Origin of the sequence: Roseateles sp., from assembly GCF_019237615.1 — a bacterium.
In the GTDB taxonomy this organism is placed as follows: Bacteria; Pseudomonadota; Gammaproteobacteria; order Burkholderiales; family Burkholderiaceae_C; genus Pelomonas.
The window spans coordinates 1-54518 of sequence record NZ_JAFAGT010000013.1 but is presented as its reverse complement, the minus strand read 5'-3'; the positions used below and the strand labels follow the sequence as shown (position 1 = coordinate 54518).

The window sequence follows — 54518 nt, the reverse complement described above, 5'->3', positions numbered from 1 at the left end:
ACAACATCGAGACGCTGGGCCAGATGAGCTGCAACCCCAGCATCGGCGGCATCGGCAAGGGCCACCTGGTGAAGGAGGTGGACGCGCTGGGCGGCGCGATGGCGCTGGCCACCGACGAGGGCGGCATCCAGTTCCGCATCCTGAACGGCAGCAAGGGCCCGGCCGTGCGCGCAACCCGTGCTCAGGCCGACCGCATCCTCTACAAGGCCGCCATCCGCCGTCGGCTGGAGAACCAGCCCAACCTGACGCTGTTCCAGCAGGCGGTGGACGACCTGATGGTCGAGGGCGACCGCGTCGTCGGCGCCGTCACACAGGCCGGCATCCGTTTCCGCGCCCGCACCGTGGTCCTGACGGCCGGCACCTTCCTGGACGGCCGGGTGCATGTGGGCCTGGAGAACTACAGCGCCGGCCGCGCGGGAGATCCGCCCGCCGTTTCGTTGTCTGCTCGGCTCAAGGAGCTGAAGCTGCCGCAGGGCCGGCTCAAGACCGGCACGCCGCCGCGTCTGGACGGCCGCACGATCGACTTCTCCAAGTGCGAGGCCCAGCCCGGCGACCTGGACCCGGTGCCGGTGTTCAGCTTCCTCGGCAATGCCGCGATGCACCCGCAGCAGATGCCCTGCTGGATCACCCACACCAACGCGCGTACGCACGAGATCATCCGCAGCGGCTTCGACCGCAGCCCGATGTTCACCGGCGTCATTGAAGGCGTGGGGCCGCGCTATTGCCCCAGCATCGAGGACAAGGTCAACCGCTTCGCCGACAAGGACTCGCACCAGATCTTCCTGGAGCCCGAGGGCCTGACGACGCATGAGTTCTATCCCAACGGCATCTCCACCTCCCTGCCCTTCGACATCCAGCTGGCCGCCGTGCGCAGCATCCCGGGCCTGGAGAACGCGGACATCCTGCGACCCGGCTACGCCATCGAGTACGACTACTTCGATCCGCGCGGGCTGAAGGCCTCGTTCGAGACCAAGCTTATCCAGGGCCTGTTCTTCGCCGGCCAGATCAACGGCACGACCGGTTATGAGGAGGCGGCGGCGCAAGGCCTGTTTGCCGGCCTGAACGCGGCGCTGCAGGTGCGCGGCGACGGTCCCTGGACGCCGGCGCGCGACCAGGCCTACCTGGGCGTGCTGGTGGACGACCTCATCACCAAGGGCGTGACCGAGCCCTACCGCATGTTCACCAGCCGCGCCGAGTTCCGGCTGCAGCTGCGCGAAGACAACGCCGACACGCGCCTGACCGAGGCCGGCCGTCAGTTGGGCCTGGTGGACGACGAGCGCTGGGCCGCCTTCAACCGCAAGCGTGACGCCGTTTCACGTGAAACCGAGAAGCTGAAGAGCACCTGGGTGCACCCCGGCATCCTGCCCGCGGCGGATGCAGAACGGCTGGTCGGCAAGGCACTGGAGCGCGAGTACAGCCTGGCCGACCTGCTGCGCCGTCCCGGCGTGGGCTTCGACACGGTGGCCGAAGTGGCTGCGATTGCGCGGCCCGAAGCCGGTGTTTCACGTGAAACCCTGGCCACCGAGCTGGGCCGCGAGCTGGCCAACCTCGTCGCCGAGCAGGTGGAGATCAGCACCAAGTACGCCGGCTACATCAACAAGCAGGTCGATGACGTCGCCCGTGCCGCCCACTTCGAGCACCTGAAGCTGCCCGAGGACCTGGACTACGGCCTGGTCCACGCCCTCTCCTTCGAGGCCCGCCAGAAGCTCAACGCCCACCGACCCGAGACGCTGGGTCAGGCCTCGCGCATCTCCGGCATCACGCCGGCCGCAATCTCGCTGCTGCTGGTGCACCTGAAGAAGGGTAAGTTCAAGGGCTTCACCGAGGCGGAAGCAGCATGAGGGAGCAACTCGAAGCAGCCGCCACCCAGCTCGGTCTCGAACTCAGCGCCACCCAGGTCGACCAGCTGCTGGCCTACCTGACCCTGCTGCAGAAGTGGAACAAGGTCTACAACCTGACCGCGGTCCGGGACCCGGCGCAGATGCTGAGCCACCATCTTGTGGACAGCCTGTCCGTCATCGCACCATTGCAGCGCCACGGCGCGCCGGCACGGCTGATGGACGTCGGCGCCGGCGGCGGTCTGCCGGGCGTCGTCATCGCGATCTGCTGCCCCGGCACCGACGTCAGCTGCGTGGACGCCGTTGCCAAGAAGGCCACCTTCATCCAGCAGGTGGCTGCCGAGCTGAAGCTGCCCAATCTGCATGGCGTGCACAGCCGCGTCGAGGCATTGAAGGTCGAGCCCTTTGGCGTCATCACGTCACGGGCTTTTGCGTCGCTGGTGGACTTCACGAACCTGACCCGCCAACACCTCGCCGAGGGCGCCGTCTGGATGGCCATGAAAGGCCAGCATCCGGCCGACGAGGTCGCCGCCCTGCCCGGCGACGTGGACGTGTTTCACGTGGAACAGCTGGCCGTGCCGGGGCTGGACGCGCAGCGCTGCCTGGTTTGGATGCGGCGGCGATGACCCCGACGCGCGTCGCTTAAACTGGCCGCCCCTCCCCTCGTCGCTCCCTATGTTTGGCATCGCTGACTACGGCGCGTTCGTCGCCGCCATCGTGCTCTTCCTCGCGATCCCGGGCCCCGGCAACCTGGCGCTGATCACCTCAACCAGCAAGGGCGGCATCGCGGCCGGCCTGGCCGCCACACTGGGCATCATCGCGGGCGACCAGGTGCTGCTGTGGCTGGCCGTGGCAGGCGTGTCCGCGCTGCTGTCGGCCTACCCGGCGGCCTTCAACGCGGTGCAATGGGCCGGCGCCGCCTACCTCGCGTGGCTGGGCTGGCGCATGCTGGCTGCCAAACCGGGGCAAGGGCCGGTGCTGGACATCAAGCCCCGCCACTACTTCCGGCAGGCCGCGCTCATCACGCTGCTGAACCCCAAGGCCATCGTGTTCTACATGGCCTTCTTCCCGCTGTTCGTCGACCCCGTCCGTCACCAGGGCGTGGCCACCTTCGCCGCCATGGCCGTCACCATCGCCGCGCTGACCTTCCTCTATGGCCTGGTGGCCGTGCTGCTGACCCACCAGCTCGCCGAGCGACTGCGGTCCAGGCCCTGGATCACCACCCTGCTCAACAAGATCGCGGGCATCTGCCTGCTCGGCTTCGGCATACGGCTGGCGCTGTCCAGGTAGACCCCATGGCATCCAAGATTTTCTGCACCGCCAACCAGAAGGGTGGCGTTGGCAAGACCACCACCACCGTCAACCTCGCCGCCGGCCTCGCGCAGATCGGCCAACGCGTCCTTGTCGTCGACCTGGACCCGCAGGGCAACGCGACCATGGGCTCGGGCATAGACAAGCGCAAGCTTGAGATGACGGTCTACGACGTGCTGCTGGAGTCCGCCTCCGTCGCCGAGGCCAGGACCCGCGCCGAGAAGGCCGGCTATGACGTGCTGGGCGCCAACCGCGAGCTGGCCGGTGCCGAGGTCGAGTTGGTGGAGCTGGAGCGCCGCGAGGCGCGCCTGAAGGCGGCGCTGGCCCAGGCCGACGACGACTACGACTTCGTCCTCATCGACTGCCCGCCCTCGCTATCGATGCTGACTCTGAACGGCCTGTGCAGCGCCCATGGCGTCATCGTGCCCATGCAGTGCGAGTACTTCGCGCTGGAGGGCCTGACCGACCTGGTCAACACCATCAAGCAGATCCACGCCAACCTGAACCGCGACCTGGAGATCATCGGTCTGCTGCGCGTCATGTTCGACCCGCGCATCACGCTGCAGCAGCAGGTCAGCGACCAGCTCAAGTCCCACTTCGGCAACAAGGTCTTCGACACGGTCATCCCGCGCAACGTGCGGCTGGCCGAGGCGCCCAGCTACGGGCTGCCAGGCGTCGTCTTCGACCCCAGCTCCAAGGGCGCGCTGGCCTTCGTCGACTTCGCCAAGGAAATGGTGCAGCGGATAGGGACCATGCGCTGAGCACCATGGCGCCGCCCGCCGTCACGCTTCGCCCCATGACGCCTGCGGACGCCGACGCCGTCGCGGCCCTCCACGCTGCCAGCTGGCGCAGTGCCTATCGTGGCGTTTTCACGGACCACTACCTCGACCACGAGGCCGACGCCGAACGCCGCCAGGCCTGGCGCGCGCGTCTGCAGGCCGGCGCCACCAGCCCCGACTGGGGCCTGATCGCCGCGGACGCCGCCGGCCACCTGCTGGGCTTCGCCTACGTCATGCCCGACCGCGACCCGGCCTGGGGCGACTACATCGACAACCTTCACGTTGCCCCCGAACTCAGGGGCGGCGGCATAGGCCGGCGGCTGATGCGTGGCGTGGCCGCACAGCTGCAGCGCGACGGCTCCACCCGCCCGCTCTACCTATGGGTGCTGGATGTCAACACTGCCGCCCGCGGCTTCTACGAAGGCCTGGGCGCCGAGGTCACCGACCGGCAGCTGAGCGAACCGCTCGCCGGTCAGCAGCACCCGGTGTGGCGCTGCGTGTGGCGTCGGCCCACTGCCCTGCTCGGCGATGCCTGAAGTCGGGCTCCAGGCCCTCGCACTGCGCGCTGAGCGGGCCGGCCTCGACGCCAGCGCTCCGCCCCAGCAGGCCGACATCGACGGCTGGCTGATCCGCCTTTCACCCGGCAAGGCCAAGCGCTCGCGCTGCATCAACGCGCTGCGCCAGGGCCAGCTGCCGCTGGACGAGCTGCTGGCCCGCTGCCAGCAGGCCTATGACGCCGCCGGCCTGCCGCTGGCCCTGCGCGTGACGCCCTGGAGCCAGCCGGCCGAGTTGGACGCCCTGCTCGCCGCCAAGGGCTGGGGCGCCTTCGACGCGGCCGATGTGATGGTGCTGGAGCACCTGTCGCCCACCGCCACGCCGGTCGCTCTCAGGGCCCAGTCCGCGGCCGACTACGCGGCCACCGTGGGCGCCCTGCGCGGCTCGTCCGCCACGGCCATCGCAGCCCACGCGGAGCGCATCGCTAACGCACCGGTCACCTACCAGGGCTTTGCGCTGCACGATGCGGCGGGGCGGTTGCTGGCCTGCGGCCAGATGGTCGTGGATGGCGATCTCGTGGGCCTCTACGACATCGCCTCGGCCCAAACGCGGCGGGGCCATGGCGAACGCCTGTGCCGCGCGCTGCTGGCCCTGGCGCATGCGCAGGGTGCGCGCCAGGCCTATCTGCAAGTGGGCAGCGACAACGCGGCCGCGCAGCGGCTGTACGCCCGCCTGGGCTTTGTTTTCGCCTACCGCTACCACTACCGCAGCCCCGAGCAGGCGCTGATCTGACCCGGCACGCGCCTGCGCACCTTGACGAAACCTCCACCTCGCTGGACGCGATGGCCGGCCTCTCTCGGTCAGGCCACGCGATCAGGAAAGCGAGGCCGCGTCAGACCAGGCCCAGGGTCTCTTCCAGGCCCAGGTGCACGTTCATGCTCTGCACGGCCGCGCCGCTGGCGCCCTTGCCGAGGTTGTCCAGGCGCGCGATGACCAGCACCTGCGTGTCGGACGCGAACACGAACAGGTCCACGCGGTTGGTGTCGTTGCAGGCCTGCACGTCGAAGAAGCCGGTCTCCAGCGTCGCCGCATCGCGCAGCGGCTTCACGCTGATGAAGCGCTCGCCCTCGTAATGCGCGGCCAGCGCGGCCTGCACCTGCTCCGGCGTCGTGCCGGCCTTGAACTGGCTGAAATGCAGCGGCACGCTCACCGCCAGGCCCTTGTAGAAGCTGCTGACCACCGGCATGAACACCGGCGGGCTCGCCAGGCCCGTGTGGGCCATCATCTCCGGCAGGTGCTTGTGCTTCAGGCCCAGGCCGTAGGGCCGCGGCGCGGTCAGGTGGGCGGGCAGCGGCTGCTGCTCGTACTCGGCGATCATGCTCTTGCCGCCGCCCGAGTAGCCGGTGATGGAGGTGGCACTGACGGCCGCGTCCCTGGGCAGCAGGCCGGCGTCCACCAGCGGCCGCACGGCGAGGATGAAGGCGCTGGCGTGGCAGCCGGGGTTGGCGATGCGCTTGGCCTGGCGGATGGCGTCGCGCTGGCCCGGGGCCAGCTCCGGCAGGCCGAAGGCCCAGCCCGGCGCCGTGCGGTGGGCCGTGCTGGCGTCGATGAGGCAGGTGTTGGCGTTGTTGACCATGAAGGCCGCCTCGCGCGAGGCCGCGTCGGGCAGGCACAGGAAGGCCACATCAGCGGCGTTCAGCAGGCGCGAGCGCTCGGCCGGGTCCTTGCGCTTGTCGGCGTCTATCCTGAGCACCTCGATGTCGCTGCGGGCCGCGAGGTATTCGTGAATCCGCAAGCCGGTGGTGCCCTCCTGGCCATCCACAAACACCTTGAACGTCATTGCCGCTGCTCCAAGCACTGAGAATCGAACCGTCAAGGATAAGGGCAAACCATGAATCCATCGCGCATCCTGCTTCTCCCCGGCTGGCAGAACTCCGGCCCCGAGCACTGGCAGAGCCGCTGGGAGCGGCTGCACGGCGACCAGCGCGTCGAGCAGCATGACTGGGATTGGCCGCGGCGCGGCGACTGGATGGCGCGGCTGGACGAGGTGCTGCTGCAGGACGACGCGCCGGCTCTGCTCGTCGCGCATTCGCTGGGCTGCCAGCTGGTCGCGAGCTGGGCCGAGCATTCGCAGCACACGGCGCGCGTGAGGGGCGCGCTGCTCGTCGCGCCGCCGGACACCGAGCGCGAGGACATGCCGCCCCAGCTGCACAACTGGCGTCCCATCCGCCGCTCGGCGCTACCCTTCCCCAGCATCACCGTCATCAGCAGCGACGACCCCTACGGCGCCGCCGAGCGCGCCACGCAGATGGCGGCAGACTGGGGCAGCAGCGTCGTCATCGCCGGGCCGCGGGGACACCTGAATGCCGAGTCCGGCCTGGGCGACTGGCCGGAGGGCCGGGATCTGCTGATGAACCTCTGAAGGACAATCCGCCGCCATGGCAACGAAGAAACCCAAAGGCCTAGGCCTCGGCCTGGAAGCCCTGCTCGGCCCGAAGGTCAGCGACACCCCCGCGCCCGAGCGCGACGGCACGCCCGGCACGCTGGCGCTTTCGCAGCTGCAGGCCGGCAAGTACCAGCCGCGCACGCGCATGGACGAGGGCTCGCTGTACGAGCTGGCCGAGAGCATCAAGGCCCAGGGCATCATGCAGCCCATCCTCGTGCGGCCCCTTTCGGCGGACGCGGTGCCCAACGGTGCCGCCGCCTACGAGATCATTGCCGGCGAGCGGCGCTTCCGCGCGGCCAAGCTTGCGGGACTGCGCGAGGTGCCGGTGCTGGTAAAGGCCGTGCCCGACGAATCGGCCGCCGCCATGGCGCTGATCGAGAACATCCAGCGCGAGGACCTGAACCCGCTCGAAGAGGCCCAGGGCCTCAAGCGCCTGACCGACGAGTTCGGCCTGACGCATGAAGAGGCGGCCCAGGCCGTGGGCCGCTCGCGCAGCGCGGCAAGCAACCTGCTGCGGCTCCTGAACCTCAGCGCGCCGGTGCAGAACATGCTGATGGCCGGCGACATCGACATGGGCCATGCCCGCGCGCTGCTGCCGCTGGACGGCGCCGTGCAGATCACCACGGCCAGCGAGATTGCGGCCAAGAAGCTCAGCGTGCGCGAGGCCGAGAAGCTGGTCGCCAAGACCCAGGGCGCCGCGCGCCAGGCGCCGCTGCTGCGCGTGAAGGGCGACAAGAGTCGCGACGTACTGCGCCTGGAGGAGGAGCTGGCCGACGCCCTCGGCGCCACCGTCGAGGTGCGCGTGAAGAAGCGTAGCAAGCGCGGCGGCCAAAGCGGCGAGCTGGCCATCCATTTCGATTCGCTGGATGCGCTGTCTGGCATCCTCGACAAGCTGCGCGGCAGCTGAAGCGCGCGCCGCCGTGCAATGCGGCGGCGTCCGACATCGCGGCGAAGGCGCGAGTCCAACACTGGGGCCGCGGCAACGATGCCCCGCACGCCGGACCGGTCGACGAGGCTTTGGGGCGCACCCTGCCATCGCAACAGTTCTTCACCGGCGCGGTGTCTGCGGACCACCACAAGGCCTCCATGTTCGTGTGGTTTGCCCGCTGAGTGACAGGTCTTGCCTGACCGGTGGGCGTATGCTGGACCGGCACCCTGTCAACGGAAAGCCGGGCCGATGTGTTGGTGGGTTGGCGACGGCTTATTCTTGTGATGACACGCTGCCGGCGGCGCATGCCGCGGGTCAGCCAAGTGGAGAGTTCTGATGACGCCTTGCAGTTGAGGCGCGATCAGAACCCCCCAGCCCCTCGGGCACGGATCGTGCGCGCGGCCCTGTGGAGTTCAAACCGCAGGAGGTCGGCATGGACGTCATCAGCCATTTCGCAGCGCGCTTCGAGCGCAACAAGGTCGAGGAGCTCTCGCTGGAGGACTACCTCGCGGAGTGCAAGAGGAATCCGCTGGCCTATGCCACGGCCGCCGAGCGCATACTGCAGGCCATCGGCGAGCCGCAGATGCTCGACACGCGCAACGACCCGCGGCTCTCGCGGCTGTTCGCCAACAAGACCATCAAGATCTACCCGGCCTTCGCCGAGTTCTACGGGCTCGAAGAAGCCATCGAGCAGGTCGTCTCCTATTTCCGCCACGCCGCGCAAGGCCTGGAGGAAAAGAAGCAGATCCTCTACCTGCTCGGCCCCGTCGGCGGCGGAAAGAGCTCCATCGCCGAACGGCTCAAGCAACTGATGGAGCATGTGCCCTTCTATGCGCTGGCCGGCTCGCCGGTGAACGAGTCGCCGCTGGGCCTTTTCGACCCCATCGAGGACGGCCCGCTGCTGGAGCGAGACTACGGCATCCCGCGCCGCTACCTGAACCGCATCCTCAGCCCCTGGGCCGTGAAGCGGCTGGACGAGTTCGGCGGCGACATCCGCAAGTTCAAGGTCATCAAGCGCTACCCCAGCGTGCTCAAGCAGATCGGCGTCTCCAAGACCGAGCCCGGCGATGAGAACAACCAGGACATCTCCAGCCTGGTCGGCAAGGTCGACATCCGCAAGCTGGAAACCTATGCACAGGACGACCCCGACGCCTACAGCTACAGCGGCGGCCTGTGCCTGTCCAACCAGGGCCTCCTGGAATTCGTCGAGATGTTCAAGGCACCCATCAAGGTGCTGCACCCGCTGCTGACCGCCACACAGGAGGGCAACTACAAGGGCACGGAGGGCTTTGGCGCTATCCCCTTCGACGGCATCGTGCTGGCGCACAGCAACGAGAGCGAGTGGAAGACCTTCCGCAACAACAAGAACAACGAGGCCTTCCTCGACCGGGTCTACATCGTCAAGGTGCCCTACTGCCTGCGTGTCAGCGAGGAGGTCAAGATCTACGAGAAGCTGATCCGCGGCTCCTCTCTGGCCGACGCCAAGTGCGCCCCCGGCACGCTGAAGATGATGAGCCAATTCGCTGTGCTGACAAGGCTGAAGGAGCCAGAGAACTCGTCGCTGTTCAGCAAGATGCAGATCTACGACGGCGAGAACCTGAAGGACACCGATCCGCGCGCCAAGAGCTACCAGGAGTACCGGGACTACGCTGGCGTCGACGAGGGCATGAGCGGCATCAGCACGCGCTTCGCCTACAAGATCCTGTCCAAGGTCTTCAACTTCGACAGCTCCGAGGTGGCCGCCAACCCGGTGCATCTGATGTATGTGCTGGAGCAGCAGATCGAGCGCGAGCAGTTCCCCAAGGAGCAGGAGGAGAAGTTCATCGGCTTCATCAAGGAGCAGCTGTCGCCGCGCTACGCCGAGTTCATCGGCAAGGAGATCCAGACCGCCTACCTGGAGAGCTACAGCGAGTACGGCCAGAACATCTTCGACCGCTACGTGACCTATGCCGACTACTGGATTCAGGACCAGGAGTACCGCGACACCGACACCGGCGAGGTCTTCGACCGCAGCGCGCTGAACGCCGAGCTGGAGAAGATCGAGAAGCCGGCCGGCATCTCCAATCCCAAGGACTTCCGCAACGAGATCGTCAACTTCGTGCTGCGCGCGCGCGCCAACAACGCGGGCAAGAACCCGCTGTGGACCAGCTACGAGAAGCTGCGCACCGTCATCGAGAAGAAGATGTTCTCCAACACCGAGGAGCTGCTGCCCGTCATCAGCTTCAACGCCAAGGCCAGCATCGAGGATGCCAAGAAGCACGAGAACTTCGTGCAGCGCATGGTGGACAAGGGCTACACGGCCAAGCAGGTGCGGCTGCTGTGCGAGTGGTATCTGAGGGTTCGCAAGTCCAGCTGAGAAAGCAGGTCGCGCGATGTCGCTTCAACAGATCATCGACCGGCGCCTTTCGGGCAAGAACAAGTCCATAGGCAACCGCGAGCGCTTCCTGCGCCGCAACAAGGAGCAGATCCGCGAGGCGGTCAAGCGTGCGGTGGACGGCCGCGGTATCCGCGACATCGAGCGCGGCGAGGATGTGCACATCCCGAAGAAGGACCTCAGCGAGCCCGTCTTCGGCCATGGCGACGGCGGCATCCGCGAGGTCGTGCGGCCGGGCAACCAGGAGTATGTAAAGGGCGACCGCATCGCCAAGCCCAAGGGCGGGCAGAGCGGCGGCGGCGGCGGTGGCGAGGCCAGCGACTCCGGCGAGGGCGAGGACGACTTCGTCTTTCACCTCAGCAAGGAAGAGTTCATGCAGGTCTTCTTCGAAGACCTGGCCCTGCCAAACCTCGCTCGCACGACGCTGGCCGACACCCCCGAATGGCGCAGCCAGCGCGCCGGCTTCGTCTCCGATGGCACGCCCACCAACCTGCACGTCGTGCGCTCCATGCGCGGCGCCCTGGGCCGGCGCATCGCCCTGGGCATGGACAAGAGGCGCGAGCTGCACGAGCTGGAGGCGCGCGAGCAGGAGCTGCTGAAGGAGGACCGTCCCGAGACGCCGCGCCTGCTGCTGGAGACCCGCGAGCGCATCCAGCACCTGCGCGAGCGCATCGAGGCCATCCCCTTCCTCGACCCCATAGACCTGCGCTTCCGCTCTCGCGTGCGCATCCCTGTGCCGACGACGCGCGCCGTCATGTTCTGCCTGATGGACGTGTCCGGCTCCATGGACGAAGGCCGCAAGGACCTGGCCAAGCGCTTCTTCATCCTGCTCTACCTCTTCCTGACGCGGCACTACGAGAAGATCGACGTCGTCTTCATCCGCCACCACACCCAGGCCCAGGAGGTGGACGAGCAGGAGTTCTTCCACGCCACCGAGACCGGCGGCACTGTCGTGTCCAGTGCCCTGGTGCTGATGGAGCAGATCATCCGCGAGCGCTACTCGCCGGCCGAGTGGAACATCTACGGCGCGCAGGCCAGCGACGGCGACAACTGGCACCACGACAGCGGCCGCTGCCGCGAGTTGCTGGCCGACAAGCTGCTGCCGCTGTGCCGCTACTTCGCCTACGTGCAGGTCGCCGAGCCAGAACAGAACCTCTGGGACGAATACCAGAAGCTCGCCGAGGAGGTGCCCTACTTCGCGATGCGCAAGGCCGTCGAGGCGTCAGAGATCTACCCGGTCTTCCGCGAGCTGTTCAAGAAGGAAGGAGCGACCGCATGAGCAGCAAGGAGGACCGCCGTCGCCCCGGCCTGCCGGCAGTGCCGCCGGCCGGCACGCCCGAACGCCGCCAACGCCAGCCGCTGCAGCATATGAAGCCGCTGCTGCTGCGCCCCGACAGGCCCCTGCCTTCGCCCAACGACTGGACCTTCCAGCTCATCGAGGAGTACCACGCCGTCATCAAGCAGACGGCTGAGCGCTTCGGCCTCGACACCTACGCAAACCAGCTGGAAGTCATCACCGCCGAGCAGATGATGGATGCCTACGCCTCGGTGGGCATGCCGGTGAACTACCGCCACTGGAGCTACGGCAAGGAGTTCATCGCGACCGAGCGCAACTACCGGCGCGGCCAGATGGGCCTGGCCTACGAGATCGTCATCAACTCCGATCCCTGCATTGCCTACCTGATGGAGGAGAACACGCTGGCCATGCAGGCCCTGGTCATCGCCCATGCCTGCTACGGCCACAACAGCTTCTTCAAGGGCAACTACTTGTTCCGCATGTGGACGGACGCGTCCAGCATCATCGACTACCTCGTCTACGCGAAACACTATGTCGCCGACTGCGAGGAGCGCTACGGCCTGGACGCCGTCGAGACGCTGCTGGATTCCTGCCACGCGCTGATGAACCACGGCGTGGACCGCTACCGGCGCCCGGCCAAGCTGTCGCTCGCCGAGGAGCGCGCGCGTGTGAAGGACCGCGAGCAGCATGCGCAGTCGCAGGTCAATGACCTCTGGCGCACGCTGCCCAAGAAGCCCGATCGCCCCGACGAGGCCGCCGAGAGTCGCCGCTTCCCCGACGAGCCGCAGGAGAACATCCTCTACTTCATCGAGAAGAACGCGCCGCTGCTGGATCCCTGGCAGCGCGAGATCGTGCGCATCGTGCGCAAGATCGCGCAGTACTTCTACCCGCAGCGCCAGACCCAGGTCATGAACGAGGGCTGGGCCACGTTCTGGCACCACCGGCTGCTGAACCAGATGTACGACGACGGCTACCTGAGCGACGGCATGATGATCGAGTGGCTCAAGTCCCACACCAACGTCGTCTACCAGCACCCGGGCGCCAACCTCAATCCCTATGCACTGGGCTTCGCGATGTACACCGACATCCGGCGTATCTGCGAGCACCCCACCGACGAGGACCGTGACTGGTTCCCCGACATCGCTGGCAGCGACTGGCTGCCCACGCTGGACCACGCGATGCGCAACTTCAAGGACGAGAGCTTCATCGGGCAATACCTGTCACCGAAGCTCATGCGCGACTTCCGCCTCTTCGCCATCCTCGACGACGAGACCAAGAGCGACTACGAGATCTCAGCCATCCACGACGAAAGTGGCTACCGCCACCTGCGCCAGGCCTTGTCGCGCCAGTACGACCTCTCAACGCGCGAGCCCAACATCCAGGTCTGGAACGTCAACCTGCGCGGCGACCGCTCGCTGACGCTGCGCCATGTGCAGCACCAGAACCGCCCGCTGCACGACAGCGCGCAGGAGGTGCTCAAGCATGTCGGGCGGCTGTGGGGCTTTGCGGTCAACCTGGAAAGCGTCAACAGCCGCGGCGACATCACGCGGCGCTGGAACGTCCCGGCCCAGCAGTCGTGAGCCGGGCCCGGCGCGCGGCACTAGGCCGGCCGCGGCTCAGCGGACGAAATGGTTCCACGCATAGAGCAGGATGAGCGCGCCGACGACGGACAGGATGAGGCCCGCAGGATGGACCATGGCGCCGTCCGCCGGCTTGCTGAAGAGGCGCGCGATCAGGCCGCCGACAAACGACCCCGCAACGCCCAGCACACCGGTCATCAGGATGCCCAGATGCTCGGAGCCCGGCATGATGAATCGGGCAATCGCGCCAATGACGATGCCGACGATGAACATCCACAGGTAGTGCAGCATGAGAACCTCTCGTCCGTAGGAGTTGTGGGCCTGACGATCTTAGGCAGCCTGGGCGGGCCGGCACCAAGGCCAACCCGTAAAGTCAGGCTCCCGACAAGGTTCGCGCGATCTACGGCCTCCTGGCACCGGAAAGCGCCGCCACCGGCAAGGGGCCCATCAGCCGCTCCACCAGCGCCGGCCGGCCCGGTGGCGTCAGGCGCAATTCCCGCGATTGCTCGACGCGCCGCAACCAGCCCTGCGCCAGCATCGCCTCCAGCCAGGCCACCGCCAGCGGCCCGGCGAAATGGTCGCGGCGTTCGGACCAGTCCACGCAGTCATAGAGCATCCGCCCCGTCGCCGCGAAGCCGGCCGGCATCAGCTCGGCCAAGGCTTCGTGGCCGGCTGCGCTGAGCTCGTAGCGCCCATCCGCCGCCGCCCTCACCCAGCCCTTGGCCAGCAGCGCCTCGCGCCAGAGCACGCCGAGTTCGCCGGCCAGGTGGCCGTAGCAGCTGCGCGCATGCCGCAGGCCGCGCATCTCGGGCTTCTGCCAGCGACGCAGGTCGGCCGCAGGGGCTGTGTCGCGCCCGTCCGCCAACCGCAGCAGCGCCTCCAGCGCATGCGCCACGTCGCCGTCGGCCAGGCCGAAGTAGCGATGCCGCCCCTGCGGCCGCACGCGTGCCAGCCCTTCTTCCACCAGTAGCTTCAAATGGGCCGACATGGTTGCCGCACCAACGCCCGCATGCGTGGCCAGCTCGCCGGCCGTGTGCAGGCGGCCATCCAGCAGCCTGACGAGAACCCGGGCCCGCGTCGGGTCGGCCATCGCCGCCGCGACGCGGGCCAGGCGCGGCTCTGCATTCATTGCGGCACCTGCTCCCGGTCGTGCAGACCGTAGTCGCGCACGACATGGGCCACACGCAGCCGGTAGTTCGCAAACAGCCCGCTGCGGCCGGCAGCCTGGGCCTCGCGGTGGCGTTCCATCTCGCGCCAGCCGCGCACGGCGTCCTCGTCGCGCCAGAAGGACAGCGACAGCAGCTTGTCCGGGTCGTGCAGGCTCTGGAAGCGCTCAACCGAGATGAAGCCATCCCTCTGCTCCAGCAGCGGCTTCAGCGCCGCGGCGTGGTCGAGATAGGCCTGGCGGCCATCGCCCGTGGGCTGGACTTCGAAGATGACGGCGATCATGGCTGCACATCCTCACAGAAAGTCCGCTCCTCGCGCAGGATGAAGCGTCGCTCCCTGGCGAACTCGAAATTCACTCGCGCCTCGGCATCGGCCTTCAGCCGCACGCGGTAGGCCTCGTAGTCTGCCAGCGAGTCGAAGCCGACCAGGCCCCAGGCTTCGTGGTTCGTGCCTTCCCAGGGCAGCCAGTAGCCCAGCAGCCGGCCGCCCAGGCGCGGAATGATGCGGACCCAGGCCTGGGCGTAGTCGCGGAACGCCTCGCGCTGGAAGGGGTCCAGCTCGTAGCGGATGAAGCAGGTGATGGCAGGCATGGCAGCTCCAGGGATGGTCGAGGCGCCACTGTGCGCCGCCGCAGGCCGCGGACGCTTAGGTGCGCGGCGAAGCGTCGCGGCTCACAGGGGCGCGACCGGGATGCACAGCTCGCAGTCAAACACGCCGGTCTGGACGTCGAAGCGCGCCTGCGGCCCGTAATGCTCGAAGCAGGGCCGTGCATCCAGCTGCAGGCCGCTGGACGGCAGCCAGCGGCCCATCATGGCCGACCAGGCCGCGCCAATGTCGGCGGCCGTGCCCTCGAAATCCAGCGCCGCATAGCGGCCGCCAGGCAGTTCGGTGACGAGGGCCCCGCCGTTGGGCAGCCAGCCCGCCGGAACGGCCACGCCGCAGTCGTAGCGGCATTGCTCGGGCGGCACCAGGCTGGGGTCGTCATGGGAGATGCCAAAGCGCGCGACGGCGCCCAGGCTCTGCGTCAGCAGCCAGGGGTTGAAGGTCTCGGCCCAGAAGCGACCCAGGGCCGGGCCATAGGCGCCCTGGTAGCGCAGATAGGCCATGCGCACGGGAAGGCGGTCGATCAGGCGGACGTTCACGGGATCTCCTTCGTCGGAATGGGGGGAGAAGCCATGCTCGCCCGTACGCCAGGCGCCGGCCTGATCCAGATTGCGGTCGGCCTGATCGAGCTTGCGCCACTGCGTCGGCGAGCAGCCGAAGCGCAGCTTGAAGGCCCGCGAGAAGGCCTCGGCCGAGCCGTAGCCCACGCCGAGGGCAATGCTCAGCACCGTCGAATCGGGCTGGCCGCGCAGGCGTTGCGCGCCGCGCTCCAGACGGCGGCGCGCCAGGTAGTCACCCAGTGTCTCTCCCATCCACGCGAGGAAGAGCCGGTGGAAGTGATAGGGCGAGAAATGGGCGATGGCGGCGATGGCCTCCAGCTCCAGCGGCGCGTCCAGATGCCGGTCGATGTGGGCCTGCACGCGGTGCATGCGCGCCTCGTACTGGCGGCGGCTGGCGCCCGACATCGGATCAGGCCCAGGCCTTGACCAGCAGCCGCATCGCGTCGGCCAAAACGGCGCCGAGCTCGTCCGTCGACGCCCCGGAATCCGACTGCAGCGCCACGACGACCCAGGGCGGCCGCCCGTCCGGCGGGAACACCAGCGCCACGTCGTTGACCGCGCCTCGCCCGCCGGTGCCGGTCTTGTCGATGACGCGCCAACCGGTGTCCGGCACACCGGCGCGCAGCCGCCCGAGGCCCGTCCGCGAGGCCTGCAGGTCGGCCCACAGCCGCGCCTGGCCGGAGCGCGCGAGGCCGGGGCCGAGCAGCAGATGCCGCAATGTCGTCGCAAACGCGCGGGGCGTGCTGGTGTCGCGCGGGTCGCCGGGCGCGTTCTCGTTGAGCTCGGTTTCCCAGCGGTCCAGGCGCGTGACCGCGTCACCCTGACGGCGCAGCCACGCCGTCAGGCCGGCCGGGTCGCCGCAGCAGTGGCGCAGCAGCACGTTGGCGCTGGGGTTGTCGCTCTCGACGATGATGCCCTGCACCAGTTCGGCAAGCGTCGCGTGGCCGCGCGGCAGCAGGCGGTCGAAGGCCGGCGCATGCGGCACGCGCTCGCGCTCCTGCAGCGCAATCTCGTCGCTCCAGCCCCAGCGCCCGCCCTCCACCCCCTGGGCCACGCACGCAGCCAGCAGGATCTTGAAGGTCGACGCCATGGCGAAACGCTCGTCGGCGCGATGGACCAGCGTGCGGCCACCGCCGGTGTCGAGGGCGAACAGGCCCAGCCTGCCCCGCACACGGCGCTCCAGCGCGGCGAAGTCGGGGGTGGGGACGGCGAATGAAGCCTGCGGCGCGAGGGCCAGGCCAGCCAGAAGGGTGCGGCGTTGCATGCGCCGCATTCTGGTTCAGGCGCGCGGCCGCAGCCGCATCGTCAGGCCTACCGGTCCCATCGCCAGCTGCAGCAGTTCGCGCGGCGCCCGGCCGTCGGGCGTATCGACCGCGGCGATGTCGAAATGGCGCAGCAGCAGCGCGCAGGCCAGCTTGATCTCCATCAGCGCCAGGTAGCGCCCCGGGCAGATGCGCGGCCCGGCACCGAAGGGCATGGACAGGCGCTTGGCCGCGCCCACCTGCCTGGCGTCGAGCAGCCAGCGCTCGGGCTCGAAGGCGGCGGCGTTGGGCAGGTGGCGCTCGCTGGTGGCGTCGCGCCGCATGACGGCCATGACGACGACGCCGGCGGGCACCCACACGTCGCCGACGCGCGTGTCGTGCACGGCCTGCATGGTGTTGATCGGCGCGACGGGGCGCAGCCGCATGGTCTCGTGAGCGCAGGCCTCCACGTAGTCCAGGTCGCCCAGCTGCTCCAGGCTGGGCAGGGCCGCGTCACCGCAGACGCCGTCCACCTCGGCCCGCGCCCGCGCCAGTGCCTCGGGGTGCTGCCACAGCAGCCAGATCATCCAGGCCAGCGTGTTGGCCGTCGTGTCTTCGCCAGCCAGCAGCAGGGTCAGCACATTGCCGGCCACCTGCTCGTCGTCGATGCCGCTGCCGGGCTCGTCCGCGGCCACCAGCATGGCCTCCAGCAGATTGCCGGGCTCCACGCGCAGCGCCGGATCGGCTGCCATGCGCGCCCGGGCCTGGGCGATGAAGCCCTGCACGGCGGCGTTCACCTCGGCCACGCTGCGCGCCAGCGCGCGGTCCTCGGCCGATGGCCACCAGCGCCAGATCGGCAGCGGCGCGAAGATGCGCTTGAAGAGCATCGGGAAGATGCGGTTCAGGTGCCGCTGGATGATGTCCTCGTCGGACTGCAGCGTGTTGACGTCCTCGCCGAAGGCCAGGCCGGCGACGGCATCCACCGTGAAGCGCATCAGGTCGGCCTGCAGCGCGATGGGCTGGCCGGCGCACGCGGCACCATGCCAGCGATCGACGAGGCGCCCGGCCACGCGCAACAGGAAGGGGTAGTAACGCTTCACGTGCACCGGGTCGAAACCGGCCATGACCATGCGGCGCTGGCGCTTCCAGACCTCGCCGTTGGCGCCGAACAGGCCGGCGTCCAAGCCCATCTCGCGGCCGATGTCTTCCAGCCTCTGCGTGCGCCTGAAGCCGTCGGGCCGGTCGCGCAGCGCGGTGCTGATCAGGTCATGGTCACCGACGACCACCAGGCGCCGCCGACCCAGCCTGAGCTTGAAGATGGGCCCGAACTCCTCGCACCAGGCCTCCACCTGCTGGTGTACCCGCGTCGAGTCGATCTGCAGCAGGTTGCCGAACACCGGCACGCCGCGCGGGCCGGGCAGGTCGTCGAACTGGCGCAGCGCGCCGGCGGGTGGGGCGGCGGTGGTGCTCATCGAACCAGTTTAGAAGCCGGTTCAACAAGCCGCACCGTTCGGCTTGGGGATGGGGCGCGCCTGCGCCCCCGGCGGCCCGTGGCCGCGGCTATTCGCGCAGCTTCAACCGCGTGCCGGCGAAGACGTCGCCCGGGTCGTCAGGGCTGCGCCTGCAGCCGAAGTACAGCCGCGTGCCGCCGGTGGACAGCGACGCCCGCGTCTCCGAGCCCGGCGTGTTGATCGCCGGGTTGTCAAGCCGGCGCGGCGCCGCCATGTCGAGACGCTGGCGCCGCAGCAGCTGGGCTGGCTGGCCGGGCTGCGTGACCCGCTGGTCGACCGGGCGCTGGCGCTGCTGCACGGCCAGCCCGCCCGCGCGTGGACGGTGGAGTCGCTGGCGCGCGAAGCCGGCAGCTCGCGCTCGGTGCTGGCGGAGCGCTTCACGCACTACCTGGGCCTGGCGCCAATGCGCTACCTGGCGCGCTGGCGCATGGCCGTGGCGGCCGACGTGGGCTACGAGTCGGAGACGGCCTTCAAGCGCGAGTACGGGCTGGCGCCGCAGCGGAAGACCTTGCCGGGGTTGAGGATGCCCAGCGGGTCCAGCGCCTGCTTGACGGCCCGCATGGCGGCCACCGCCTCCGCGCCCGTCTCGTCGAGCAGGAAACGCTGCTTGTGCAGGCCTATGCCGTGCTCGCCGGTGCAGGTGCCCTCCAGCGCGATCGCACGCGCCACCATCTGCGCGCTCAGCCGCTCGGCCGTCGCCAATTCCTCGGGCCGGGCCGGGTCCAGAAGATAGGCCATGTGGAAGTTGCCGTCGCCCACATGGCCCACGATGAAGTAGGGCAAGCCGGCGGCCTCGACCTCGGCGACGCTGGCCTGGATGTTCTCGGCCAGCCGCGAGATGGGCACACAGGTGTCCGTCGTCACCGCGCGGCAGCCGGGGCGCATCTGAAGGCCCGACAGGTAGGCGTGATGCCGAGCCGTCCACAGCCGCGTACGGGCCTCGGGCGTCGTGGCCCATTCGAAGGCATCGCCGCCATGGTCGGCCGCGACCTCCTGCACCGTGGCCGCCTGCTCGGCCACACCGGCCGCGCTGCCATGGAACTCCATCAGCAGCATGGGGGCCTCCTTCAGCCCCAGCCCGTCGTGCGCGTTGACGGCCTTGATCGCATTGACATCCAGCAGCTCGCAGCGGGCGATGGGCACGCCGATCTGTATGACCTGCATGGCCGTACGCACCGCCGCATCGATGCCGGGAAAGAAGCAGACCGCGGCCGACACGGCCTCGGGCAGCGGATGCACCTTGACGGTCAGCTCGGTGATGACGCCCAGCGTGCCCTCACTGCCGACGATGAGGCTCTTCAGGTCATAGCCCGCGCTGCTCTTCTTCGCGCGCGAACCGCAGCGCAGCACCTCGCCCGCGGCCGACACGAAGCGCAGGCCCAGCACGTTCTCGCGCATCGTGCCGTAGCGCACCGCATTCGTGCCACTGGCACGCGTCGCGGCCATGCCGCCCAGGCTTGCATCGGCGCCGGGGTCGATGGGGAAGAACAGGCCCTCATGCTTGAGCGCCTCGTTCAGCGCCTTGCGCGTCACGCCCGGCTGCACCGTGACCGTCAAGTCCTCGGCGTCCACACGCAGGATGCAATCCATGCGCGACAGGTCCAGGCTGATGCCGCCCTGCACGGCCAGCAGATGGCCCTCCAGCGACGAGCCGGCGCCATAGGGGATGACCGGCACGCGGTGGGCCGCGCACAGCGCGACGACGCGTGCGACCTCGGCCTCGCTCGCGGCGAAGACGACGGCCTGCGGCGGCGGCACGTCGAAGACGGATTCGTCGCGGCCATGCTGCTCGCGCACGGCCAGCGCCGTCGAACAGCGCGCGCCGAACTCGGCCTGCAGCGCCGCCAGCAGGGCCGGCGGCAGTGGCGCGGGGCCGGCATCAACGGGGGTGGGCGCGTTCATCGGCGACTCTCCTGATCCACATCAGCCAATTGTGTTGCAGCGCGTCGCCGACAGTGCCAGCATGGGCAGGTCCACACCGGGGGCGACCACCATGAACCTGACCTGGCTGCTGCTGATCCTGGCCATCGCGCTGATCGTGCTCGGGGCCCTGCGCTTCGACGTGCTGGTGGCGCGCTGGCGAGAGCTGACGGACCGTCCGCCTGGCATGGGCGAGGCGCCGCCGCCCGGCCCCACCGCCGAGCGCCCGCCCGGCAACCCCGGCCTGCACCCACATGCCGCGCCGCCGCAAAAGCCCGACTTCCACCGCAGCGGCCGCCGGCATTGACGGCGTGACGAGAATGGCGGTTTTGCATCCGCCAGGACCACCATGGGCAACCGACTCTCCCAGATCGCCACCCGCACCGGCGACGACGGCACCACCGGCCTCAGCGACGGCAGCCGTGTCCCCAAGGACCACCTGCGCGTACAGGCCATGGGCGATGTCGACGAACTGAACTCCAACCTCGGCCTGCTGCTGGCCGAGCCGCTGCCCGACGACGTGCGCGAACTGCTCGTCACCATCCAGCACGAGCTCTTCAACCTCGGCGGCGAGCTCTCCTGGCCCGGCGGTGCGCTGCTGAAGGCCGCCGCCGTCCTGCGCCTGGACGAGGCACTGGCGCATTACAACGAACACCTGCCGCGGCTCAAGGAATTCATCCTGCCGGCCGGCACGCGCAGCGCGGCCATCGCCCATGTCTGCCGCACCATCGCCCGCCGCGCCGAACGCGCCGTCATCACGCTGGCCGCAAGCGAAGCGATCAACGCCGCGCCGCGCCAGTACCTGAACCGCCTGTCCGACCTGCTCTTCGTGCTGGCCCGCGTGCTCAACCGCGCCAATCTCGACGGCCTGGGCGGTGACGATGTCTACTGGCAGAGCGAGCGCATGAAGCGGCTGGACGCGGCCGAGAACTGAACCGAGGAGCCCTCTTGAAAATCACCGGCCAATGCCATTGCGGCAACATCCGTTTCACGGCAACGGCGGACCCGACCAAGGTCATGGTCTGCCATTGCAGCGACTGCCAGGTCCTCTCCGGCGCCCCCTTCCGGGCCGTGCTGCCCGTTCCGGTCGAGCAGGTCGAGATGCAGGGAACGCCCAAGCAGTACGTGAAGGTGGCAGCCAGCGGCAACCGCCGAGCCCAGGCCTTCTGCGGCGACTGCGGAACGCAGCTGTTCGCTTCGGAGGCCGACATGCCCAGGACGCTGAACATCCGCCTGGGCTGCGTGAACGAGCGCGCCCAGCTCAAGCCCGGGGTCCAGGTCTGGCGCGACTCCGCCATGCCCTGGCTGCACGAGCTGGACGGCACGCCGGCCCATACGCGGGGCCGGGACAGCCCCCGGGTCTAGCCCTTGCGCCAGACGCGCCACGCCAGCCAGGCCCAGCGCAGGCCGCGCCAGAGGCGCCCCCGGTATCTTTTTCCGGCGCCGGCAAACAGGGTCGCCGCGCCGCCGGCCACGGCGAGCAAGAGGGGGTTGGACAGCAGATTGCGCCAGGCCAGCAGCCGCAGCGCCCAGCCGTCGGCGCGACCGCCGAGATCGTCCACCGCCAGCGCGGCCTGGCCACGCAGCACTTCGGACGCGAGCAGCAGGTCAGCCTTGCGTTCGGCCCGCCGGGCCGGGTCGGCAGGAATGCGGGGAATCACCGCCTCACCCTTCGCATGACGTGCTGTCCCGCCCGGCGGGGATGCACCGGCCCGAGGCGGCCCGATGTGGCGCTCATGGCCCCGGCCGGCGCCGCAACGCGTCGGCGTCCGCTCGCAGTTCGCCGATGCTGGACTGGAACAGGCTGGCCGGCTGGGCGATCAAGGCCTTGACCTTGAGCACCGCGAAGATGGCCGCGGCGATCAGCACGAGGGTGCCACCGCCCAGAGCCAGCATGCGATGGCTGTCCCACAGGGCCACGATGACGAGCAGCAGCAGCAGCAGCAGGCCGAAACCCGCCAGCAGCGCGGCCAGCACGGCCCACAGCAGCAGGGCGGCGATGCGCTCCTTTTCCTCCTGGGCCTCGATAGCGAACAGCTCGAGCCGGATGCGGCCCAGCGTCAGCAGCGAGGCCCCGAGCCGCCGCAGCGGCTCGGAGACGGGTTCCTTGTCGTCGCTCAAGCGAGGCTCAACGGCGGCCAATCAGCACGCCCAGCGCCAGACCCACCGCTGCCGCGACACCGATGGCCTGCCAGGGCTTGGCATGCACATAGTCGTCGGTAGCGGTGGCGGCATCCTTGGCGCGCTGGACGGCTTCGTGCTGTGCATCCAGCAACTTCTCCTTGGCACCGGAGAGCCGGTCCTGGATGCGGGCGCGCAAGGCCTTGACCTCGCCGTCCGCCTTGTTCGTGGTGGCCGTCATCAGCGCATCGATGTCTTCCATCACGGCACGGAAATCGGCGGCCAATTTTTCCTTCGCCTGGGTTGCGTCACTCATCGCGGGCTCCTCGGTCGGGGGGATCAAACAGGGGCCAAGCCTAGCGCGATTGAACGCCACCGGCATGACGCTTCGCAAACGAAGGCCGTTTTTCCTACAAGGCTGCAACGGCTTGCCGCAACCGCTGCGCATGAGCCTCGCGCAAGGCCTCTGGCGCCACCACCTCCACCTGGCCGGCGTGGCGCAGCAGGTCCATCAGCAGCTCCGTATCGTCCACATAGGGCAGGCGCAGCCGCCAGCGGCCGTCCGGCAGGAACTCGCTCTGCTGGGCCGGATGCCATTCCTCGCGCGACACCCAGGCCGCCGCCGCGGCGCTGAACAGCAGCTCGGCCTCGCGCGGCGTGCCGCCGGCGAAGATGCCGTAGCCCTGATCCAGCTCGGCCTCCAGTTCAGCCAGCGGCACGGCCCTGGCCTCGGTGTCCAGCAACGTCGCGCCCTCGATGCCGTCCAGCGCGAAACGGCGGTAGGCGTCGCTGGCATGACACCAGGCGTCAAGGTACCAGGCATGGCGGTGATGCACCAGGCGCTGCGGCGATACCTCCCGCTCGCTGCACGCGCCGTCGCGCTTCTTGCGGTAGCGGATGGCGAGCCGGCGGCGTTTGACGACGGCGCTGCCCACGGTCTCGAAGCTGTCGCTGGCCATGCGCCGCCGCGCCGTGCCGATGAGCTTCACGCGGCGCCGCAACTCGTCGGCCTCGGCCGCGTCCACACCCAGCATGCCGGTGATCTTGTCGAACATGGGCTGCAGATGGCGGCCCACGACGCCCTGCTCGTCCAGCCCGGCCAGCATCTGCTGCATGGTCAGCAGCGCATGCAGCTCAGCCTCGTTGAACCAGACGCCCGGCAACTCATGCTTGCCGCCGCGCCACTGCTGGCCGAAGCGGTAGCCGTTGTCGGCAGCGTCGTACTCGATGGGCGCGTCCAGCCGCTCGCGCAGATAGGCCAGGTCGCGCTTGAGCGTCGCGGGCGACACCTCCAGCGCCGCCATCAGATCGGCGAAGGACACGCAGCCGCGCGAGCGGATCAGGTGCTCGATCTTGTAGAAGCGCTCGGTACGGTCCATGAGGTCCGGCTCCTGAAAATATTCACAGTGGTTTCCCGGTGGATCATCTCATGAGCCAGCTGGCTCACAGACTGCTTTCCAAGGCCCGCGACCTGTCGGCGAGCCTCAGTCCAAGGAGCCCTCATGCAAGCCGCCCTCAACACCACCCAAGTCGCCCGCCCCGCCCTGGTCCAGTTCGACCTGGGACTGAACGACACCCCTGCCGCCTCGCGTGAGGCCAGCGCCCACGAGCGCATCGGCCTGGCCCTGGGCCGTGACTATGCGCTGCACGGCCTCACACCGCCCATCGCGCACCTCTACCCGCAATCGCCGCTGCAGCGCGGCTGGCTGGCCGCCCGCGGCCGCCCGGTGCGCACGCCGGTCAGCCCGCAGGTCGAGTTGTGGCTGGCCCTGCGCACCCATGCCTGGACGCGCGGCCGCAGCTTCGAGGACATCCAGCTCACGCCCCACCACCTGGCCCAGCTCGACACCCCGCATTGCCCCATCACCCGCGAGCCGCTGGCCGAGGATAACCGCAGCATCGACCGCGTCCGCGACGACGCCGGCTATGCGGCCGGCAACCTGGCCGTCATGAGCCGCCGCGCCAACCGGGCCAAGGGCAGCCACGGCCACCAGGCCCTGGCCGACATGGCCGCCTGTTGCGCGGCCGGCACCGTCACGCGCATCGCGGGCCTGACCGAGGCCGACTGGGAACGCCTGTCGGTGCTGAGCAGCTTCGTCACGCCGCTGAACCATGCCGACGCCGCGCGTATCCCGCTGCGCGTGCTACCGCCCAACCGGCTGCGCCTGTTCAACCCCATCCAGGCCCTGCAGGCCTTCGTGACCCGCCAGCTCGCCACGCCGGGCTGGAGCGCCCGCCTGAGCCGACTGGAAGCGCTGCTGCCGACAGATCAGCTCCGCACCGACTTCAACCGCTTCCTGCTCGCCCTCGCCCCGCGCGTGCTGGCCGCGGCGGAGCTGCGGGAGCCGCACCAGATCCGTTGGGCGCTGGAGGACGCCTGGGCCCAGTTGCTGGTGAACAAGCGCTGGACGCGTTTCGCGCTGCAGCTGACGCCCGAGCAGGCCGAGGCACTGGTCGAACGTGCAGCGGCCAAGAGGCTCAGTCCGGTGCATGTGCAGCGCCATGACGATGCCACCGATGGCTGGGCGCTGGCCACCGGCGGCTACGCGACCTGAGGGCGATCCCTCAGAAATGGCAAAAGCGCCCCATGGGGCGCTTTTGCCCTTGTGCGCGGCCTTCAGACCAGCGAGCGATGCAGGCGGATCTCCTCGACGCGGGCGCCTCCCACTTCCGTCGTGCGGGCGCTGCCCAGCTCGCGCTTGAAGCCGGCCAGCTCGAAGAAGCGCAGCGCGCGCTCGTTGCGCAGATAGCACCACAGCGTGGCCTTGGTGCAACCCTCTTCCTGCAGGCCGTCACGCGTGGCATCCCACAGCGCCAGGCCCACGCCCTTGTCCCAATGTTCGGGGCTGGCGAACAGCGCCCAGACCTCGCCGGTGGTGGCCGGCGTGCCCTTGTCGCGGGAACGGTCGAAGCCGGCGAAGCCCATGATCTTGTTGTCCAGGTGGGCGACGATGACCTGCGGCTCGCACAGGTCGATGGCCTCGCGCCAGAAGGCCTGGCGCTTCTGCACCGACATCGCATCCAGCGCGGCCGCGGGCAGCAGGGCCTTGTAGGCATCCTGGCTGGCGGCGACATGGATCTCGGCGATGGCCTTGGCATCGCGCAGGGTGGCGGGGCGAACCTGGATCACGGACATGGAACTCTTGAGCAATGGCACGGGGACGAAAGGGCGAGATTGTCCTAGCCCATCGCCTCCGACGAGGCCCTTGACAGAAATTTTTCCTGCACCCCAGTGACGCGGCCCTGTGCCTTCAGATGGTCGACCAAGCCACGCCGCAGCCCGCGCAAGGGCATGCGCTGCAGCTGTGCCAGCAGGGCATGGTCCACGGGCGCGTCGCCCAGGTCGAGCGCGAAGCGCCGACCCACCTCCGCCTGAACTTTCAGTAACAACTCCGCCGTCACGCGGGCATCGGCCAGCGCGCGGTGGGCGCGGCCCGTGAAGCGCAGGTCGTGGAACTGCGTCATCGCGCCCAGCCCATGACTCTTGGCCTCGGGCCAGAGGCGGCGCGACAGCAGCACCGTGCAGGCGAACTCATGCGCGGGGTCCGGCGCGATGCCGGCGCGCGCCATCTCGGCCTGCCAGAAGCCCCGGTCGAAAGACGCGTTGTGCGCGACGAGCGGGCAGCCCTGTGTGAAGCGGGCCAGCTCGCGCATGACGCTGGTCGACTCCGGCGCGTCCGCCAGCATCTCGTTCGTGATGCCAGTCAAGGCCTGGATGTAGGGCGGCACCCAGCTGCCGCTGTTCATCAGGCTGGCCCAGGAATCGATGACGACGCCGTCGCGCACCAGCACGGCCGCGATCTCGGTTGCACGCCCGCCGCTGGTGGGTCCCAGGCCGGTGGTCTCGAAGTCGACAACAGCGATGGTTTCCATCGTCTTCAAGACCTGGGCGGGTGCTTGATGGCGTTCATCGCCAGCTTGCGCTCGACGGCGGCTTCCAGGTCCACGCCGGCATGGTCGGCGATCTGCACCAGGTAGAGCAGCACGTCGGACAGCTCCTCGCCGAGGTGGCGACGCTGTTCGTCGTCGAGGGCCCGCGACTGCTCGGGCGTCAGCCACTGAAAGATCTCCAGCAGCTCGGCGGCTTCCACCGTCATGGCCATCGCGAGGTTCTTGGGGGTCTGGTAGGGCTGCCAGTCGCGGTCGGTGGCGAACTGGCGCAGGCGATGCTGCAGCGCGGAAATATCCATGTTGGAAGTGTCCAACGTATTCCAAACGGTATTCAAGATTTCAAAGTGGTGGTCGTAGTAGAGGTCGCTCCGCGCTGTGGACAAGCTAGGAAAGTCCTTGCGTGGCAAGCATTTGGCTGCGGCACAAGGCTGTGCGCCGCAACCGGGACGACGCGGTGCGCAATTGGGAACAACTTTGCGCAAGGCCTGGGGCCTGTGGATATCTATGAAGTTGTCCCAGCGCCATCCACAGACTTGCCAAGGCCCCGGACTCCGCCTCAACCGGGGGTCAGCACAGACCTTCCCCAAGCCTTCAGTCTTGTTTCTTTACGTGAATCGATGGGATAAACAAACGAGCGCCGGGAGAAGCCACAGCTAGAGTTGCCCTCCCGGAATTTCATGCGGCCGTGTCGCGCTGTCGCCCAGGAGACAACGATGAAACCCTTCCTCACCCGGATTGCCGTCGCATCGGCGGCGCTGTTGGGCAGCCTGCTCGTGGCGGGTTGCGGCGGTGGTGCCTCAGCCGACACGACGCCGGCGATCAAGATCTCGTCCGTCAAGGTGTTCGGTGACTCGCTGCAGGACAGCGGCACCTTCGGCTACAAGTTCACCGTCCAAAGCCCCGACAACCTGATCTACGCGGAGCGCATCGCGGCCAACTACGGCCAGACGCTGTGCAACTTCTTCGTCTTCACCGGCACGACCTTCGCGGCCAACACGGCCAAGACGGGCTGCACCAACTTCGCCATCGGCGGTGGCCGCATCACCTACACCGGTGCCGGCGGCGCGGCCAACCCGCTGAACGTCGGCACCCAGATGGCCACCTATGCGTCGGCCGCCGGCTACACGGCCAGCGACCTGGTCATCATCGACGGCGGCGGCAATGACGCGGCCGACCTCGTCGGCGCCTACCTGGCCATTCCCAAGGACGGCGCCCAGTCCTATTCGGCCCTGCTCGGCACGCTGCTGACGCCCGCGCAGATCGGCGCTGCGCTGCAGGGCGGCGCGGCGACGGTGGCCCAGATCGGCGGCACCTACATGACGGCCCTGGCCGACAAGTTCGCCGCCCAGATCAAGGCCAGCGTGCTCGACAAGGGCGCCACCCACGTCATCGTCATGAACGTGCCCGACGTGACCATCACGCCGCGCTTCCAGATGGTGCTGGACTCCATTGCCCAGGCCAGCGGCGGTGGCAGCGCCGGCGCGACGGCCCGCGCGCAGTCACAGGCCTTGTTCCAGGGCTGGATGACGGCCTTCAATACCGAGCTGGCCGCCAAGTTCGCCGGCAACGACAGCGTCATCGTCGTCGACTTCTACAAGGGCATCCAGGACGAGGTGGCCTCGCCGGCCCAGTTCGGCCTCAGCAACGTGAAGACGCCCGCCTGCCCGATCACGGGCCTGGGCAGCGACGGCCTGCCCGTCTACGACTTCCCCTCGTGCACGGCCGCCGCCCTGTCCGCCGCGCCGCCCGCCGGCGTCAGCGGCGGCGCCAATTGGTGGAAGAGCTATGCCTTCTCCGACAGCTTCCACCCCACGCCCTACGGCCACCAGCTGACCCAGCAGCTGATCGCAAAGTCCCTGGCCACCAAGGGTTGGCTCTAAGCCTCGGCCCCACCCATTCGGAGACAACCCATGAAAACCAAGCTTCTCCCCGGTGCGGTTGCTGCAGTGGCCGCCCTCGTCGCCAGCTGCGGCGCGTTGGCGCAGTCGGCCGGCAGCATCGTCGTCTATGGCGGCGCCGTGCAGATCAACCCCAAGGTCGACAGCGGTGACCTGACCGCGCCCAGCCTGCCCGGCACCAAGGTTGACGTGAAGAAGGCCAGCCAGGTCGCCGGCGGCATCACCTATTACTGGACCGACAACATCAGCATCGACCTGCCCCTGTCGCTGCCGTTCAAGCACGACGTCGTCGGTGCTGGCGCCATCGACGGCGTGGGCAAGCTCGGCACTGTCAAAGCGCTGCCGATCACGCTGCTGGCCCAGTACCGCTTCGGCGAAGCCAACAGCATGTTCCGCCCCTTCGTCGGTGCGGGCCTCACCTATGGCTACTTCTTCAAGCCGCGCGCCACGGCCGCGCTGTCGGGCATCACCGGCGGCACGCCCAGCAACCCGACGACGCTGTCCATGAAGAGCCGCATGGGCACGACGCTGGAACTGGGCGGCGCCGTCAACGTCACCAGGGACTGGTCCGCCAGCCTGTCGGTCACCAAGACCTTCATCAAGACGACGGGCAGCCTGTCCACTGGCCAGACCATAGAGACGACGCTGGATCCGGTGTCCATCAAGTTCGGCATCGGCTACCGGTTCTGACGCGGGGCCGCACCAACGAAAAAGGGAGCATGGCTCCCTTTTTCGTGCGCGGCCGCCGGCGTCAGGCGATGCCCACCACCTTGTGCATCTGCACCGACAGCCGCCACTGCGGATGCGCCATGCAGTAGTCCACCGCTGCCTGGGTGTGCTCGCGCCTGAGCACCGAATCCATCGGCTGCAGGAAGAAGTTCTGGAAGTCCAGGTGCGCAAACCGCTCCGGCCGGGCCAGTGGCTGCGGGTAGACCAGCTTCAACTCATGGCCGGAGGTCAGCACAAGCGGCGCATCGGCCTTGGGGCTGACGCAGATCCAGTCCAGCCCCGGCGGCGCGGGCTGGGTGCCGTTGGTCTCGACGGCGACCTCGAAGCCGCGTGCGTGCAAGGCGTCGATCAGCGGGGTATCCAGTTGCAGCAGGGGTTCGCCGCCGGTGCAGACGACATAGGGCCGGCCCCCGCCGGGCCAGGCCTTGGCGATGGTGTCCGCCAGCGCCTCGGCCGTTGCGAACTTGCCGCCGCCCACGCCATCGGTGCCGACGAAGTCCGTGTCGCAGAAGGTGCAGACCGCCGTTGCGCGGTCCTGCTCGCGGCCGGTCCAGAGATTGCAGCCGGCGAAGCGGCAGAACACTGCCGCGCGGCCCGCCTGGGCGCCCTCGCCCTGCAGCGTGTAGAACAGCTCTTTGACGGAATAAGTCATACCGGGATCAGTTCTTCCGAGTTGGCCCGGCTGACGATGGCGCCCGAGCCGCGCGTCTCGTAGAGGTCCACGCGGTCGATCTGCGGCAGCACGCTGCCGCCCTCGTGCAGCACCCAGGCGGCCAGGCTGGCCGCGTCGCCGTCCGGCAAGTTGGCGATCTCGAACAGCGGGTGGTGGTCCAGCCGCTTGAAGATGGGGTTGAACAAGGCCTTCACGTCGCCGAAATCCACCGTCCAGCCCATGACCTGGTCCAGCGGCGCGGCCAGGTGCAGCCGCAGCGTGAAGGTGTGGCCGTGGATGCCGGCCAGCGGATGGCCGGCTGGCGCGTGCTGCATGCGGACGGCGCTGTCCAGCGTCATCTCCTTCCAGATGCGGTAGCTCTGGCCGTTGAAGTTGGCGCCGCTGGAACCGGTCTCGTAGACGGTCACCCAGCTCAGCTCCGGCAGTGCCGGCTTGAGCCTGTGCCACAGCCAGGCCGAGATGTTCTCGCTGGTCGGGTTGGCAAGGCCGTCGATGTCGTTCAGGCAGCGGTAGTTCAGCTCGAAGTGCAGCGGTGCCCAGACTTCGTCGAGGTGGTCGTAGTCAATGGCCAGGTCGCGCTCGCCGAGGTCGGCGTTGGCATGCAGGATGACCTCGAAGCCATGCCCGTGCATGCGGCCGCATTGGTGACCGGCGGGCACGTGGGGCAACTGGTGGGCGGCCTGGAAGCGGTAGCGCCGCCAGACATGGGCATGGCCGGCGCCGTCCAGGTCCACGCCGCTGTGCGTGGTGCTCTGCACGCCCACCTGAACGATGCCGGGCACGTCCAGCCGCGAACGAACCCAGCGCGCCAGGTTCTCGTCCGTGGGCTCGGCCAGGTGATTGTTCAGCAGCTCATGGTCCAGCGGCGCGACGGTGTCGGCCATGCGCGCGCGCAGCGCCTCCACTTCGCCGCCGGGGAAGGCCGCCCAACCGGCCGGCAGCGCCGTGCGCACGGTGGCGAAATAGCTGTGGCCGTGCAGGCCATGGCTGCGGTGCGTGGCGGGCAAGGCGGGAATGCGGCAGGCCGACTCGAAGCCGGCCGAGGCACAGTGCAACACGGAAACTGACATGCCCCGATTGTCGCGCGCCCCTCTCCCGGCCTGCTTGACTTGAAGTTGGCTTCAGCTTTTAGGCTTCGCTCCATGAATCTTTCCGATCCCGTTACCCCTGCCACCGCCGCCGACAGGCTCTTCGCCCCCGGCCGCCGCGCCGCCTGCCTGGGCGCCGTGGCGCTGATCTCCATGCTGGCCTTCGAGTCCATCGCCGTCGCCACGGCGATGCCGGCCGTGGCGGAGGCCTTGCACGGCCTGCGCTACTACGCGCTGGCCTTCGGCGCCACGCTGGCGACCTCGGTGCTGGGCATGACGGCCGCCGGCCAGCTCTGCGACAAGCGCGGGCCCTACCGCGCGGCGCTGGCCGGGCTGGTGGCCTTCCTCGCCGGCCTGCTGCTGGCCGGCTTCGCGTCATCCATGCCCATGCTGGTGATCGGCCGCGCGCTGCAAGGCCTGGGCAGCGGCGTGCTGGGCGTGACGCTGTACGTCGGCGTCGGCCGGGTTGTGCCGCCGCAACTGCATCCCAAGCTGTTCGCGATGTTCGCGGGCGCCTGGGTCGTGCCCGGCCTCGTCGGCCCGGCGCTGGCGTCCTTCCTCGTGCAGTTCCTCGGCTGGCGCTCGGTCTTCCTGGCCGTGGCTGCCGCCGTGCCGGTGGCCGCGGCCATGATGCTGCCGGCCCTCAGGCACGTGGGCACCGGCAGCGGCGCAGCGCTGCACTGGGGAGCGATGCGCTGGGCGCTGCTGGCCAGCGGCGGCGCGCTGATGCTGCATGCGGCCAGCCAGCAGAGCGGCAGTGGCGCGGCCCTGCTGTTCGTGGCGGGTCTCGCGGCCGCCGGCATCGCCGCCCGGCTGCTGTTGCCCGCGGGCACGCTGAGCGCGGCGCGCGGCCTGCCCACGGTCATCCTGCTGCGCGGCCTCATCGCGGCGACGTTTGCCAGCGCCGAGGCCTTCCTCCCGCTGCTGCTGACCCAGCATTTCGGCTGGAGCCTCACGCAGGCCGGCATGGCGCTCAGCGCCGGCGCCGTGACCTGGAGCATGGGCAGCGCGCTGCAGGCGCGCACGCAGCGGCCCGAGTCGAGGCGTCTGCTGCTGCCGGGCGGCTTCGCGCTGACGGCGCTGGGCCTGGTCATCGTCATCGCGCCGCTGCTGTTCGCGCTGCCTTCGGGCCTGGTGTTTGCCGGCTGGAGTACGGTAGGCCTTGGCATAGGCCTGTCCTTCCCCATGCTGTCGGTGCTGCTGCTGCAGCTCTCGCCGCCCGACAGCCAGGGCCGCAACACCTCGTCGCTGCAGCTCAGCGACGCATTGACCAGCAGCGCCGCACTGGCGCTGGCGGGCCTGCTGTTCGACCCGGCCACGCGCCAGGTCCTGCCCGTGCTGCTGATGGCGCTGACGCTGGTGAGCGCGGCCGCGCTGATCAGCCCCCGGGCCCAGGCCGCCGCGGGCTGACGACGCGCTCAGCCCTCCCCCGTGATCTGCGGGACGGGCGTCGCCGGCGCGAGCCGGTCGGCGGCGGCCAGGCCGGGCGAGATCCAGCTGAAGAGGCGCTCAGTGCGCGCCCAGCAGTGGCGCCACGATGGCGACGCCGCTCAGCAGCACGGAGATCAGCGCGAAGCGGCGCACCAGGGCCGCGTTCTCGCCCAGGCTGCCCGGCCTGAGGCGTGCCTGCACGACCATGCCGACCAGGAAGGCCGGCAGCGTGGCGAGCGCTGCGCCGTGCCACAGGCACTCGAACCAATGCGGGTAGCGCGGGTACAGCAGGCCTGCGACGGCTCCCGCGGCCTGGCCGGCGCAGACGACCAGGGTCAGCGCGCGGATGGACTGCAGTTCGGCCCAGCCCGGCTCTGCGCCGTGGGGCGACTCGTTCACGCGCTGGCCGGCGGGCGCGGGTCACCGACGCGGCGCCCGCGCCGGCCGGCGGCCATGCGCAGATGCACCAGGGATTCCACGCGCTTGAGCAGCTCGCGGTCGTTCCAGGGCTTCTTGAAGATGCCGTAGACGCCCTCGATCTGGCCCACGCGGCCATGCAGCTCGTCGTGGCCGGTGATGGCGATGACGGGCAGGTCCTCGGTCGCGAGGCTGCCCTGCACGTCGGCGATCAGTTCGAACCCGTCCTTGTTGGGCATCTCCAGGTCCGTGATCAGCACGGCGATCTCCGGCTTGTCTTCCAACTGGTTCAGGGCCTCGTTGCCGTCATTGACCTGCACGACGACGAAGCCTGCGCCCTCCAGCAGCCGCCTGAGCTTGGTGCGCACGACGGCCGAGTCGTCGGCCACCAGCACCGTGGGCGGGCCTTCGGGCACGACGGGCTCAGGGGCCGGCGGCTGCATGGGCGTCGGTGCCGTGACGAAAGGGCTGGCCATGGACGGACCGGCATTGGGCGACACGGGCAGCGGCGGCAGCACGACCGGCGCCGTCGCCCGCGGCATGCCGCCGGGCGGGCGCGGCGGCTGCGTGTACTCGCGCGGCGCCCGGTAGTCGTCACGCTTGAAGGCGGCGATGAGCACGATGATGGCCAGCGGTATCGCGATCAGCACCGGCATCAGATAGGCGCCCAGCAACTCCTGCAACTCGTGAAACATCTCCATCCCCGGGGTGTGACAGCAGGCAGCCTAACACCCGCCACATGGCCGCACCACCGAGGAAAGCCGCCATATCCGCACGATTCGCCGGCTTCGTTGCGCGTGCATCAGAAGGTCAGCACGAAGCAGGCGCCGCCACCGGGCCGCTTGGCGTGGCGCACCGTGCCGCCCAGGCCGTGCACCAGCTGGCGCACGACGGCCAGGCCCACGCCGCTGCCGCCCGCGCGCGTCGTGAAGAAGGGCGTGAAGATGCGCCCCTCCAGCCCCGGCGCGATGCCTGGGCCGTTGTCGGCCACCGTGAGCCGCAGCCGCGCGCCGCGGCTCAGCGTGGCCTCGATGAGCAGCCGTGGCGCCGGCCGCTCGGCGCTGGCCTGCAGCGCGTTCTGCGCCAGGTTGATCAGCACCTGCTCCAGCTGCGCGGCGTCCGTGCGCAGGGCCAGGCTGGCGGGCTCGACGGCGATGTCCACGCGGCCGCTCGCGGCCTCCCAGGCCGGTGCGACGAGGCGCTGCACGGCCTGCAGCAGTGGCAGCAGCGGCGTGTCGGCCAGCGTTGGCGCCGGTGGCTGGCTGACGCTGCGATAGCGCTCGACGAAGCCCTGCAGATGCGCCGCCCGCCGCGCCAGCGCCGCCAGGGCCGCTTGCAGCTCCTCGTGCTCGCCGGCCTCCAGCAGCGCCGGCGCGCTGGCGGCCAGCGACGCGATGGGCGTCAGCGAATTCATGATCTCGTGGGTCAGCACCTGAACCAGCTGGCGCCAGGCGGCCAGGGCCTCGGTCTCCAGCTCGGACTCGATGGGCGCCAGTGCCGCCAGCCGCCAGGCCTGCCCCTGCACGGTCAGCGCCGACACGGCCAGCACGGCGCGCTCCTGGCCATGCTCCGTGGGCAGCGTGACGACACGCCTGCCCGGCTCGGCGTCCAGCAGCGCCAGCAGCGACGCGGGTTCGACGGCGCGGCCGGGCGCGACGAGGCGGCGCGCGGCGGCATTCAATGCCAGCGGTTGCGTGCCGGACGTCAGGCGCCAAAGCGCCAGCGGTGCATGCTCGAGCGCGGCGTCCAGGTCGGGCCGCGGGGCCGGTGGCGGCTCGGGCGGTGGCGCGGGCGGGTGGGCGAGGCGGCCCAGCGCGGCCCAGCCCAGTGCGGCGGCGACCAGGCCCGCCAGCGCGCACGCCACCGCCCCGCGCGGCGAGTCCAGCGTCGCGACGACGCCGGCCGAACCGGCCGCCAGCACCAGGGCCGCGAGGGCCGCGCGCGCCTTGTCAGAGACCATGCTTGTCCAGCCGCCGGTACAGCGCCGCGCGACTGACGCCCAGCAGCTTGGCCGCCTGGCTGATGTTGCCGTCGGCCTGCGCGAGCGCCGCCTGCACGGCTTCGCGCTCGCGCTGGGCGAGGTCCAGCCCTGGCTCGACCAATGCCGGCGCGACGACGTCCGTCAGGCCGAAGTCCGAGAAGCTGAACACCGGCCCGCGCGCCAGCAGCGTCGCGCGCTCGCAGGCCTGGCGCAGCTCGCGCACATTGCCCGGCCACCGATAGGCGCACAGTCGCAGCAAGGCTTCGGTTTCAATGTCGCGCGCCGGCCTGCCTTGCGCAAAGTGGGCGAGGTAGTGGCGCAGCAGCAGCGTCACGTCGCCGGCGCCGCGCTCGCGCAGCGCCGGCACGCGCAGCACCACGGTGTTGAGGCGGTACAGCAGGTCGGGCCGGAAGCGTCGGGTGTCGAACAGCTCGGCCTCGGGCACGTTGGTGGCGGCCAGCACGCGCACGTCCACGCCAACCGGCTTGTCGCTGCCCAGCGGCGTCACCTCGCGCCGCTCCAGCGCGGCCAGCAGCTTGGCCTGGCTGGCCAGCGGCAGGTTGGCGATCTCGTCGAGGAACAGCGTGCCGCCCGCCGCCGCGACGAAGCGCCCGGGCCGCGATTCGCGCGCGTCCGTGAAGCTGCCGCGGCGGTGGCCGAACAGCTCGCTCTCCACCAGCGCCTCGGGCAGCGCGCCCATGTCCACGGCCAGCAGCGGGCCCTCGGCGCGCCGGGATGCGCGGTGCAGCGCGCGTGCCACCAGCTCCTTGCCGACGCCGTTCTCGCCGAGGATGAGCACGCTGGCGTCGCTGACCGCCACCTGGGCAATCTGCGCGTGCAGCGACTGCATCGAAGCCGAGGTACCCAGCAGCTCGCCCGCCGCCGTTGAAGCTTGAGGGGGTGCGCGCCGTGCCAGCGCCGCCTGCACGCAGGCCACCAGGCGTTCGTTGGTCCAGGGCTTGGTGATGAAGTCCACCGCGCCGGCCTTGAGCGCCTGCACGGCCAGCTCGACTTCCGCGTAGGCCGTCATGACGATCACGGCCGGTGCCGTCAACTTGCCTTGGCGCGCGACGACCTCGCGCAAGAGTGCCAGGCCCGCCTCGCCGTCGCTGGCGCCGGGCGTGAAGTTCATGTCCAGCAGCAGCACGTCCGGCTGGATCTCGTCCAGGGCCGCCGTCAGTTCGGCGGGCGAGTGCCGCATGGCCACGGGCGCGAGCCTGCGCAGCGCCAGCCGCGCTGCCAGTGCCACGTCGGGGTCGTCGTCAAGGATCAGGATGGTCATGGGCGGGCGCGACTCTAAGCGGGCCGCCCGCGACGCGGCAAGGCGGTGTCCGGAACCGGACAGTCCAGGTGTCCGCAAGCGGACAGTGCTGGGGCGGTGCCGTCGTGTTCTCCCTGGGCAGGACCGCTGGCCCGGCTCTTGCAGAAGCCGGCCCATGACCCTGCTCCCCACCTCCACCACCTGGCGCAGCGCCTGGCAGCAGCTGCGCGCCGAACCCGGGCCGGCCGCTCTTGTCGTCGCCGGTCTCGCGCTGGGCCTCGCGCTCACGCTGCTGACGGCCAGCTTCGTGCAGGACCTGCTGTGGCCCGACGCCGACCTGCCCGAGCTCGAGCGACTCGTCACCTTCGAGTGGCGGGTTCGCGGCCCCGGTGGCAGGACGACCGACTGGTTCGACAGCGTGCCCGCCGTGCCGCTCGCGGCCGCGCTGCGCGCCAACGGCGCGCCGGTCGAGGCGATGAGCCGGGTGCTCTACACCTCGCTGCCGGCACGCGCCGCCGATGCGCAGGGCGTGCAGCGCAGCACCCGCCTCGTCATCGCGCTGGCTGACGCCGACGTGCAGGCCTTGTTCGGCCTGAGCCCGCTGGCCGGTGACCTGGCCGCCGCGCTGTCGTCGCCCGAAGCCGTCGCACTGACCGCCGGCACCGCGCAGAAGCTGTTCGGCAGCACGCAGGTGGTGGGCCGCACCTTCACCATCGCACTGCCGCCCGACCCCGAGGGCCGCGCGCCGGCCATGCAGTTCTCGCTGACCGTGAAGGCCGTACTGCCCACGCCCAACCTGAACTCCACGCTGGTCTTCGACGCCGTCGCCGGCTTCCACGCGCCGGCCGCCAAGGCCTATCTGGCGCGTTCCGACAGCTGGTACATGGGCAACGGCCGGCTGTTCGCCCGCCTGCAGCCTGGCGCGGCGGCCGAGCCGCTGAGCGGCCTGGCGCAGCGGCTGCTGGACCAGCAGCCGCTGCCGCCGGGCTTCCCGGCCGACTTCCTGAAGGGCGGCGGCAAGCCCGCCTACTTCCGCGTGCTGCCCGTGTCCGATGCGGGCCTGCACGGCGCTGGCAGCGCTAGGCGCCGCCTGCAGCTGGGCAGCCTCGCGGCTGCGGCCGCCGGCGTGCTGGCGCTGGCCGTCATCAACTTCGTCAACCTGTGGAGCGTGCGCACGCTCAAGCGCCAGCGCGAGATCGGCCTGCGCAAGTCGCTGGGCGCGGGGGCGCGGCAGCTGGCGCTGCAGTTCTTCTGCGAGGCGCTCGCCGTCGCGAGCCTGGCCGGAGCCTTCGGCCTGCTGCTGGCCTGGTGGGCCACGCCCATGGCCCAGGTGCTGATGCAGCGAGAGTTTCATGCGCCCGTGCTCAGTGGTGGCATGGTGGCACTGACCGGCCTGCTGAGCATCGCCATCGCCGCGCTCAGCGCGCTGCCGTTGAGCGCCATCGCGCTGCGCGTGCGGCCGGCCGAGTCGCTGGCCGGGCGCAGCCACAGCGAGGGCGCGGCCAGCCGCTGGCTGCGCCGGCTGATGACGACGCTGCAGTTCGGCGCCGCGGCGCTGTTCGCGTCGCTCGCGCTGACAGTGCTGTGGCAGGCCGAGCACGCGGGCGTCATGCCGCGGGGCTTCGAAGTGCAGGAGCGTGTCGGTGCCGACCTGCCCTGGGAGGTGCAACCCGCGCAGCTGGCGGCCTTGCTGGCGCAGGTGCGCCGCTGGCCAGAGGTCATCACGGCCGCGGCAGCCGACGACGTGCCGGGGCGCGACTTCTCCAGCTGGTACGCGGAGTTCAGCGCCCCCGGAGGAACGCCGGTCAACCTGCGCACCGGCGTGGACTTCACGCCCGGCTATCTGCAGGTCTATGGCATGCGCGTCGTCGCCGGCCGGCTGTCGGACGACCATGTGGCCGAGGTGGCGCAAGGCGCCATCGTGCTGGACCGCAGCGCCGTGCGCGCGCTGGGCTTCGCCAGCCCCGAGGCCGCCATCGGCCGGACGCTGGGCGTGACGCCCAACTTCCGCGATGGCAAGCCGGCCACGGTGGTGGCCGTCATCGACGACATCCGGCTTGAAGGTCCGCGAAGCCCGCCGCAGCCGCATGCCATCACGCCGGTGGCCGAGCGTCATGCGGGCGCCATCGGCGTGCACAGCCGCGACCCGCAGGCCACGCGGCGCAAGCTGGCGGCACTGGTCAACGAGCGCTTTCCCGACGCCCATGCCGAGGCGCTGCCGGTGCGCGAACTGCTGCTGCAGAACGTGGCCGACGACACGCGGCTGGGCCGCCTGGTGGGCATCGCCGGCCTGCTGGCGCTGGGCCTGGCGGCCGTGGGCATCTACGCGCTGGCGGCCTACACGCTGCGTCGGCGCGAGCGCGAGATCGTGTTGCGCAAGCTGCACGGCGCGGGGGCAGGCGCCGTGGCGGGCCTGCTGCTGCGCGAGTTCGCCGGCGTGCTGGCAGTGGCCTGCGCGGTGGCGCTGCCGGTGGCGGCCTGGTTGTCGCAGCGCTACCTCGCGGACTTCGTCGAGCGCGCGCCCGTGGGGCCGTTCTCGCTATGGGTGCTGCTGGCGGCAGTGCTGCTGTTGGTCGCCGTGACGGCGCTGGCCGTGGCCCGCCACCTGCATGCTGCACTGGCGCTGCGGCCGCTGCAGGCCTTGCGAGGATGAGTGCGGCGCTGACGTCGGGCGCCGGGATGGACCGCCGCGTCATGGCGCCGTCGCGACGCCGGCTCGTCATGCTTTCGCTGGCTGCGGCGCTGGCCCTGGCGGGGCTGGTGGCGCGCTGGTGGCCGCGCGGCGTGCCGGTGGCGCGGGCCGACGTGGAGATCGCCACTGTCAAGACCGGTGCCTTCCGCGACGTGGTCGTGGGCCGCGCGACGGCGCAGCCGCTGCAGTCAGTGATGCTCGATGCGACCGAGGACGGTCGCGTCGAGCAGGTGCTGGTGAAGGACGGCGCCCGCGTCGAGGCCGGGCAGCTGCTGGTCGTGCTGGCCAGCAGCCAGCGCGCGCAGGAGCTGATGGCGCGGTCCAGCGAAGCGGCCCAGCAGCTCGCCAACCTCGCCACCTTCCGCGCCGGCCTGGCGCAGGCCCAGGCCGCGCAGCGCCGCGAGCTGACGCAGGCGGAGTTCGAGTTGGAGCGCGTTCGCCGCCTGCACGAGCGCAACCGTGAGCTGGCCGCCCAGGGATTCCTGTCGCCCTCGGCGCTGGAGGATTCGGCCGACAAGCTGTCCTTGGCGCAGCGCCTGCTCGCGCAACTGCGCGCAGACGGCCGCGAGGAGCTGCGCACGCGCGAGCAGTCGGTGCAGGCCATGCAGCGCGCCGTCACCGACCTGGACCGGCGCCTCGCCGCCATGCGCGCCGCCAGCGAAGGCCTGGCCGTGCGCGCGCCGGTGGCGGGCCGCGTAACGGGCCTGGCGCTGCAGGTCGGCGAGAGCGTGCGCAGCGGCACCCGCATCGCGCGGCTGGACAGCCTGGGCCGCTTCAAGATGGAGCTGCGGCTGGACGAGTTCCACGTCGCTCGCGTGCGCGAAGGCCTGTCCGCCGAGCTGGTGCACGAGGGCCGCAGCCATGCGCTGCACGTCGCCCGCATCGACCCGCAGGTCAAGGACGGCCGCTTCTCCGCGGAGCTGGGCTTCGACGCCGAGCCGCCGCCGCTGCAGGCGGGCCAGGGCCTGGACGTGCGCCTGACGCTGGGCCAGGCCAGCCAGGTGCTGCTGCTGCCCGACGGCGGCTTCTACGCCGACACCGGAGGCGCCTGGGCCTTCGTGCTCGATGCCGACGGCCGCCATGCCCGGCACCGCCCGCTGCAGTTGGGCCGCCGCGCCGATGGCGTCGTCGAAGTGCTGGGCGGCGTGCAGGCCGGCGAGCAGGTCGTCGTCTCCCCTTACCGCGCCTTCGCCGGCGCTTCCACCCTCCAGCTGGATTGAGCCATGTTCAAACTCCACCACCTCACCAAGACCTTCCGCACCAACGACGTCGAGACCACGGCGCTGGACCGCATCGATCTCGACATCGAGGCAGGCGAATACCTCGCCATCACCGGGCCCTCGGGCTGCGGCAAGTCCACGCTGCTGGGCATCCTGGGCCTGCTGGACGCGCCATCGAGCGGCGAGTACTGGTTCGACGGCCAGAACGTCGCAGGCTGGAACGAGCGCAGGCTCAACACGCTGCGTCGCGGCCGCATCGGCTTCGTGTTCCAGAGCTTCAACCTCATCGACGACCTGACGGTGGCCGACAACATCGCGCTGGCGCTGGAGTACGGCGATCTGCCGGCCCGGGCGCGTCGCGAGCGCGTGGCGGAGGTGATGGAGCGGCTGGGCATCGCCCACCGCGCCGGCCATCGGCCCAGCCAGCTCAGCGGCGGCCAGCAGCAGCGCGTGGCCATCGCCCGTGCCATCGCCGCGCGGCCGGCCCTGCTGCTGGCGGACGAGCCTACCGGCAACCTCGACAGCGCCCATGGCGCCGAGGTCATGCGCATCCTGCGCGAGCTCAACGCCGAGGGCACGACGCTGGTCATGGTCACGCACTCGCTGGAGCACGCGGCGCAGGCCTCGCGCACGCTGAGGCTGCTGGACGGGCGGGTGGTGGTGGACGCGGTGAGCGCGATGGCCTGAGGCCTGCCGGCCTTGGCATAGTCGGGCGCATGCTCGCCTCCCAATTCGTCTTCCACCTCGAACTGCAGCGCGACAAGGTCGAGACCTTCGACCGCTATCCCTTCAACCTGCCGGCAGTGCACACGCTTGACCGGCTGACGCTGCACCCCAAGGTGACTTTCTTCGTCGGCGAGAACGGCTCAGGCAAGTCCACGCTGCTGGAAGCGCTGGCCGTGTCGCTGGGTTTCAACGCCGAAGGCGGCAGCCGGAACTTCAACTTCGGTACCCGGGCCTCGCATTCGGTGCTGCACGACTATCTACGCGTCGCCAAGGGCGTGAAGCGGCCGCGGGATGGCTGGTTCCTGCGCGCCGAGAGCTTCTTCAACGTCGCCACCGAGATCGAGCGGCTGGACGAGGGGCCGGGTGGTGATCCCATCATCGCGGCCTACGGCGGCCGGTCCCTGCATGAGCAGTCGCACGGCGAGTCCTTCCTCAAGCTGCTCAACGAGCGCTTCGGTGGCCGCAGCCTCTTCATCCTCGACGAGCCGGAGGTGGCGCTGTCGCCGCGGCGCCAGCTGGACGCGCTGGAGCGTCTGCATGCCCTGGTGCGCCAGGACTCGCAGTTCGTCATCGCGACGCATTCGCCCATCCTGATGGCCTACCCTGACGCCTGGGTCTACCGGTTCGACGCCGATGGCATCCATCGCGTGGGCTGCGAGGACACCGAGCATTTCCGTGTCATGCGCGACTTCATGGCGGATCCGCAACACCGGCTGCGTGACTTGTTGGCCGACTGAGGCGGCGCGGCGCCCGCCGCTACGCCTCCGTCAAGCGACGCCTTTAGGATGCCGGCCCATGTACCCCCTCGTCTCTGGCCTGCTGGGCCTGCTGATGCTGCTTGGCGCGGCCCTGGCCCGCGCCGACGCCGGGGCGGGCCCGCTGGAGGTGCAGTTCCGCAGCGTGGCCGTGCCGCAGAACACGGTGCCGGCCATCGCCCAGGATCGCGCCGGCTTCATCTGGATCGCGACCAGCAGGGGCCTGACGCGCTACGACGGCTACCGGCTGCGGCCCATCGAGCTGGCTGGCGACACGACGGGCAAGCGCAGCCTGGGCTGGGTGCGGGCGATGGCGCCGGCTGCCGACGGCCGCATGTGGATAGGCACGGAGTTCCAGGGCCTGATGGCCTACGACCCCGAGCAGGACCGCGTCGAGCCCCAGGGCAGCGCCCAGGCCGGCGGCGGGCCGCAGGCGCCCATCCGTGCGCTGGCGACGGCACGCGACGGCGCCGTCTGGGTCGGAACGGTGGGCCGCGGCCTCTACCTCTACGACCCGGCGACGCGCCGCTACCAGGCGCATGAGCTGCGCTGGCGCGGCGAGACCGAGACGCGCGTGCTGGCGCTGCGTGTGAGCGGCGATGGTGCCGTCTGGGCCGGCCACTGGCGCGGCCTGGCCCGCTTCGCCGACGGTGCCTGGGAGAACCTCGCCCTGCCGGGCCTGCCCGACGGCATGCCTGTGCAGGCCCTCGTGGAGGACCGTATCGGCCGCGTCTGGCTGGGCACGCAGGATGGCCACCTGGGCGTCGTTGAACAGGGTCGGGTGCGCTGGGTGCAGGCGCTGGACGTGCCCATCAACGCGCTGGGCGAGGCGGCCGACGGAAGGCTGTGGGTGGGAAGCAAGGCGGGCTTGTTCTGGGTCAACCCGGCCAGCGGCGCCGTCGAGGCCTGGCTGCGCCAGGACCCGCGCCGCGTCATGGGCCTGGCCGGCAACGACATCAGCGGCCTGCTGCGCGACCGCAGCGGCGCCATGTGGGTCAGCGGCTACGGCCTGGGCGTGCAGCGCCACCTGACCCACCCGGCCCTGGCCGTGCGCGGCCCCGACACCGAGCCCGCCAGCCCCATGGCCGAGGCCGACGTGCGCGCCGTGCTGGCGCTGAGGAACGGCGAGGTGCTGGCGTCCACGCAGACCGGCCGCATCGTGCGCCTGGACGGCCGCCCGGGCCGCGAGCTGGCCACGCTGGGTGAATGGCCCCGCGAGCGGCGCAGCGTCGTCGAGACGCTGGCCGAGGCTGCCGATGGCAGCCTGTGGATGGTGGCGGCCGGCCGGCTGGAGCATCGCAGCGCCGCCGGCCGCCTGCTGCGCGACTGGCCGCTGGACGGCGGCCGTGCGCAGCAGCTGCTGCTGCGGCCGGACGGCAGCGTCTGGCTGGGCATGCAGGAGGGGCTCTACCGCCTGGCCAGAGCCGCGGCGGCGCCGGAGCGCGTGCATCCGCTGGACGGCCTGCTGCATGGTGGCGTCTACGCGCTGCGCGTGGCGCCGGACGGTCGCCTATGGGTGGGCGGGCAGCAGGGCCTGTTCCGCGAGCGCGCGGCCGGTGCGGGCGGGCTGGAGGTCGTGCCCCAGGCGCCGACCGAGGCGCTGGCCAGCCCCATCGTCATGGCCCTGCTGTGGGGGCGTGACGGCCGGCTGTGGGTCGACACGCCCGTCAGCGGCCTGCACCGCCTGAAGGACTGGGATGCCGAGGGCCGTGCCCGCTTCGAGCGCATCAGCGAGCGCCATGGCATGGAGGGCGTGTTCGGCGGCAACCTGCACGAGGATGGCGAGGGTCGCATCTGGAGCCAGCTCTACGTCTACGACCCCGCAGCCGATCGGCTGGACAGCTTCGGCAGCGCCGAGGGCGCCAACTTCGGCAGCTTCTGGTTCTTCGCAAGCGCGGAGCTGCCGGGCGGCGGCCTGCTGTTCGGCGGCAGCCGCGGCCTGCTGCGCGTGCTGCCCGACGCCTGGCATGCGCAGCCGTCCAGCCCGCCGCTGGTCATCAGCGGCCTGCGCGTGAATGGCCAGCCTCACGAGCAGCCCCATACGTTGCGCGAGGGCCTGACGCTGCCGCCGGGCAAGCGCAGCCTGTCGGTCGAGTTCGCGGCGCTGGACTACGCCGACCCTGCGCGGCTGCGCTACGAGTACCGGCTGGAGGGCCTGGACGGCGACTGGACACGCGTCGATGCGGCGGGCCGCAACCCCAGCTTCGGGCCGCTCAAGCCCGGCCATTACCTTTTGCAGGTGCGCGCCACGGCCCACCCCAGCCTGTGGGGCACGGAACAGCTGCAGCTGCCCATCACGCTGGAGCCGGCCTGGTGGGAGACCACGACGGCGCGCGTGGCCGGCGCGCTGCTGACGCTGGGAGCCTTGTGGGCCTGGATGCGCTGGCGCACGCGCTCGCTGCGCAGGCGCGAGATCGAACTGCAGGCCCTGGTGGATGAGCGCACGGCCGAGCTGCGCGAGCTCAGCCTGACCGACGCGCTGACCGGCCTGCGCAACCGCCGCTACCTGGAGCTGCGCCTGGACGACGACCTGCGCCTGTGCCTGCGCCGCTTCGAGACGCCGGACGATGCCGGCCCGGGGCCCGACGCCGACCTGCTGCTGATGCTGCTGGACCTGGACCACTTCAAGCGCATCAACGACGTGCACGGCCACGCGGCTGGAGATGCGGTGCTGGTGCAGCTGGCCCAGCGGCTGCGCCAGGTCTTCCGCGAGACGGATTCGCTGGTGCGCTGGGGCGGCGAGGAGGTGCTGGCCCTGGCCCGCGAGACCGACCGCAGCGACGCTGCCGAACTGGCCGCGCGCGTCTGCGCCGCGGTGCGCGACCTGCCCTTCGAGATCGCGCCCGGCGAGACGGTGCACGTGACCGTGTCCATCGGCTTCTGCGCCTTCCCGCTGGACCCGCGCCACCCGCGGCTGTGGGACTGGCGCGCCTGCCTGGCGCTGGCCGACTCCGCGCTGTACGCGGCCAAGGCCCAGGGCCGCGACGGCTATGTGGGCGCCATCCGCGCCAACGGCCTGTCGCCACGCGAGGCGCCGGACGGTCTGGCGGCCTGGCGCGCCGAGAAGCGGCTGCAGACTGCCAGCAGCGCCCTCCTCAATCCGGCCTGAGCGGGAGCCCCTCGTCCAAGGCGCGCGTTGGATGGTCTTGCAGACCGCGCCGCCCCGCGGCAGGCACATGCCGCTCGCCGGACGCCATGTGTCCGGCCTTGGCCCCTCGAGCGGCCCGGCGCTGGCCCCGGCAGGGCGGGTCAATCGACGAAGAGCGTCCTCAAGGCTGACGGCAGTTCGGCCCGCCAGGCGGCCTCGTTGTGACCGGCCTCGGCGGCGATGTGCAGGCTCAGCTGCGGCGCTGGCAGCTGGCGCGCGAACTGGCCATGCATGCGGCGGGTCTGCTCGGCCATGCGGCCGCCCTCGTGGCCGCCGCAGTAGAGGTGGATGTGTGTGTCCGCCGGCAGCCTGGTCCTGGCCGTGGCGTCGAAGAGCTGGGGCGCCGCCCAGTAGGAGGGGCTGAACAGGCCGTAGCGGCCGAAGACCTCGCCATGGCGCAGCAGCGCCGCATGGCTGATGAGGCCACCCAGCGAGCTGCCGATCATGGCCGTGCGCGCGCGCCCGGCCTGCGTGCGCCAGCCGGCGTCGATGAAGGGCTTGACAGTGTTCGCAATGAAGTCGAGATAGGCCGCGCCCTCGGCCTTGCCGAGTTCCGCATGGTCGTAGGGCGCCATCTCGGTGTTGCGCTTCGCGCCGCCGTTGTCGATGCCGACGACCAGCGCCTCGAAGCCGGTCTCCCTGGCCAGGGCCTCCATCGTCTCGTCAACGCCCCATTCGCCTGCGAAGCTGGTGGCCGCGTCGAACAGGTTCTGGCCGTCGTGCATGTAGATGACGGGATAGCGTCGCTCGGCGTCGCGGCCGTAGCTCGGCGGCAGGCACAGGCGCAGCGTGCGCGTGCGGTCCAGGCCTGGCATGGGAAGTGGCTCGGGCAGCACCTGGACACTGGGCAGGGCCGTGGACGGCGTGGCGGCCCAGGCCTGCGGCAGTGGTACCAGGGGCAGGGTCAACAGCAGGCGGCGTTGCATGGGCGGTGGGTGACACTCAGGGCATGAGCAAGACCATGCACGCTATCCGAACCGTCCTGGCCATGCTGCTCGTCACGTCCCCGGCCTGGGCCGCGGGACTGGACACGCAGGAGGCGCAGATCGTCGCCCATGTGAAGCGGATGACGCCCGATGCGCTGAAGCTGCTGGAGCGCAGCGTCCTCGTCAACAGCGGCACGCTGAACCCGGCCGGCGTGCGCGAAGTGGGTGCCCTCTTCGGCAGCGAGTTCGAGGCGCTGGGCTTCAAGACGCGCTGGGTCGAGATGCCGGCCGAGATGAAGCGCGCCGGCCACCTGGTGGCCGAGCGCGTGGGCGACAAGGGCAAGCGCGTGCTGCTGATCGGCCACCTCGATACGGTGTTCGAGAAGGACAGCCCCGTGCCGCCCTGGCAGAGCGACGGCAAGCGCGTGCGCGGCCAGGGCGTGTCGGACATGAAGGGCGGCGACGTCATCATCCTGTTGGCCTTGAAGGCGCTGAACGAGGCCGGCGCTCTGCAGGGCCGCACGGTGCGGGCCGTCTTCACCGGTGACGAGGAGCGTGTCGGCCATCCCGCCGAGCGGGCTCGGGCGGCGCTGATCGACGCGGCCAAGCAGAGCGACGTGGCCCTGGCCTTCGAGGGCGCCACCAAGGACGAGCAGGGGCGCGACGCCGGCACCATAGGCCGCCGCGCCTCGGGGGGCTGGCATTTGCAGGTGACGGCGCGCACCGGCCATTCGGCCGGCGTCTTCGGCCGCGACGGCTATGGCGCCGTCTACGAGGCGGCCCGCGTGTTGAACGCCTTCCGCGAGCAGCTCATCGAGCCCGACCTGACCTTCAATGCCGCCACGCTGGTGGCCGGCACCAGCGCCAGATGGGACGACGGCGAAAGCCAGGGCCAGGCTTTCGGCAAGACCAACGTCATCCCGCGCGACGCCCAGGTGCGCGGCGACCTGCGCTACCTGACCGCCGAGCAGGGCGCCAAGGCCCTTGAACGCATGCAGGCCATCGTGGAACAGGCCCTGCCCGGAACGCGCTCCAGGATCAGCTTCAGTGAGAACTACCCGCCGATGGCGCCGACGCCCGGCAACCTGAAGCTGCTGGAGGCGTATTCGGCGGCCAGCGCCGATGCGGGCCTGGGCGCCATCGTGCCCTTCCCGCCGGGCCAGCGCGGCGCGGGCGACGTGCAGTTCGTGGCGCCCTTCGTCGACAGCCTGGACGGCCTGGGCGCGGCGGGTGGCGGCGCACACACGCCGGATGAGTGGCTGGACATCTCGTCCATCGAGCGCGGTGCGATCCGCGCGGCCCTGCTGATCTATCGCCTGACCCGCTAGGCCGTTTCCTAAAATTCGGGCATGGCCGCCCGAATCCCGCTCGAACTTCTCGCCCCCGCCCGCGACGCCGACATCGGCATCGAGGCCATCAACCATGGCGCCGACGCCGTCTACATCGGCGGCCCCGGCTTCGGCGCGCGCGACAAGGCACCCAACACCCTGGAGGACATCGAGCGGCTGGTCAGGCATGCCCACCGCTTCAACGCGCGCATCTTCGTCACGATGAACACCATCTTGCGCGACGACGAGCTGGAGGGCGCGCGTCGGCAGGCCTGGCAGCTGCACGACGCCGGCGTCGACGCCCTCATCGTGCAGGACATGGGCCTGCTGGAGCTGGACCTGCCGCCGATCCAGCTACACGCCAGCACGCAGACCGACATCCGCACGCCCGAGAAGGCGCGCTTCCTGCAGGACGTGGGTTTCTCGCAGATGGTGCTGGCTCGCGAGCTCGACCTGAGGCAGATCCTCGCCATCCGCGAGCAGGTGCAGCAGGCCACGCTGGAGTTCTTCGTGCACGGCGCGCTGTGCGTGGCCTACAGCGGCCAATGCTTCATCAGCCATGCCCACACCGGCCGCAGCGCCAACCGCGGCAGCTGCAGCCAGGAATGCCGCCTGCCCTACACGGTGACCGACGCGCAGGGCCGCGTCGTCGCCCACGACAAGCATGTGCTGAGCCTGAAGGACAACGACCAGAGCGCCAACCTCGAGGCGCTGATCGACGCCGGCATCCGCAGTTTCAAGATCGAGGGCCGCTACAAGGACATGGCCACCGTCAAGAACGTGACGGCCCATTACCGCACGCTGCTGGATGCGATCATGGACGCCCGTCCCGAGCTGGCTTCCACGGGTGACGGCCGCTGCACGTTCACGTTCACGCCCGAACCCGAGCAGGCCTTCAACCGCGGAGGCACCGACTACTTCGTCAACGGCCGCAAGATCGACATCGGCGCCTTCGATACGCCCAAGCATGCCGGCCTGCCGCTGGGCGAGGTGGTGCGCGTCGGCCCGGCGGACTTCGACATCGACACCGGTGACGCGGTCAGGGTTGTCAACAACGGCGACGCGCTGACCTGGTGGGACCGCCAGGGCGAGCTCCAGGGCGTGCCGGTCAACGTCGCGACCCCGCTGGGCGGCACGAGCTGGAAGATCGAACCCAACCTGTCCAAGGGCCAGGCATTCGGCGACCTGAAGGACCTCTTCCCCGGCACGGCCCTCAGCCGCAACCGCGACATGGCCTGGGAGCGCATGCTGGCCAGGCCCAGCAGCGAACGCCGCATCGCGGTGGACCTCACGCTGGCCCAGGTGAATGACGGCTTCGAGCTGAGTCTCAAGGACGAGACCGGCGCCAAGGCCTCGGTGCACCTGCCCCATGTCCACGAACCGGCCCGAGATGCGAGCCAGGCCGAGGCCCAGCTGAAGGACGGCCTGGCCCGGCTGGGCGACACCATATTCGCGGCCCGCCGCGTGCGCCTGGCGATGCGCGGCGGGCCGCTGTTCCTGCCCGCCAGCAAGCTCAACGCGCTGCGCCGCGACGCCATCGCGGCCCTCGAAGCGGCCCGCGAGGCCGCCTTCCAGCGCCTGCCTCGCGCCACGCCGGTCGAGCCGCCCGTGCCCTATCCCGAGGACACGCTGAGCTACCTCGCCAACGTCTACAACGGCCGCGCCGCGGCGTTCTACGCCCGCCACGGCGTCAAGGTCGTCGGCGCCGCCTACGAGAGCCACGAGGAGCTGGGCGAGGTGCCGCTGATGATCACCAAGCATTGCGTGCGCTGGTCCATGAGCCTATGCCCCAAGCAGGCCAAGGGCGTGACCGGCGTGCAGGGCACGGTGCGCGCCGAGCCGCTGACGCTGACTCATGGCGAGGACAAGCTGACGCTGCGCTTCGACTGCAAGCCCTGCGAGATGCACGTCGTCGGCGCGATGCGCAAGAACGTGCTGAAGGCGCTGAAGGCCGAGCCCATGACCTTCTACCGCAGCCGCCCGGCGCCGTAACCCGGCAGAACTGCCGGGGGCGATAGGGCGACACCGTCTCGCTGACGCCATGTTGCGGTGACACACTCGCCCCCATCGAGGAGATGGGAGGCAGGCGTGTCGGACTCGACGTTCACGAACGGACCCTTCAGGCTGACCCGGCGCCGCGTCATCGGCGCGGGCGCCGGCGTGGTGACGCTGCTGGTGCACGAACTGTCCCTGGCCAGGCCGGCAGCACTGAAGCTGGCCGGTGCCCGTCCGCAGCCGGAGGGCACGCCCACGCAGCCCCACGCGCCGCCCGGCGCGCCCGACTGGTCCGGCGGGCCGGGCAAGGCGCGCTTTCGCATCGACGGGCTGGCCAAGGTCACGGGCCAGAAGATCTATGCCCGCGACTTCCGCGTCGCCGACATGCCCGGCTGGCCGAGCATCGAGCGCATGGCCATGATCCTGCGCGCGACGCAGCCCGGCCTGGCCTTCGCGGGCCTTGACCTGTCGCGGCTGGACGCCGCCGACGCGCGGCCGCTGCTGACGATCACGCAGAAGCCGCTGCCCGGCTTTCCCTGGCCGCAGCGGGATCTCGCCGCGCTGAACCTGCAGCTGCCGTTCTCCACCCAGGGCAACGACGGCGTCTGCCAGCTGCTGGTGCCGCTCGACGGCGCGCCGCAGTTCTACGGCCAGCCGGTGGCCATCCTGGTCTTTGCCGACGCCAACACCTACCGCCGCGCCAAGCGCGCGCTGCAGTTCCAGCCCGGCGTCGTGAAGACCGGCGCGCCGCCCCTGCAACCGCCCAGGCTCAAGGCCTACAACCCGGCCACCTATCTGACGCGTTATGAGGCCGCGGGAACGGCGCCCTTCTCGCAGGTACAGGTGGGCTTCGCGTCCGACCCCTTCCAGCCCGACAGCAAGAGCGCGCCCTACAACAGCACGGCCAAGGCGCTGCGCCAGCGCATCGACGCCGCACTGCAGGCGCCGGCTCCCGCCGTGCTGCAGCTTGGTGGCAGCTACACGACGCAGGTGCTGGACCCGATGTTCATGGAGCCCGAGGCCGGCCTGGCCTGGCTGGACCGTGCCGGCGCCGGCACGCTCAATCTCGTGCTGGGCACCCAGGCCACCAATGGCGACGCGACCGACAGCTGGACGATGTTCAGCAAGGACTGCCCCGTCAAGGTCGCGACCGTGGTGCTGAACTCCTGCTACCCCGGCGGCGGCTTCGGCGGGCGCGACGTCTCCACCTTCCCGTCGCTGCTGGCCGTCACGGCGGCGCTGGCCGACGGACCGGTGCGCATCGCGCAGGACCGCTACGAGCAGTTCCAGGGCGGGCTCAAGCAGCTGGCCAGCCACATCACGCAGCGCATCGCGGTCGACGCGAAGACCGGCAGGTTCCTCGCCTTCGGCAGCCAGCAGGTGCTGCCCGCCGGCGGCCAGAACAACTACAGCCAGTTCGTCGCGATGCTGGCGGCCTACTGCGGCCTCAGCGGCTACGACATCCGCCAGGCCTATGTGGACGCCATCGCCCAGCCCAGCACTGGCGTCGTGGCCGGCTCCATGCGCGGCTTCGGCGGCCCGCAGGCCAGCTTCGCCGCCGAGACGCTGGTGGACGAGGTGGCCGTGGCGCTGAGGCGCGACCCCATAGAGCTGCGCGAGATCAACGCGCTGCGCGAGGGCGATCGCACCATCACCGGCGCGCCGCTGACGCAGGCGATGACGCTGCGCGAGATCTGCCGCCGCGCCCGCGCCCACCCGTTGTGGCGCGAGCGCGAGGCGGTCAAGGCGCGCAAGGCCCGCGAGGGCGTCCGCTACGGCGTGGGCTTCGCGCTGGCCAACCAGGCCTATGGCACGGGCAAGGACGGCGTCATGGCCGAGGTGGCGATGGACGCCGCCGGGCGGCTCACGGTGCGCAGCAACTGCGTGGACATGGGCAACGGCTCGGCGACGACGCTGGCCATCTCCACCGCGGGCTGGCTGGGCCACAACGCGCATGACGTCGTCATGGGGGACGTCGGCAGCTTCAATGCGCTGGACGTCAGCAACTACAAGGGCGGCGACTGGAGCCAGCCCAACTGGACGGCGGGCTTCGCGATGTCCAGCAGCGCCTGCCTGACGGCCTTCCACCAGGTGCACGTCGCCGAGCAGGCCAGCCGGGTGCTGTTCCAGGCCGGCCTGCTGCCGGCGGCGGCGGCGATCTGGGGCGTGCCGCTGGCGCAGCTGCAGAGCCAGGCCCGCTGGGAGGCAGGTCGCCTCACGGCGCCGGGCATGGCGCCCTTGCCGCTGGCTGCGCTGGCCGCCAAGGTCCAGCAGCTGGGACTGACGTCGGCCGCCATGGTGCACGGCCTGTACGAAGGTGCCTGGGTCGCCGGCACCTATGCCGTGCCGGCGGGGCCGCCGCTGCAGCTGCCCATCGACGGGCTGTCGCTGCGCGCCGCGGGCCAGCCGGCCTGGACGGCCGTGCTGCGCCAGAACGTCATCCCGCCCAACCCCGAGGCGGCCCTCTACGGCCGCAGCCTGTACGCGCCGTCGGGCGTGCTGGTGGCGGTCGAGATCGCGCCCAGGACCTTCGAGCCCCGCGTCGTCGCCGTCGAGCTGCTGCTGGATGCAGGCAAGGTGCTGCAGCCGGACCTGCTGCTGGGCCAGGCCCAGGGCGGCGTGGCCATGGGCATAGGCTATGCGCTGCTGGAGAACCTGCCGCTGGAGGCAGGCGGCGCCGGAGACGGGCGCTGGAACCTGGACCGCTACCACGTGGCGCTGAGCGCCGACGTGCCGCTGGCGCGGCTCAACGTCACGACGCTGCCCAGCGACGAGCCCACCGCCAAGGGCATCGCCGAGGCCGTGCTGTGTCCCATCGCACCGGCCATAGGCAACGCGGTGGCGCATGCCACCGGCAAGCGCTTGCGCGCCCTGCCCATCACCGCCGCAGACATCCAGAAGGCCTTGTCATGAGCGATCTCGTCCCCGTCCAGTTCCACGTCAACGGCCGCCCCGTGCGTGCCGACGTGCCTGCCGACCTGCCCCTGGTCGACTTCCTGCGCGAGGAGCTGGGCCTGGCCGGCACGCGGCTGTGCTGCGGCATCGGCGTCTGCAAGGCATGCACCGTCGCGACCCGCCGCACGCCGACCAGCCAGGCTCAGCCCCTGCTCGCCTGCTCCACGCCGGTGGCGCTGCTGCAGGGCCAGAGCATCACCACGGTCGAGGGCACCGGCAGCATGGACAAGCCCAGCCGCGTGCAGCAGGCCTTCCTCGACCATTTCGCCTTCCAGTGCGGCTACTGCACGCCGGGCTTCGTCATGGCGACCGAGATGCTCGTCGAGCGCTTGCGCGCCCAGCCCGTCGCGCGAGCGCAGCTCGACGCCGCCATCGAGGACGCCGTGGGCCAGCACATCTGCCGCTGCACCGGCTATGCCCGCTACCACCAGGCCATAAGCGCCGTGGTGCTGGCGGAGAAAGGGCTGGTGGTCGCATGAAGCCCGCCCTGCTGCTGCTGCTCGCCGGTACCGTCCACGCCGAGACGCTGTTCGAGTACGGCCGCCAATGCGCCGTGCAGGTCAGTGAGATCCCGGCCTTCAACTGCATGGCTGGCGAGGAGATTGCCATCACCATCGACGGCCGGCCGGTGCCGGTCGACCAGGCGCCGCAGCAATGCGACCGCCCCTCGCTGCTGCCCCAGCACGACACCGGCAGCCAGGGCCAATGCGTGCCCGGCAGCCGCGTGCTGGTGCTGCGCGACGACCGGACGGCGCAGATCAGCGCCATCTGCCGCAAGCAGGTCGCGCGGCCAGCGGGCAGCCCGCTGTTCGACGAGATCAATGTCATCTCGCACAGCCCGAAGAACGGCAAGACCTGCTGGTTCACCGCCAAGGCCCGGGCGCCGCTGGCCGCGGGTGCGGGCATAGACGGCCGATGGGTGCCCTCGCCCAGCACGCTGACGCGCAAGGCCCAGGCCGCGAATCCCGAGGGCGTCAAGGCGCCGCCGGCCGACAAGGTCTGGCAGACACCGCATCAGGTCGCCTGGAGCCAGCCCGCCTGCGTGAACTGCCACGACAGCGGGCCCTTCATGTACAGCCCCTACATCGCGCAGACCACCCAGCTGCCCGGCGACCCGTTCGGCTTCTACGAGCCCAAGGCCATAGGCGAGGACTTCAAGAAGGCCTGGGCCAGGCTGAACGCCTTCGGCATCACGACGCGCGGCAACACCTGTACGGCCTGCCACCGCATGGGCAACATGAATTCCTGCCGGGTGGCCATGCAGCAGTCCACCGGCAGTGCGCCTCAGGAGGGCGGCGATGAGTGGTCCAAGCGCTTCCCGCAGTCGCATTGGATGAGTCCCGGCGACCTGCACAGCCAGGCGCAGTGGGTCCAGCAGTTCAGCGACAGCCTGAAGAAGCTGGCGGCGTGCTGCGAGAACCCGCAGGGGGCGGAGTGCAGGGTCGCGGAGTACGGTCCGAAGCCCAAGCACCTGGGAAGCAACAGATGAATCGCGACTGGTGGGTACCGATTGTTCAGTGGACTCTCTGGGGCCTCGCCATGACGGTCGTGATGGGTTGGATGGCGAAGAGCCGCATGAAGCCTCGCCCCAGCGCGAGCATTCAACCTTGAGGCATCCCCTCAGTACGCTGGCGATCGGTCTGGTGGGCTCGGTCTTCTTTGGCGGGATCGCCGTGATCTCAAACACCATCGGCAGGAACGAGACCACGAATGTGTGGACCACGTCGCTCTTCCTGTTTTTCTTCGTTTGGAGCTCGGCCCTGGTCGCGGAATATCTCGTTGCCCGCCATCGCCTCACGCCAGAGGGGCTCTATTACGTGCCCTTGTTGAATCGCTGCGGATACGTCCGCTGGAGCAACCTGACGTCGGTGGACTACGCGCCGGTGATGAAGTGGTTCAGGCTGCGGACAGCGGATGGAAGGACGATCAGGCTGTCGGTCATGCTGATGGGGCTTCCCGAATTTGCCCGGCATGTACTGGCGTACGTACCGGCCGAGCGAATGGACCCAGGAACGATTGCGCTCCTGCGCCAGACGGCCGCGGGCTATCCGCCCAGCGTCTGGAACTGAGCCCCACGGCCTGTCAGCTCATCAGGCTGTACGGCCCACCCCGCTCCAGCGCCCTCTTGTACGCCGGCCGCGCATGGATGCGGTCCAGGAACTCGCGCAGCTTGGGGTAGCTGTCCATGGCCCCGCCCCGCGCCGCGGCCGCTTCCACGGGGAAGCTCATCTGCACATCCGCCGCCGAGAACTCCGTGCCGGCAAACCAGGGCCGCGCCGTCAGCTCCGCCTCCAGGAACTTCAGCTGCGCGTCGATGTTGGGCTGCACGAAGCTGCCCAGCACCTTGTCCGCAATCGCCTTGGCGATGGGCTTGACGAAGAAGGGTGCCGGCGCGCGCTTGACCTTGTTGAACACCAGCTTCATCAGCAGCGGCGGCATGGCCGAGCCCTCGGCGAAGTGCATGAAGTAGCGGTAGTGCAGCAACTCCTGCTCGCCCGTGGGCTTGAGCCGGCCGTTGCCGTAGCGATCCACCAGGTATTCCAGGATGGCGCCGCTCTCGGCCACCGTCAACCCGCCGTCGGTGATGACGGGGCTCTTGCCCAGAGGGTGCACCTGGCGCAGCTCCGGTGGCGCCAGCGAGGTCTTCGCGTCGCGCTGGTAATGCTTCACCTCGTAGGGCAGGCCGAGTTCTTCCAGCAGCCACAGCACGCGCTGCGAGCGGGAGTTGTTGAGGTGGTGGACGGTCAGCATGGGCTTGAGTGTAGGGAGCGTGTTTCGGGTTTGCCGGGCGGTGCTCTTCTCGCGGCCTTGGTTCAATCCCGACAGGGAGGGCAGGCACAGCCATGACGAAGGAACGCCTGGACATCCATGGCCCGAGGTGCGGTTGGCGCCCGCAAGCGGAAGACCGCAGGGAATGCACGCCATCCTGCGGCACGGCCTGGAACACGTTCCGGACTCGGGGCGTCTGCCCGGGGTGCGGCGTCAAATGGCCGGGCACTCAATGCCTCGAGTGCCAACGGTTCTCACCGCACGAGGCCTGGTATCACTACCCGCGCGATGTCGAGGAGAACGGCATCGGGCGGGAGGAAGGGCTGACGCAGCGGGCCTAGTACAACATCCCCAAAATAGCCTTCCTATTAAGGTTCCAGATAGGGAGCCAGGAGGGTGGCGACGAGTTCGGCAGCCTGCTTGAGCTCGGCCGCGGCAGCGGGCAGCGGCTCCCAGCGACCGGT

At 70.2% G+C, this 54518-nt stretch carries 54 protein-coding genes (1 of these 54 running past the window's edge); 29 read left to right on the top strand and 25 right to left on the bottom strand.

What is annotated here, in order from left to right; genetic code table 11:
• The 6 genes in view from mnmG to JOY88_RS02780 are tightly spaced (at most 49 nt apart) and all read left to right on the top strand, a layout consistent with a single transcriptional unit that may run on beyond the window.
• Positions 1-1841: the 3' portion of a tRNA uridine-5-carboxymethylaminomethyl(34) synthesis enzyme MnmG gene (mnmG, locus tag JOY88_RS02805; protein WP_293500212.1), read on the top strand. 109 nt of this gene lie to the left of the window's left edge; only the last 1841 of its 1950 coding nucleotides appear in the window; the start codon falls outside the window, past its left edge; the stop codon is at positions 1839-1841.
• Positions 1838-2464 (top strand): 16S rRNA (guanine(527)-N(7))-methyltransferase RsmG, encoded by a 627-nt coding sequence (gene rsmG / locus JOY88_RS02800; RefSeq protein WP_293500210.1) that lies wholly within the window; start codon positions 1838-1840, stop codon positions 2462-2464. Before mnmG ends, rsmG begins: the two co-directional genes overlap by 4 nt.
• Before the next feature lie 49 nt (positions 2465-2513).
• Positions 2514-3128 (top strand): LysE family transporter, encoded by a 615-nt coding sequence (locus tag JOY88_RS02795; protein WP_293500208.1) that lies wholly within the window; start codon positions 2514-2516, stop codon positions 3126-3128.
• Positions 3129-3133: 5 nt separating this feature from the next.
• Entirely contained in the window at positions 3134-3910 is a 777-nt protein-coding gene (locus tag JOY88_RS02790) for a ParA family protein (RefSeq protein ID WP_293500206.1), read from the top strand.
• A 35-nt stretch (positions 3911-3945) separates the two neighbouring features.
• Positions 3946-4464, top strand: coding sequence for a GNAT family N-acetyltransferase (locus JOY88_RS02785; RefSeq protein ID WP_293500204.1), 519 nt, complete (start codon positions 3946-3948; stop codon positions 4462-4464).
• Entirely contained in the window at positions 4457-5215 is a 759-nt protein-coding gene (locus JOY88_RS02780; protein WP_293500202.1) for a GNAT family N-acetyltransferase, read from the top strand. The genes JOY88_RS02785 and JOY88_RS02780 overlap by 8 nt, the downstream gene beginning before the upstream one ends.
• A gap of 100 nt (positions 5216-5315) precedes the next feature.
• Here JOY88_RS02780 and argC read toward each other — a convergent pair whose 3' ends face one another.
• Positions 5316-6263, bottom strand: a complete 948-nt coding sequence (gene argC, locus JOY88_RS02775) for an N-acetyl-gamma-glutamyl-phosphate reductase (RefSeq protein ID WP_293500200.1) — start codon at positions 6261-6263, stop codon at positions 5316-5318.
• A 51-nt stretch (positions 6264-6314) separates the two neighbouring features.
• On the opposite strand from argC, the gene JOY88_RS02770 reads away from it, so the two are divergent.
• From JOY88_RS02770 to JOY88_RS02750, 5 genes are all read left to right on the top strand, one after another.
• On the top strand, positions 6315-6845 hold the full coding sequence (locus JOY88_RS02770) for an RBBP9/YdeN family alpha/beta hydrolase (protein WP_293500198.1): 531 nt from the start codon (positions 6315-6317) through the stop codon (positions 6843-6845).
• 16 nt (positions 6846-6861) lie between these two features.
• Positions 6862-7776 carry a ParB/RepB/Spo0J family partition protein gene (locus JOY88_RS02765; protein ID WP_293500196.1) on the top strand — a complete coding sequence of 305 codons (915 nt, stop codon included), beginning with the start codon at positions 6862-6864 and terminating at the stop codon, positions 7774-7776.
• Positions 7777-8230: 454 nt separating this feature from the next.
• A complete protein-coding gene (locus tag JOY88_RS02760) occupies positions 8231-10153 on the top strand; it encodes a PrkA family serine protein kinase (RefSeq protein WP_293500194.1) in 1923 nt (640 codons plus the stop codon).
• 16 nt (positions 10154-10169) lie between these two features.
• Positions 10170-11450, top strand: coding sequence for a YeaH/YhbH family protein (locus tag JOY88_RS02755; protein ID WP_293500192.1), 1281 nt, complete (start codon positions 10170-10172; stop codon positions 11448-11450).
• Between the two features lie 89 nt (positions 11451-11539).
• Positions 11540-13048 (top strand): SpoVR family protein, encoded by a 1509-nt coding sequence (locus JOY88_RS02750; RefSeq protein ID WP_293500234.1) that lies wholly within the window; start codon positions 11540-11542, stop codon positions 13046-13048.
• Between the two features lie 36 nt (positions 13049-13084).
• On the opposite strand, the gene JOY88_RS02745 is transcribed toward JOY88_RS02750, so the two are convergent.
• From JOY88_RS02745 to JOY88_RS02705, 9 genes are all read right to left on the bottom strand, one after another.
• Positions 13085-13339: a GlsB/YeaQ/YmgE family stress response membrane protein gene (locus JOY88_RS02745; RefSeq protein WP_293500190.1), complete on the bottom strand. Its 255-nt coding sequence runs from the start codon at positions 13337-13339 to the stop codon at positions 13085-13087.
• Positions 13340-13448: 109 nt separating this feature from the next.
• A complete protein-coding gene (locus JOY88_RS02740) occupies positions 13449-14177 on the bottom strand; it encodes an ArsR/SmtB family transcription factor (protein WP_293500188.1) in 729 nt (242 codons plus the stop codon).
• A complete protein-coding gene (locus JOY88_RS02735; protein WP_293500186.1) occupies positions 14174-14497 on the bottom strand; it encodes an antibiotic biosynthesis monooxygenase family protein in 324 nt (107 codons plus the stop codon). Before JOY88_RS02735 ends, JOY88_RS02740 begins: the two co-directional genes overlap by 4 nt.
• Positions 14494-14805, bottom strand: a complete 312-nt coding sequence (locus JOY88_RS02730; RefSeq protein WP_293500184.1) for an NIPSNAP family protein — start codon at positions 14803-14805, stop codon at positions 14494-14496. The genes JOY88_RS02735 and JOY88_RS02730 overlap by 4 nt, the downstream gene beginning before the upstream one ends.
• Before the next feature lie 81 nt (positions 14806-14886).
• Positions 14887-15783, bottom strand: coding sequence for an AraC family transcriptional regulator (locus tag JOY88_RS02725; RefSeq protein ID WP_293500182.1), 897 nt, complete (start codon positions 15781-15783; stop codon positions 14887-14889).
• Between the two features lie 4 nt (positions 15784-15787).
• A complete protein-coding gene (bla, locus tag JOY88_RS02720; protein ID WP_293500180.1) occupies positions 15788-16642 on the bottom strand; it encodes a class A beta-lactamase in 855 nt (284 codons plus the stop codon).
• A gap of 15 nt (positions 16643-16657) precedes the next feature.
• Entirely contained in the window at positions 16658-18091 is a 1434-nt protein-coding gene (locus tag JOY88_RS02715) for a cytochrome P450 (RefSeq protein ID WP_293500178.1), read from the bottom strand.
• A gap of 88 nt (positions 18092-18179) precedes the next feature.
• The gene (locus tag JOY88_RS23170) at positions 18180-18515 is read right to left on the bottom strand and encodes a hypothetical protein (RefSeq protein WP_524539179.1); all 336 of its coding nucleotides are present in this window, start codon (positions 18513-18515) and stop codon (positions 18180-18182) included.
• Between the two features lie 65 nt (positions 18516-18580).
• Positions 18581-20032, bottom strand: coding sequence for an FAD-binding oxidoreductase (locus JOY88_RS02705; RefSeq protein ID WP_293500177.1), 1452 nt, complete (start codon positions 20030-20032; stop codon positions 18581-18583).
• A 91-nt stretch (positions 20033-20123) separates the two neighbouring features.
• On the opposite strand from JOY88_RS02705, the gene JOY88_RS02700 reads away from it, so the two are divergent.
• Genes JOY88_RS02700 through JOY88_RS02690 form a run of 3 tightly spaced genes read left to right on the top strand, consistent with a single transcriptional unit; the run spans position 20124 to position 21415 of the window.
• Positions 20124-20357 (top strand): hypothetical protein, encoded by a 234-nt coding sequence (locus JOY88_RS02700; RefSeq protein WP_293500176.1) that lies wholly within the window; start codon positions 20124-20126, stop codon positions 20355-20357.
• Between the two features lie 42 nt (positions 20358-20399).
• Positions 20400-20984: a cob(I)yrinic acid a,c-diamide adenosyltransferase gene (locus JOY88_RS02695; RefSeq protein WP_293500175.1), complete on the top strand. Its 585-nt coding sequence runs from the start codon at positions 20400-20402 to the stop codon at positions 20982-20984.
• A gap of 14 nt (positions 20985-20998) precedes the next feature.
• Entirely contained in the window at positions 20999-21415 is a 417-nt protein-coding gene (locus tag JOY88_RS02690; RefSeq protein ID WP_293500174.1) for a GFA family protein, read from the top strand.
• On the opposite strand, the gene JOY88_RS02685 is transcribed toward JOY88_RS02690, so the two are convergent.
• The 4 genes from JOY88_RS02685 to JOY88_RS02670 all read right to left on the bottom strand — a co-directional run bounded on the left by JOY88_RS02685 (position 21412) and on the right by JOY88_RS02670 (position 23550).
• Positions 21412-21711: a hypothetical protein gene (locus tag JOY88_RS02685; RefSeq protein ID WP_293500173.1), complete on the bottom strand. Its 300-nt coding sequence runs from the start codon at positions 21709-21711 to the stop codon at positions 21412-21414. The two genes, JOY88_RS02690 and JOY88_RS02685, sit on opposite strands and share 4 nt — an antisense overlap.
• A 73-nt stretch (positions 21712-21784) precedes the next feature.
• Positions 21785-22171 (bottom strand): phage holin family protein, encoded by a 387-nt coding sequence (locus tag JOY88_RS02680; RefSeq protein ID WP_293500171.1) that lies wholly within the window; start codon positions 22169-22171, stop codon positions 21785-21787.
• 7 nt (positions 22172-22178) lie between these two features.
• The gene (locus JOY88_RS02675; protein ID WP_293500169.1) at positions 22179-22487 is read right to left on the bottom strand and encodes an ElaB/YgaM/YqjD family protein; all 309 of its coding nucleotides are present in this window, start codon (positions 22485-22487) and stop codon (positions 22179-22181) included.
• Between the two features lie 94 nt (positions 22488-22581).
• Positions 22582-23550: a helix-turn-helix transcriptional regulator gene (locus JOY88_RS02670; protein WP_293500167.1), complete on the bottom strand. Its 969-nt coding sequence runs from the start codon at positions 23548-23550 to the stop codon at positions 22582-22584.
• Between the two features lie 123 nt (positions 23551-23673).
• Here JOY88_RS02670 and JOY88_RS02665 point away from each other — a divergent pair, with 123 nt between their 5' ends.
• Positions 23674-24726 carry a hypothetical protein gene (locus tag JOY88_RS02665; RefSeq protein ID WP_293500165.1) on the top strand — a complete coding sequence of 351 codons (1053 nt, stop codon included), beginning with the start codon at positions 23674-23676 and terminating at the stop codon, positions 24724-24726.
• Positions 24727-24788: 62 nt separating this feature from the next.
• Here the strand turns inward: JOY88_RS02665 and JOY88_RS02660 are convergent, their stop codons facing one another.
• Genes JOY88_RS02660 through JOY88_RS02650 form a run of 3 tightly spaced genes read right to left on the bottom strand, consistent with a single transcriptional unit; the run spans position 24789 to position 26361 of the window.
• Positions 24789-25307 carry a GNAT family N-acetyltransferase gene (locus tag JOY88_RS02660; RefSeq protein WP_293500163.1) on the bottom strand — a complete coding sequence of 173 codons (519 nt, stop codon included), beginning with the start codon at positions 25305-25307 and terminating at the stop codon, positions 24789-24791.
• Positions 25308-25351: 44 nt separating this feature from the next.
• Positions 25352-26044: a 3'-5' exonuclease gene (locus JOY88_RS02655; protein WP_293500161.1), complete on the bottom strand. Its 693-nt coding sequence runs from the start codon at positions 26042-26044 to the stop codon at positions 25352-25354.
• Positions 26045-26049: 5 nt separating this feature from the next.
• Positions 26050-26361, bottom strand: a complete 312-nt coding sequence (locus JOY88_RS02650; protein WP_293500159.1) for a nucleotide pyrophosphohydrolase — start codon at positions 26359-26361, stop codon at positions 26050-26052.
• Positions 26362-26775: 414 nt separating this feature from the next.
• Between JOY88_RS02650 and JOY88_RS02645 the strand changes: the two genes are divergently transcribed.
• Both JOY88_RS02645 and JOY88_RS02640 read left to right on the top strand, forming a co-directional pair.
• Entirely contained in the window at positions 26776-27942 is a 1167-nt protein-coding gene (locus JOY88_RS02645) for an SGNH/GDSL hydrolase family protein (RefSeq protein ID WP_293500157.1), read from the top strand.
• A gap of 30 nt (positions 27943-27972) precedes the next feature.
• Positions 27973-28650, top strand: coding sequence for an OmpW/AlkL family protein (locus JOY88_RS02640; protein ID WP_293500155.1), 678 nt, complete (start codon positions 27973-27975; stop codon positions 28648-28650).
• Between the two features lie 61 nt (positions 28651-28711).
• Here the strand turns inward: JOY88_RS02640 and queE are convergent, their stop codons facing one another.
• Positions 28712-29341 carry a 7-carboxy-7-deazaguanine synthase gene (gene queE / locus JOY88_RS02635; RefSeq protein ID WP_293500153.1) on the bottom strand — a complete coding sequence of 210 codons (630 nt, stop codon included), beginning with the start codon at positions 29339-29341 and terminating at the stop codon, positions 28712-28714.
• A complete protein-coding gene (locus JOY88_RS02630; RefSeq protein WP_293500151.1) occupies positions 29338-30432 on the bottom strand; it encodes a 6-carboxytetrahydropterin synthase in 1095 nt (364 codons plus the stop codon). Before JOY88_RS02630 ends, queE begins: the two co-directional genes overlap by 4 nt.
• A 72-nt stretch (positions 30433-30504) precedes the next feature.
• Between JOY88_RS02630 and JOY88_RS02625 the strand changes: the two genes are divergently transcribed.
• Positions 30505-31860, top strand: a complete 1356-nt coding sequence (locus JOY88_RS02625) for an MFS transporter (protein WP_293500150.1) — start codon at positions 30505-30507, stop codon at positions 31858-31860.
• Between the two features lie 99 nt (positions 31861-31959).
• Here the strand turns inward: JOY88_RS02625 and JOY88_RS02620 are convergent, their stop codons facing one another.
• The 4 genes from JOY88_RS02620 to JOY88_RS02605 form a co-directional block, all read right to left on the bottom strand.
• Positions 31960-32280 (bottom strand): hypothetical protein, encoded by a 321-nt coding sequence (locus tag JOY88_RS02620; RefSeq protein WP_293500149.1) that lies wholly within the window; start codon positions 32278-32280, stop codon positions 31960-31962.
• The gene (locus JOY88_RS02615; protein ID WP_293500147.1) at positions 32277-32999 is read right to left on the bottom strand and encodes a response regulator; all 723 of its coding nucleotides are present in this window, start codon (positions 32997-32999) and stop codon (positions 32277-32279) included. The genes JOY88_RS02620 and JOY88_RS02615 overlap by 4 nt, the downstream gene beginning before the upstream one ends.
• Before the next feature lie 101 nt (positions 33000-33100).
• Entirely contained in the window at positions 33101-34258 is a 1158-nt protein-coding gene (locus tag JOY88_RS02610) for a sensor histidine kinase (RefSeq protein WP_293500145.1), read from the bottom strand.
• A complete protein-coding gene (locus JOY88_RS02605; RefSeq protein ID WP_293500144.1) occupies positions 34248-35561 on the bottom strand; it encodes a sigma-54-dependent transcriptional regulator in 1314 nt (437 codons plus the stop codon). The genes JOY88_RS02610 and JOY88_RS02605 overlap by 11 nt, the downstream gene beginning before the upstream one ends.
• Before the next feature lie 154 nt (positions 35562-35715).
• On the opposite strand from JOY88_RS02605, the gene JOY88_RS02600 reads away from it, so the two are divergent.
• The 5 genes from JOY88_RS02600 to JOY88_RS02580 are packed head-to-tail and all read left to right on the top strand — an operon-like array spanning position 35716 to position 44042.
• Complete coding sequence (locus JOY88_RS02600) at positions 35716-38193, top strand: ABC transporter permease (protein ID WP_293500143.1); 2478 nt, start codon at positions 35716-35718, stop codon at positions 38191-38193.
• Complete coding sequence (locus JOY88_RS02595) at positions 38190-39452, top strand: efflux RND transporter periplasmic adaptor subunit (RefSeq protein ID WP_293500142.1); 1263 nt, start codon at positions 38190-38192, stop codon at positions 39450-39452. The genes JOY88_RS02600 and JOY88_RS02595 overlap by 4 nt, the downstream gene beginning before the upstream one ends.
• 3 nt (positions 39453-39455) lie before the next feature.
• Positions 39456-40139, top strand: coding sequence for an ABC transporter ATP-binding protein (locus JOY88_RS02590; RefSeq protein WP_293500141.1), 684 nt, complete (start codon positions 39456-39458; stop codon positions 40137-40139).
• A gap of 29 nt (positions 40140-40168) precedes the next feature.
• Positions 40169-40915: an AAA family ATPase gene (locus JOY88_RS02585; protein ID WP_293500139.1), complete on the top strand. Its 747-nt coding sequence runs from the start codon at positions 40169-40171 to the stop codon at positions 40913-40915.
• 58 nt (positions 40916-40973) lie between these two features.
• Positions 40974-44042 carry a diguanylate cyclase domain-containing protein gene (locus tag JOY88_RS02580; protein ID WP_293500137.1) on the top strand — a complete coding sequence of 1023 codons (3069 nt, stop codon included), beginning with the start codon at positions 40974-40976 and terminating at the stop codon, positions 44040-44042.
• A gap of 140 nt (positions 44043-44182) precedes the next feature.
• On the opposite strand, the gene JOY88_RS02575 is transcribed toward JOY88_RS02580, so the two are convergent.
• Positions 44183-45007 carry an alpha/beta hydrolase gene (locus tag JOY88_RS02575; RefSeq protein ID WP_293500135.1) on the bottom strand — a complete coding sequence of 275 codons (825 nt, stop codon included), beginning with the start codon at positions 45005-45007 and terminating at the stop codon, positions 44183-44185.
• Positions 45008-45042: 35 nt separating this feature from the next.
• Here JOY88_RS02575 and JOY88_RS02570 point away from each other — a divergent pair, with 35 nt between their 5' ends.
• From JOY88_RS02570 to JOY88_RS02545, 6 genes are all read left to right on the top strand, one after another.
• On the top strand, positions 45043-46335 hold the full coding sequence (locus JOY88_RS02570; protein ID WP_293500133.1) for a M20/M25/M40 family metallo-hydrolase: 1293 nt from the start codon (positions 45043-45045) through the stop codon (positions 46333-46335).
• Positions 46336-46356: 21 nt separating this feature from the next.
• The gene (locus tag JOY88_RS02565) at positions 46357-48327 is read left to right on the top strand and encodes a peptidase U32 family protein (RefSeq protein WP_293500131.1); all 1971 of its coding nucleotides are present in this window, start codon (positions 46357-46359) and stop codon (positions 48325-48327) included.
• Between the two features lie 96 nt (positions 48328-48423).
• The gene (locus JOY88_RS02560) at positions 48424-51243 is read left to right on the top strand and encodes a xanthine dehydrogenase family protein molybdopterin-binding subunit (RefSeq protein ID WP_293500129.1); all 2820 of its coding nucleotides are present in this window, start codon (positions 48424-48426) and stop codon (positions 51241-51243) included.
• Positions 51240-51764 carry a (2Fe-2S)-binding protein gene (locus tag JOY88_RS02555; RefSeq protein WP_293500127.1) on the top strand — a complete coding sequence of 175 codons (525 nt, stop codon included), beginning with the start codon at positions 51240-51242 and terminating at the stop codon, positions 51762-51764. The genes JOY88_RS02560 and JOY88_RS02555 overlap by 4 nt, the downstream gene beginning before the upstream one ends.
• Positions 51761-52774: a hypothetical protein gene (locus tag JOY88_RS02550; RefSeq protein ID WP_293500125.1), complete on the top strand. Its 1014-nt coding sequence runs from the start codon at positions 51761-51763 to the stop codon at positions 52772-52774. The genes JOY88_RS02555 and JOY88_RS02550 overlap by 4 nt, the downstream gene beginning before the upstream one ends.
• Before the next feature lie 118 nt (positions 52775-52892).
• A complete protein-coding gene (locus JOY88_RS02545) occupies positions 52893-53354 on the top strand; it encodes a hypothetical protein (protein WP_293500123.1) in 462 nt (153 codons plus the stop codon).
• A 13-nt stretch (positions 53355-53367) separates the two neighbouring features.
• On the opposite strand, the gene JOY88_RS02540 is transcribed toward JOY88_RS02545, so the two are convergent.
• The gene (locus tag JOY88_RS02540) at positions 53368-54036 is read right to left on the bottom strand and encodes a glutathione S-transferase family protein (protein ID WP_293500121.1); all 669 of its coding nucleotides are present in this window, start codon (positions 54034-54036) and stop codon (positions 53368-53370) included.
• Positions 54037-54518: the final 482 nt, after the last annotated feature.

Coding starts and splice junctions, on each gene's coding strand:
- rsmG (WP_293500210.1), top strand. CDS start 1,838: ATGAGGGAGCAACTCGAAGCAGCCGCCACCCAGCTCGGTCTCGAACTC.
- JOY88_RS02795 (WP_293500208.1), top strand. CDS start 2,514: ATGTTTGGCATCGCTGACTACGGCGCGTTCGTCGCCGCCATCGTGCTC.
- JOY88_RS02790 (WP_293500206.1), top strand. CDS start 3,134: ATGGCATCCAAGATTTTCTGCACCGCCAACCAGAAGGGTGGCGTTGGC.
- JOY88_RS02785 (WP_293500204.1), top strand. CDS start 3,946: ATGACGCCTGCGGACGCCGACGCCGTCGCGGCCCTCCACGCTGCCAGC.
- JOY88_RS02780 (WP_293500202.1), top strand. CDS start 4,457: ATGCCTGAAGTCGGGCTCCAGGCCCTCGCACTGCGCGCTGAGCGGGCC.
- argC (WP_293500200.1), bottom strand. CDS start 6,263: ATGACGTTCAAGGTGTTTGTGGATGGCCAGGAGGGCACCACCGGCTTG.
- JOY88_RS02770 (WP_293500198.1), top strand. CDS start 6,315: ATGAATCCATCGCGCATCCTGCTTCTCCCCGGCTGGCAGAACTCCGGC.
- JOY88_RS02765 (WP_293500196.1), top strand. CDS start 6,862: ATGGCAACGAAGAAACCCAAAGGCCTAGGCCTCGGCCTGGAAGCCCTG.
- JOY88_RS02760 (WP_293500194.1), top strand. CDS start 8,231: ATGGACGTCATCAGCCATTTCGCAGCGCGCTTCGAGCGCAACAAGGTC.
- JOY88_RS02755 (WP_293500192.1), top strand. CDS start 10,170: ATGTCGCTTCAACAGATCATCGACCGGCGCCTTTCGGGCAAGAACAAG.
- JOY88_RS02750 (WP_293500234.1), top strand. CDS start 11,540: ATGAAGCCGCTGCTGCTGCGCCCCGACAGGCCCCTGCCTTCGCCCAAC.
- JOY88_RS02745 (WP_293500190.1), bottom strand. CDS start 13,339: ATGCTGCACTACCTGTGGATGTTCATCGTCGGCATCGTCATTGGCGCG.
- JOY88_RS02740 (WP_293500188.1), bottom strand. CDS start 14,177: ATGAATGCAGAGCCGCGCCTGGCCCGCGTCGCGGCGGCGATGGCCGAC.
- JOY88_RS02735 (WP_293500186.1), bottom strand. CDS start 14,497: ATGATCGCCGTCATCTTCGAAGTCCAGCCCACGGGCGATGGCCGCCAG.
- JOY88_RS02730 (WP_293500184.1), bottom strand. CDS start 14,805: ATGCCTGCCATCACCTGCTTCATCCGCTACGAGCTGGACCCCTTCCAG.
- JOY88_RS02725 (WP_293500182.1), bottom strand. CDS start 15,783: ATGTCGGGCGCCAGCCGCCGCCAGTACGAGGCGCGCATGCACCGCGTG.
- bla (WP_293500180.1), bottom strand. CDS start 16,642: ATGCAACGCCGCACCCTTCTGGCTGGCCTGGCCCTCGCGCCGCAGGCT.
- JOY88_RS02715 (WP_293500178.1), bottom strand. CDS start 18,091: ATGAGCACCACCGCCGCCCCACCCGCCGGCGCGCTGCGCCAGTTCGAC.
- JOY88_RS02705 (WP_293500177.1), bottom strand. CDS start 20,032: ATGAACGCGCCCACCCCCGTTGATGCCGGCCCCGCGCCACTGCCGCCG.
- JOY88_RS02700 (WP_293500176.1), top strand. CDS start 20,124: ATGAACCTGACCTGGCTGCTGCTGATCCTGGCCATCGCGCTGATCGTG.
- JOY88_RS02695 (WP_293500175.1), top strand. CDS start 20,400: ATGGGCAACCGACTCTCCCAGATCGCCACCCGCACCGGCGACGACGGC.
- JOY88_RS02675 (WP_293500169.1), bottom strand. CDS start 22,487: ATGAGTGACGCAACCCAGGCGAAGGAAAAATTGGCCGCCGATTTCCGT.
- JOY88_RS02670 (WP_293500167.1), bottom strand. CDS start 23,550: ATGGACCGTACCGAGCGCTTCTACAAGATCGAGCACCTGATCCGCTCG.
- JOY88_RS02665 (WP_293500165.1), top strand. CDS start 23,674: ATGCAAGCCGCCCTCAACACCACCCAAGTCGCCCGCCCCGCCCTGGTC.
- JOY88_RS02660 (WP_293500163.1), bottom strand. CDS start 25,307: ATGTCCGTGATCCAGGTTCGCCCCGCCACCCTGCGCGATGCCAAGGCC.
- JOY88_RS02655 (WP_293500161.1), bottom strand. CDS start 26,044: ATGGAAACCATCGCTGTTGTCGACTTCGAGACCACCGGCCTGGGACCC.
- JOY88_RS02650 (WP_293500159.1), bottom strand. CDS start 26,361: ATGGATATTTCCGCGCTGCAGCATCGCCTGCGCCAGTTCGCCACCGAC.
- JOY88_RS02645 (WP_293500157.1), top strand. CDS start 26,776: ATGAAACCCTTCCTCACCCGGATTGCCGTCGCATCGGCGGCGCTGTTG.
- JOY88_RS02640 (WP_293500155.1), top strand. CDS start 27,973: ATGAAAACCAAGCTTCTCCCCGGTGCGGTTGCTGCAGTGGCCGCCCTC.
- queE (WP_293500153.1), bottom strand. CDS start 29,341: ATGACTTATTCCGTCAAAGAGCTGTTCTACACGCTGCAGGGCGAGGGC.
- JOY88_RS02630 (WP_293500151.1), bottom strand. CDS start 30,432: ATGTCAGTTTCCGTGTTGCACTGTGCCTCGGCCGGCTTCGAGTCGGCC.
- JOY88_RS02625 (WP_293500150.1), top strand. CDS start 30,505: ATGAATCTTTCCGATCCCGTTACCCCTGCCACCGCCGCCGACAGGCTC.
- JOY88_RS02615 (WP_293500147.1), bottom strand. CDS start 32,999: ATGGAGATGTTTCACGAGTTGCAGGAGTTGCTGGGCGCCTATCTGATG.
- JOY88_RS02610 (WP_293500145.1), bottom strand. CDS start 34,258: ATGGTCTCTGACAAGGCGCGCGCGGCCCTCGCGGCCCTGGTGCTGGCG.
- JOY88_RS02605 (WP_293500144.1), bottom strand. CDS start 35,561: ATGACCATCCTGATCCTTGACGACGACCCCGACGTGGCACTGGCAGCG.
- JOY88_RS02600 (WP_293500143.1), top strand. CDS start 35,716: ATGACCCTGCTCCCCACCTCCACCACCTGGCGCAGCGCCTGGCAGCAG.
- JOY88_RS02595 (WP_293500142.1), top strand. CDS start 38,190: ATGAGTGCGGCGCTGACGTCGGGCGCCGGGATGGACCGCCGCGTCATG.
- JOY88_RS02590 (WP_293500141.1), top strand. CDS start 39,456: ATGTTCAAACTCCACCACCTCACCAAGACCTTCCGCACCAACGACGTC.
- JOY88_RS02585 (WP_293500139.1), top strand. CDS start 40,169: ATGCTCGCCTCCCAATTCGTCTTCCACCTCGAACTGCAGCGCGACAAG.
- JOY88_RS02580 (WP_293500137.1), top strand. CDS start 40,974: ATGTACCCCCTCGTCTCTGGCCTGCTGGGCCTGCTGATGCTGCTTGGC.
- JOY88_RS02575 (WP_293500135.1), bottom strand. CDS start 45,007: ATGCAACGCCGCCTGCTGTTGACCCTGCCCCTGGTACCACTGCCGCAG.
- JOY88_RS02570 (WP_293500133.1), top strand. CDS start 45,043: ATGCACGCTATCCGAACCGTCCTGGCCATGCTGCTCGTCACGTCCCCG.
- JOY88_RS02565 (WP_293500131.1), top strand. CDS start 46,357: ATGGCCGCCCGAATCCCGCTCGAACTTCTCGCCCCCGCCCGCGACGCC.
- JOY88_RS02555 (WP_293500127.1), top strand. CDS start 51,240: ATGAGCGATCTCGTCCCCGTCCAGTTCCACGTCAACGGCCGCCCCGTG.
- JOY88_RS02550 (WP_293500125.1), top strand. CDS start 51,761: ATGAAGCCCGCCCTGCTGCTGCTGCTCGCCGGTACCGTCCACGCCGAG.
- JOY88_RS02540 (WP_293500121.1), bottom strand. CDS start 54,036: ATGCTGACCGTCCACCACCTCAACAACTCCCGCTCGCAGCGCGTGCTG.